The organism is Tateyamaria pelophila (genome assembly GCF_019966495.1).
Taxonomy (GTDB): Bacteria; Pseudomonadota; Alphaproteobacteria; order Rhodobacterales; family Rhodobacteraceae; genus Tateyamaria; species Tateyamaria pelophila.
Window position 1 is genome coordinate 1 of the sequence record NZ_JAIMIA010000006.1, and the last position, 56,993, is coordinate 56,993.

General features: G+C 61.0%; 53 protein-coding genes and 1 pseudogene (1 of these 54 running past the window's edge). 28 read left to right on the plus strand and 26 right to left on the minus strand.

The annotated features are described in order from the left end of the window. Positions 1-149 precede the first annotated feature (149 nt). On the minus strand, positions 150-833 hold the full coding sequence (locus LC354_RS03480) for a hypothetical protein (protein WP_223421452.1): 684 nt from the start codon (positions 831-833) through the stop codon (positions 150-152). Positions 834-1,328: 495 nt separating this feature from the next. Here LC354_RS03480 and LC354_RS03485 point away from each other — a divergent pair, with 495 nt between their 5' ends. Beyond that, on the plus strand, positions 1,329-2,633 hold the full coding sequence (locus LC354_RS03485) for an AAA family ATPase (protein WP_223421453.1): 1,305 nt from the start codon (positions 1,329-1,331) through the stop codon (positions 2,631-2,633). After that, the gene (locus LC354_RS03490; RefSeq protein WP_223421454.1) at positions 2,630-3,685 is read left to right on the plus strand and encodes a ParB/RepB/Spo0J family partition protein; all 1,056 of its coding nucleotides are present in this window, start codon (positions 2,630-2,632) and stop codon (positions 3,683-3,685) included. The genes LC354_RS03485 and LC354_RS03490 overlap by 4 nt, the downstream gene beginning before the upstream one ends. On the opposite strand, the gene bchO is transcribed toward LC354_RS03490, so the two are convergent. From bchO to crtA, 4 genes are all read right to left on the minus strand, one after another. Then, positions 3,682-4,554, minus strand: coding sequence for an alpha/beta fold hydrolase BchO (gene bchO, locus LC354_RS03495; RefSeq protein WP_223421455.1), 873 nt, complete (start codon positions 4,552-4,554; stop codon positions 3,682-3,684). The two genes, LC354_RS03490 and bchO, sit on opposite strands and share 4 nt — an antisense overlap. 3 nt (positions 4,555-4,557) lie before the next feature. After that, the gene (locus tag LC354_RS03500; protein ID WP_223421456.1) at positions 4,558-6,210 is read right to left on the minus strand and encodes a magnesium chelatase subunit D; all 1,653 of its coding nucleotides are present in this window, start codon (positions 6,208-6,210) and stop codon (positions 4,558-4,560) included. A gap of 93 nt (positions 6,211-6,303) precedes the next feature. Continuing rightward, the gene (bchI, locus tag LC354_RS03505; protein ID WP_223421457.1) at positions 6,304-7,311 is read right to left on the minus strand and encodes a magnesium chelatase ATPase subunit I; all 1,008 of its coding nucleotides are present in this window, start codon (positions 7,309-7,311) and stop codon (positions 6,304-6,306) included. Beyond that, positions 7,308-8,018, minus strand: coding sequence for a spheroidene monooxygenase (gene crtA, locus LC354_RS03510; RefSeq protein ID WP_223421458.1), 711 nt, complete (start codon positions 8,016-8,018; stop codon positions 7,308-7,310). Before crtA ends, bchI begins: the two co-directional genes overlap by 4 nt. A 98-nt stretch (positions 8,019-8,116) precedes the next feature. Here crtA and LC354_RS03515 point away from each other — a divergent pair, with 98 nt between their 5' ends. The 3 genes from LC354_RS03515 to tspO are packed head-to-tail and all read left to right on the plus strand — an operon-like array spanning position 8,117 to position 11,164. Continuing rightward, the gene (locus LC354_RS03515; protein ID WP_223421459.1) at positions 8,117-9,646 is read left to right on the plus strand and encodes a phytoene desaturase; all 1,530 of its coding nucleotides are present in this window, start codon (positions 8,117-8,119) and stop codon (positions 9,644-9,646) included. After that, on the plus strand, positions 9,643-10,662 hold the full coding sequence (gene crtB, locus LC354_RS03520; protein ID WP_223421460.1) for a 15-cis-phytoene synthase: 1,020 nt from the start codon (positions 9,643-9,645) through the stop codon (positions 10,660-10,662). The genes LC354_RS03515 and crtB overlap by 4 nt, the downstream gene beginning before the upstream one ends. Positions 10,663-10,681: 19 nt before the next feature. Beyond that, positions 10,682-11,164 (plus strand): tryptophan-rich sensory protein TspO, encoded by a 483-nt coding sequence (tspO, locus tag LC354_RS03525; RefSeq protein WP_223421461.1) that lies wholly within the window; start codon positions 10,682-10,684, stop codon positions 11,162-11,164. Between the two features lie 140 nt (positions 11,165-11,304). Here the strand turns inward: tspO and crtC are convergent, their stop codons facing one another. Together crtC and crtD are read right to left on the minus strand one after the other, a co-directional pair. Further along, positions 11,305-12,147, minus strand: coding sequence for a carotenoid 1,2-hydratase (gene crtC, locus LC354_RS03530; protein ID WP_223421462.1), 843 nt, complete (start codon positions 12,145-12,147; stop codon positions 11,305-11,307). A gap of 26 nt (positions 12,148-12,173) precedes the next feature. Further along, positions 12,174-13,715, minus strand: coding sequence for a 1-hydroxycarotenoid 3,4-desaturase CrtD (gene crtD, locus LC354_RS03535; protein ID WP_223421463.1), 1,542 nt, complete (start codon positions 13,713-13,715; stop codon positions 12,174-12,176). 120 nt (positions 13,716-13,835) lie between these two features. Here crtD and LC354_RS03540 point away from each other — a divergent pair, with 120 nt between their 5' ends. The 13 genes from LC354_RS03540 (at position 13,836) to dxs (ending at position 27,024) form a co-directional block, all read left to right on the plus strand. Beyond that, on the plus strand, positions 13,836-14,714 hold the full coding sequence (locus LC354_RS03540; protein WP_223421464.1) for a polyprenyl synthetase family protein: 879 nt from the start codon (positions 13,836-13,838) through the stop codon (positions 14,712-14,714). Beyond that, positions 14,714-15,829, plus strand: coding sequence for an acetylserotonin O-methyltransferase (locus LC354_RS03545; RefSeq protein WP_223421465.1), 1,116 nt, complete (start codon positions 14,714-14,716; stop codon positions 15,827-15,829). The genes LC354_RS03540 and LC354_RS03545 overlap by 1 nt, the downstream gene beginning before the upstream one ends. A 131-nt stretch (positions 15,830-15,960) precedes the next feature. Then, positions 15,961-16,896, plus strand: a complete 936-nt coding sequence (bchC, locus tag LC354_RS03550; protein WP_223421466.1) for a chlorophyll synthesis pathway protein BchC — start codon at positions 15,961-15,963, stop codon at positions 16,894-16,896. A 2-nt stretch (positions 16,897-16,898) separates the two neighbouring features. Then, positions 16,899-17,900, plus strand: coding sequence for a chlorophyllide a reductase iron protein subunit X (locus LC354_RS03555; protein WP_223421467.1), 1,002 nt, complete (start codon positions 16,899-16,901; stop codon positions 17,898-17,900). Continuing rightward, positions 17,897-19,465 (plus strand): chlorophyllide a reductase subunit Y, encoded by a 1,569-nt coding sequence (gene bchY, locus LC354_RS03560; protein WP_223421468.1) that lies wholly within the window; start codon positions 17,897-17,899, stop codon positions 19,463-19,465. Before LC354_RS03555 ends, bchY begins: the two co-directional genes overlap by 4 nt. A 94-nt stretch (positions 19,466-19,559) precedes the next feature. Next, positions 19,560-21,053 (plus strand): chlorophyllide a reductase subunit Z, encoded by a 1,494-nt coding sequence (gene bchZ, locus LC354_RS03565; protein WP_223421469.1) that lies wholly within the window; start codon positions 19,560-19,562, stop codon positions 21,051-21,053. After that, positions 21,046-21,279: a cytochrome PufQ gene (gene pufQ, locus LC354_RS03570; protein ID WP_223421470.1), complete on the plus strand. Its 234-nt coding sequence runs from the start codon at positions 21,046-21,048 to the stop codon at positions 21,277-21,279. The genes bchZ and pufQ overlap by 8 nt, the downstream gene beginning before the upstream one ends. A 159-nt stretch (positions 21,280-21,438) precedes the next feature. Next, positions 21,439-21,582, plus strand: coding sequence for a light-harvesting antenna LH1, beta subunit (pufB, locus tag LC354_RS03575; RefSeq protein ID WP_223421471.1), 144 nt, complete (start codon positions 21,439-21,441; stop codon positions 21,580-21,582). Between the two features lie 15 nt (positions 21,583-21,597). Then, positions 21,598-21,756 (plus strand): light-harvesting antenna LH1, alpha subunit, encoded by a 159-nt coding sequence (gene pufA, locus LC354_RS03580; protein ID WP_187429532.1) that lies wholly within the window; start codon positions 21,598-21,600, stop codon positions 21,754-21,756. Positions 21,757-21,896: 140 nt separating this feature from the next. After that, entirely contained in the window at positions 21,897-22,745 is an 849-nt protein-coding gene (gene pufL, locus LC354_RS03585) for a photosynthetic reaction center subunit L (RefSeq protein ID WP_223421472.1), read from the plus strand. 2 nt (positions 22,746-22,747) lie between these two features. After that, positions 22,748-23,734, plus strand: a complete 987-nt coding sequence (pufM, locus tag LC354_RS03590) for a photosynthetic reaction center subunit M (protein ID WP_223421473.1) — start codon at positions 22,748-22,750, stop codon at positions 23,732-23,734. A 1-nt stretch (position 23,735) separates the two neighbouring features. Further along, entirely contained in the window at positions 23,736-24,851 is a 1,116-nt protein-coding gene (gene pufC / locus LC354_RS03595) for a photosynthetic reaction center cytochrome PufC (RefSeq protein WP_223421474.1), read from the plus strand. Positions 24,852-25,104: 253 nt separating this feature from the next. Continuing rightward, positions 25,105-27,024: a 1-deoxy-D-xylulose-5-phosphate synthase gene (gene dxs, locus LC354_RS03600; protein WP_223421475.1), complete on the plus strand. Its 1,920-nt coding sequence runs from the start codon at positions 25,105-25,107 to the stop codon at positions 27,022-27,024. A gap of 150 nt (positions 27,025-27,174) precedes the next feature. Here dxs and LC354_RS03605 read toward each other — a convergent pair whose 3' ends face one another. The 11 genes from LC354_RS03605 to LC354_RS03655 form a co-directional block, all read right to left on the minus strand. After that, positions 27,175-28,536 (minus strand): tetratricopeptide repeat protein, encoded by a 1,362-nt coding sequence (locus LC354_RS03605; RefSeq protein ID WP_223421476.1) that lies wholly within the window; start codon positions 28,534-28,536, stop codon positions 27,175-27,177. A gap of 9 nt (positions 28,537-28,545) precedes the next feature. Then, positions 28,546-29,337, minus strand: coding sequence for an alpha/beta fold hydrolase (locus LC354_RS03610; protein WP_223421477.1), 792 nt, complete (start codon positions 29,335-29,337; stop codon positions 28,546-28,548). After that, on the minus strand, positions 29,324-30,328 hold the full coding sequence (locus LC354_RS03615) for a P1 family peptidase (RefSeq protein ID WP_223421478.1): 1,005 nt from the start codon (positions 30,326-30,328) through the stop codon (positions 29,324-29,326). The genes LC354_RS03610 and LC354_RS03615 overlap by 14 nt, the downstream gene beginning before the upstream one ends. 58 nt (positions 30,329-30,386) lie before the next feature. After that, entirely contained in the window at positions 30,387-30,737 is a 351-nt protein-coding gene (locus LC354_RS03620; protein WP_223421479.1) for a cupin domain-containing protein, read from the minus strand. Continuing rightward, entirely contained in the window at positions 30,734-31,474 is a 741-nt protein-coding gene (locus LC354_RS03625; RefSeq protein ID WP_223421480.1) for a glucose 1-dehydrogenase, read from the minus strand. The genes LC354_RS03620 and LC354_RS03625 overlap by 4 nt, the downstream gene beginning before the upstream one ends. 207 nt (positions 31,475-31,681) lie before the next feature. Continuing rightward, the gene (locus LC354_RS03630) at positions 31,682-32,407 is read right to left on the minus strand and encodes an SDR family NAD(P)-dependent oxidoreductase (RefSeq protein ID WP_223421481.1); all 726 of its coding nucleotides are present in this window, start codon (positions 32,405-32,407) and stop codon (positions 31,682-31,684) included. Positions 32,408-32,544: 137 nt separating this feature from the next. Continuing rightward, positions 32,545-33,987, minus strand: a complete 1,443-nt coding sequence (locus LC354_RS03635) for an aldehyde dehydrogenase family protein (protein WP_223421482.1) — start codon at positions 33,985-33,987, stop codon at positions 32,545-32,547. Further along, positions 33,980-35,569 (minus strand): ABC transporter ATP-binding protein, encoded by a 1,590-nt coding sequence (locus LC354_RS03640; protein WP_223421483.1) that lies wholly within the window; start codon positions 35,567-35,569, stop codon positions 33,980-33,982. Before LC354_RS03640 ends, LC354_RS03635 begins: the two co-directional genes overlap by 8 nt. Then, on the minus strand, positions 35,566-36,381 hold the full coding sequence (locus LC354_RS03645) for an ABC transporter permease (RefSeq protein WP_223421484.1): 816 nt from the start codon (positions 36,379-36,381) through the stop codon (positions 35,566-35,568). The genes LC354_RS03640 and LC354_RS03645 overlap by 4 nt, the downstream gene beginning before the upstream one ends. Beyond that, complete coding sequence (locus LC354_RS03650) at positions 36,378-37,325, minus strand: ABC transporter permease (protein ID WP_223421485.1); 948 nt, start codon at positions 37,323-37,325, stop codon at positions 36,378-36,380. Before LC354_RS03650 ends, LC354_RS03645 begins: the two co-directional genes overlap by 4 nt. Before the next feature lie 10 nt (positions 37,326-37,335). Beyond that, entirely contained in the window at positions 37,336-37,968 is a 633-nt protein-coding gene (locus LC354_RS03655) for a TetR/AcrR family transcriptional regulator (RefSeq protein WP_223421486.1), read from the minus strand. Between the two features lie 74 nt (positions 37,969-38,042). On the opposite strand from LC354_RS03655, the gene LC354_RS03660 reads away from it, so the two are divergent. The 3 genes from LC354_RS03660 to LC354_RS03670 are packed head-to-tail and all read left to right on the plus strand — an operon-like array spanning position 38,043 to position 40,236. Next, positions 38,043-38,639 carry an NAD(P)H-dependent oxidoreductase gene (locus LC354_RS03660; RefSeq protein WP_223421487.1) on the plus strand — a complete coding sequence of 199 codons (597 nt, stop codon included), beginning with the start codon at positions 38,043-38,045 and terminating at the stop codon, positions 38,637-38,639. Positions 38,640-38,643: 4 nt separating this feature from the next. Then, positions 38,644-39,120, plus strand: a complete 477-nt coding sequence (locus LC354_RS03665; protein ID WP_223421488.1) for an anthrone oxygenase family protein — start codon at positions 38,644-38,646, stop codon at positions 39,118-39,120. A 6-nt stretch (positions 39,121-39,126) separates the two neighbouring features. Then, positions 39,127-40,236, plus strand: a complete 1,110-nt coding sequence (locus tag LC354_RS03670; RefSeq protein ID WP_223421489.1) for an acetoin utilization protein AcuC — start codon at positions 39,127-39,129, stop codon at positions 40,234-40,236. A gap of 85 nt (positions 40,237-40,321) precedes the next feature. Here the strand turns inward: LC354_RS03670 and LC354_RS03675 are convergent, their stop codons facing one another. From LC354_RS03675 to LC354_RS03695, 5 genes are all read right to left on the minus strand, one after another. Beyond that, positions 40,322-40,717, minus strand: coding sequence for a (R)-mandelonitrile lyase (locus tag LC354_RS03675; protein WP_223421490.1), 396 nt, complete (start codon positions 40,715-40,717; stop codon positions 40,322-40,324). Between the two features lie 161 nt (positions 40,718-40,878). Further along, positions 40,879-42,351 (minus strand): ABC transporter substrate-binding protein, encoded by a 1,473-nt coding sequence (locus LC354_RS03680; RefSeq protein ID WP_223421491.1) that lies wholly within the window; start codon positions 42,349-42,351, stop codon positions 40,879-40,881. Positions 42,352-42,504: 153 nt separating this feature from the next. Then, complete coding sequence (locus LC354_RS03685; protein WP_223421492.1) at positions 42,505-43,776, minus strand: acetylornithine deacetylase/succinyl-diaminopimelate desuccinylase family protein; 1,272 nt, start codon at positions 43,774-43,776, stop codon at positions 42,505-42,507. Positions 43,777-43,879: 103 nt separating this feature from the next. Then, positions 43,880-44,743 carry an MBL fold metallo-hydrolase gene (locus LC354_RS03690; protein WP_399202893.1) on the minus strand — a complete coding sequence of 288 codons (864 nt, stop codon included), beginning with the start codon at positions 44,741-44,743 and terminating at the stop codon, positions 43,880-43,882. Positions 44,744-44,751: 8 nt separating this feature from the next. Continuing rightward, a complete protein-coding gene (locus LC354_RS03695; protein WP_223421494.1) occupies positions 44,752-45,162 on the minus strand; it encodes a rhodanese-like domain-containing protein in 411 nt (136 codons plus the stop codon). Between the two features lie 263 nt (positions 45,163-45,425). Between LC354_RS03695 and LC354_RS03700 the strand changes: the two genes are divergently transcribed. From LC354_RS03700 to LC354_RS03730, 7 genes are all read left to right on the plus strand, one after another. Then, the gene (locus LC354_RS03700; RefSeq protein ID WP_223421495.1) at positions 45,426-46,421 is read left to right on the plus strand and encodes an AAA family ATPase; all 996 of its coding nucleotides are present in this window, start codon (positions 45,426-45,428) and stop codon (positions 46,419-46,421) included. Between the two features lie 9 nt (positions 46,422-46,430). Next, a complete protein-coding gene (locus LC354_RS03705) occupies positions 46,431-47,366 on the plus strand; it encodes a DUF58 domain-containing protein (RefSeq protein WP_223421496.1) in 936 nt (311 codons plus the stop codon). Beyond that, complete coding sequence (locus tag LC354_RS03710; RefSeq protein ID WP_223421497.1) at positions 47,363-47,842, plus strand: DUF4381 domain-containing protein; 480 nt, start codon at positions 47,363-47,365, stop codon at positions 47,840-47,842. Before LC354_RS03705 ends, LC354_RS03710 begins: the two co-directional genes overlap by 4 nt. Beyond that, the gene (locus LC354_RS03715) at positions 47,806-48,834 is read left to right on the plus strand and encodes a VWA domain-containing protein (protein ID WP_223421498.1); all 1,029 of its coding nucleotides are present in this window, start codon (positions 47,806-47,808) and stop codon (positions 48,832-48,834) included. Before LC354_RS03710 ends, LC354_RS03715 begins: the two co-directional genes overlap by 37 nt. Further along, complete coding sequence (locus tag LC354_RS03720) at positions 48,827-50,347, plus strand: vWA domain-containing protein (protein WP_223421499.1); 1,521 nt, start codon at positions 48,827-48,829, stop codon at positions 50,345-50,347. The genes LC354_RS03715 and LC354_RS03720 overlap by 8 nt, the downstream gene beginning before the upstream one ends. Continuing rightward, positions 50,347-51,684, plus strand: a complete 1,338-nt coding sequence (locus tag LC354_RS03725) for a BatD family protein (protein WP_223421500.1) — start codon at positions 50,347-50,349, stop codon at positions 51,682-51,684. Before LC354_RS03720 ends, LC354_RS03725 begins: the two co-directional genes overlap by 1 nt. Before the next feature lie 100 nt (positions 51,685-51,784). Further along, complete coding sequence (locus LC354_RS03730) at positions 51,785-53,728, plus strand: multiheme c-type cytochrome (RefSeq protein ID WP_223421501.1); 1,944 nt, start codon at positions 51,785-51,787, stop codon at positions 53,726-53,728. A 709-nt stretch (positions 53,729-54,437) separates the two neighbouring features. Here the strand turns inward: LC354_RS03730 and LC354_RS28240 are convergent. The 3 genes and pseudogenes from LC354_RS28240 to LC354_RS03740 form a co-directional block, all read right to left on the minus strand. Further along, positions 54,438-54,574, minus strand: a pseudogene (locus LC354_RS28240) (ISNCY family transposase); the annotation flags it as partial. A gap of 262 nt (positions 54,575-54,836) precedes the next feature. Beyond that, positions 54,837-55,808: an aldo/keto reductase gene (locus tag LC354_RS03735; RefSeq protein ID WP_223421502.1), complete on the minus strand. Its 972-nt coding sequence runs from the start codon at positions 55,806-55,808 to the stop codon at positions 54,837-54,839. Then, positions 55,805-56,993, minus strand: the 3' portion of a protein-coding gene (locus tag LC354_RS03740) for an L-fuconate dehydratase (RefSeq protein ID WP_223421503.1). It continues 92 nt past the right edge of the window; only the last 1,189 of its 1,281 coding nucleotides appear in the window; its start codon lies off the right edge, out of view; it ends in the stop codon at positions 55,805-55,807. The genes LC354_RS03735 and LC354_RS03740 overlap by 4 nt, the downstream gene beginning before the upstream one ends.

The following is a 56,993-nucleotide window of genomic DNA, read 5'->3' on the forward strand; positions in this document are numbered from 1 at the left end:
ACGGCATATTGGTTGGGATGTTCATGGCATCAAATTAACCTAGCCATAACGGCCGAACAACTTGGCAATACCGTTGAACCACCAAGCGGAAAAGGTCCTGTCGGCAAGCGTCGAAAATCAAATCTCCGCGCGTGCGAGCAATTTTCGGGCTAAACCACCACCCGCACCTCGCTCACATCTCCGTCCACCTCACGGCAGGCGGCCAGGATGCGCCGTTCCAGATGGGTCTGCACATAAGCACCGTGAAACCGCGACGGCGCGCGAAGGGTCAGCCGCCCGCCTGCCCGCTCCACCCGTTCAAGCCCTGCAATCCAACTGGCATAGAGCCCCGGGTCATTGCCATGCAGCACGGCCTGCGCCAGCGCCCACTCCGTGCCGGGGCTGATATCGGGCGCGCGCACGTTTCCTTTGACCGGCATGGGCACGACGGTATCATCAGCCGCATCCCCCTGCCCCATCCGCAATTCGAAATCCGGTCCGACCGCTGGCCATTGCGGCGCCGTGTCGTCCAGCATGCGACCCAGATCGAGACCATATTGGGTCACCCGCCCCCGTGTTCCCTGACGGCGCACCACCAACCATCCGCGCGCGCGCAACAGGGCCATCTCGCGTTTGACGGTACGTTCATCGACCGACCACAGCCGCGCAATCTCGCGTTGCCCAACGGCAAGTTCATCGCGCGCCCAGTTATAGCGCGCCGTCACCAGCGTCATCAGCCGCAGGACCCGGCGTTGATCGTGTTTGCCCTGCGCCAGCGCATAGGCCCCCAAGGCTGTCAGAATATCATATTTGCGCGCAGAGGCTCCCTGGCCAACCGGCCTTAGCGTTTGCATAGCTGCCCTCGATGTTGAAAGAGCCGGGACATTGCCCGGGTCATACCTGCCTGCGGTGGGATCTGGTCCCGGCGGTTCTGGCCGCTTTTCCGCGTCTCCCTCCGATTTGCGTCTTGAGTGACGATTCTGTCAAGGGTTGATCGCACAAAGGGCGATATCCCAACCCAATTCAAAAACAAGATTTGAGGTATTAATGGTATAGGGGGACATGCAGGCTGTCCCCTGTTTGATCGCTTTTGTCACCCCATAGCTAGCGAAATGTTCCAAGCTGTCCCCCATATAAGCCGCCACATTCTAGAAAAACCTGGCATCCCGGCGAATCGCTCCCAGTCTTCAGACACCGTCAGATAAACAAGGCGTTCGGCACGGTTACGAAATGATATTCCCCTTTTGCTTTTTTTGCAAAAGCAGCGTAAATCAGAAATTGAGCACCAAAAGCGTCCCATGAGGGGCCGAAAACAGACGTCCCCGCGGGGACAAACCCACAGGCAGACCATGTTTACCCATTCAGACCTCGCCAAATTACAAGCCCAGTCGCTCAAGATGCAGGGCTTTATCCGGCAGCAGACCTACTCGCCGCAAAACGAGAAGACGCTGCGCCGGTTTTCCAGCTGGGAAGTGGCGGAGCTGATCTTCAAGGCCAACCAATCCACCCTGCGCGGACGTCTTGCCGCCGATCCCTCCCTGCCCCAGGGCATCGTCGAAGAGGACGGACGCCAGCGCTGGTATTCCCTCGAAGAGATCAACGAACTGCGCCGCCGCATCAAGGTGAACCGCAAGTCGCTCATGCCGTACCGCCCGCCCGGAAAACGCGCGATCCGCGCCGCCATCGCCAACTTCAAGGGCGGGGCCGGCAAGTCGACGGTGGCGCTGCACTTTGCCCATGCCGCCGCCCTCGATGGCTACCGGGTGCTTTGTATCGATTTCGACCCGCAGGCCACGCTCAGCCATTCCATGGGCCTCTCGGACGTGGCCGAAGAATACACGGTCTGGGGGATCATGGCGCGCGATCTGGCCAATGAAACCGACCGGATGAACTCTGCCATGCACGGCGCGGAATCGGGCGCCGCCCTGCCGCAACGCCGCCTGCCCGCCGCGATCACCGACATGGGGCTGTCGGACCTGCGCGCCTCGGATTTCATCAAGCCGACGAACTGGCCCACCATCGATATCGTGCCCTCCTGCGCCAACGCGGCCTTTGTCGAATTTGCCTCCGCCCAATACCGGCACCTCAACCCGGAATGGTCCTTCTTTGCGCCGGTGTCGCGCTTCCTCGATCAGCTCAGCCCCGACGCCTACGACCTGATTATTTTCGACTGCCCACCCGCCATCGGCTATCAATCCATGAATGCGGTTTTTGCCGCCGATGTGCTCTATGTCCCTTCTGGCCCCGGCTATTGGGAATACGATTCCACGACGTCCTTCATCGGCCAGCTTGCCGAAGCGCTGGAGGATCTCAGCCGTTTCAACGGGCTTGTCCCCGAGGGGACGATGACACTGCCCAAGACATTTCTCGACTTGCGGTTCCTGCTGACGCGCTACGAGTCCGGCAACGAATTGCACCGGGCCATGCAGGGCGCGTTCCAGAAAGTGTTCGGGGATCGGGTCTGTGAACATCCGATCGAGATGACACGGGCCGTCGAACAATCGGGGCGCTTTTTATCGAGCATCTATGAAATCGACTACCGCGACATGACGCGCGAAACCTGGCGCCGCGCCCGCGCCTCGTTCGACCGCGCCTATGATGAATTCAAGACCAATTTGGGTGACGCCTGGGACAAGCTGGAGGATGAGGCATGAGCAAGCGCCGCGTATTCGATATCGACTTTGAACCGGAAGCCGATATGGCTTCCGACACCCCTGCCCCGGCGGATGAACCCGCACGCCGCGGTCCGATGGCCGCTGCAATTTCCGAGAACGCCGACGCGCTGACGGAACGCAAGTCCGCCGAAGCCGCGATCCGTGCCGAAAACGATCGGCTGGCCCATGAATACGTCTCGCTGAAAAAAGACGGCGCAATCGTTGCGCGCCTCCCCATCGACGACGTGAAAATGACCAAGCTGACCCGCGACCGGGGCAAGGGTGAGGATACCGAGTTCAACGAATTGAAAACCTCGATCCGCGACATCGGCCTGTCCAATCCGATCCAGGTCGAAGACACGGGGCATGGCTATGAGCTGATCCAGGGCTACCGCCGTCTTGCGGCTTATAGGTCCCTTTACCAGCAAACCGGGGACAAGAAATTTTTGACCATTCCCGCCACATTGGTGGCCAGGGGAGAGGCGCTTGAAAACCTCTACCGCCGGATGGTCGACGAAAACCTCGTGCGGCGCGACATTTCCTTTGCGGAGATGGGCCAGCTTGCCTCGTCCTATGCCCGCGAAACCGGGGTTCCGCTCGGCGATGCCATCGCCACGCTCTACGCATCGGCGGGCCGACAGAAACGGAACTACATCGCCCATTTCAGCACGCTGATGGACCTGATCGGTGACAAGCTGACATTCCCCGAAGCGATCCCACGGTCGCTTGGCCTGAAGCTGATCAAGGGGATGGAGGAGTATCCGCGGATGCGGCGGCATCTTGGCACTGTTCTGGATAATCACAAACCGCATAACGCCGCGGCGGAACTGGCCCTGTTGAACAAGGTTCTGGCTCCCAAGACGGTCGATGGCCCGACGGGTCCGTCGACGTCCTCCAAGACCACGATCCGCTTGAACCGACGTTCCGGGAACGTGAAAGTGACCGGCGCACGCGGCAAGATCGAAGTCCAGATGAACAAGGATTTCGGTGCCGTGGATGCCCGAAAACTTGAGGCCGGCGTGCGGGCGCTATTGGATCAATTGGGTCTCTAAACACCATGTTTGGCAATGATTGAACGAACAAGGTCCGCAGTCTCTGCGGGCCTTTCTTCGTGCAGCAGATGGCCCAGCCCCTGCATGTGATGCACCTGCGCTCCGGGGATCAGCCGTGCGGCGTCCTCGGACACTTCGGGCGCCACGGTCTTGTCCTTGTCACCGACGATGAAATGCACCGGGCCCTGATGATCCGGCAGGCTGTCCAGCAATGGGTTGAGTTGCCATTGCGCCATCATCAAAAGCGTCCCGTCCACATGATTTCTGTCCGCAACAAGGCGGCGGTAGAGATCGAGGCCCTCGGCATCCAGATCAGAGCCGGTTGAGCCGATCAGGGATTTGATCCGGTCCGGGTTGGACGACGCGCCGGAGAACAATCTGGCGCTGAACGGGATGGCAGCCAGCGCCTTGGCCATGGCGGGAAACAACAGACCGGCGAGGCCTTTGAATTCGCTGAGGGCCGCGTTGATGCCGATCACCAAGGGCGACTGTCCCCGCGGGGACAGATCCGGCTGCGCGAGCCGCAGCGCGACCGCTCCGCCCGCCGAATGCCCGATGATCACATCCGGATCCCATCCTTCCTGCGCGCAAAGCGCGGCGATGTCCTGCGCCATGGCATCGAGCCCGGATCGGTGGCGTGCGCCAAGCTGGGTGAAGCCATGGCCGGGCAGGTCCAGCGCGACAACGTGATGGGTTTCCGCAAGGATGCGCAGAAGCTCCCTGTAGCTGTGTGTGGAGCCACCGGCCCCATGGAGCATGAGAATGGTTTTGCCTTCGCCTGCTTCCTGAACATGCCAGCGGTGAACCGGCCCCTGAACGCGCCGGGACAACGCCGCGTTGGGCCAGTCAGAGATCGTGCTCCAGTCCATGGCTCACGCGTCCAGCGCGGCAGTGACAGCGTCGGTGAGGCGCTCTGCGTTTGCGCGTGGCAACGGGATGTAAGGCGCATTCATAATGCGCCCCAAGGCTTGCAATGCAGGTTGTGGGCGGTTGGACATGTCGAGGACCAGAGCGGAAATGCCGGACCCGCGCAGCACGCTCGCCATTTGCTCGGCGTCCGCACCGGCTTGCGCCCGGTTTGCGCTCCCGTCCAGAGCGATGTTCGCACGGCCGTCGGTAATCAGGATCACAGTCGGCGTCAGACCCTTGGAGCGCGATTGTTGTCCCAGCAGCATCGCGTGCTGGAGCCCGGATGCCAGCGGCGTGCCGCCGCCACCGGGCAGGGCGGACAAGCGCCGTTTTGTCTGGACCAGCGACCGGGTGGGCGGCAACAGTGTCTCCGCTTCGGTGCCGCGGAAGGCGATCAGTGCAACATGATCGCGGCTTGCATAGGCTTCGGCCAGAAGCAATTCGATCGCGCCCTTGGCTTCGCCCAATCGGGACATTGCGGCAGAGCCGGAAGCGTCTACGCAAAAGATCAACAGGCGGTCGGATTGCTCGGCATAGCGCTTGAGGCGGATGTCGGACGGGCGGATCAGGAGGCCAGTGCGTCCGGGCTGCTGCTGCCGCCTGAGTGGCTGCCAAGGGGCGGCGGCGCGCAGGGTCGCCACAAGATCGATGCGCGCGCTGCTTTCCAGCCGACCGGGACGAGAGGGCAGGGGGCGTCCGCGCCGGTTGCCCGTGCGGGTTTGTCCTGCCCCGGCGCCGCCCGCGCTTCGGCTTGTCCCCGCGGGGACAAGCCCCTCCAGCAGACCGGGCGGCAACAACGCCTTGACCGCCGCGATCAGCATGTCGCCGTCCGGCAGTTCAAGCTCATCGCTTTGTTGCTGCCCGTCCGCGTCATCCGGTTCGGGCGCGGGGTCTTGCTCGGGCGGGGGGGGATCGTCGGCCTCATCTTCTTGCGGAACGGTTGTTGCGCGGTGAGGAAAGACCAGCGCGGCGGCCGCTTCCACATCGCCTTCCATCAATGCATCCCGGCCATTCAGGCGCGCATGGGCCCGCGCCGCATGCAAGGCCAGCGTTGGCGCGCGCAGAGAGTGGATGCCGAAAGCTGCCGCCAGTTCGGTAAGCTGGATCAGCGCATCGGCAATCTGGATCGGTGCGCCCGCCGCGATGGTCAGGGGGGCCGCCCAGTTGCGCGGGCGACGCCCCACGGGTTCGATGTGAAAGGCGAGCCGTTCGGAGAGGGCCGCCGCAACATGTTCGTCCGGCTCTGCGCCCTCGTCGATGGCCAAAATCCCCTGTGTCAGAGACTGATCCATCAAGCTCGCGAGCTTGGCTGCGAGTGTCGGGGTGCAGCGTTCGGCCATCGGGAGGATAACAATGCAAGGATTTGCAAAGAACCCTTTTGTTTCAATGATTTGAGAGGAGGCAAGTGTCGCGCTGAGATCAATGCCGCCAAAAAGCTGCTCATCGGAGATGGTGCCGGGCATCTTGCGCAGGGGCAGGGGGCTGTCGAAGCTGGCAAGCATCGCGTCCCGGTCAGGGCTTGCGCGCATGCGGATAACGGCACCGCCCAGTCCCGCAGGATCGACGGCCAGCAAGCGGAGCGCAAGGGCGGCCATATGCCAGCTGTGATCACTCATGGGGCAGGGCAGGGGGTGCGTGGGTTGGTCCCTCTGACGCCAACCCGTAAGGCGGAGGCATCCTCCGCCATGCCTCAGTCGCCACAGGCACCATCAGCCAAGCACCGTTTCGACGGTGCGGGCCACGCGGGTGCCGCTTCCGGCCTCGTCCAACGGGTCGCGGCGCAAACGGTGGCTGAGGGTGATGGGCGCGATGGCCTTGAGGTGGTCGCGAGTCAGCACCTTGTCCTTCTGATAGGCGGCCAGGGCGCGGGCGGCCCGCAGCAGGGTCAATTCGCCCCGCAGACCGTCGCTGCCTAAAGCGATGCAAAGCTCTGCGCAGTCGTGCAGGATGGCGTCAGGCGTTTCCACCGCTGGCAGGGCCTTGCGGGCAGCCAGGATCTTGCGTCGGATCGTGGCATCTTTCTTGGAGTAGATTTCCATGAAGCTGTCGAAATCCGTCTCGAAGGCATCGCGGCGCTTGATCACTTCGATCCGCTGGGCCACGTCGTTGGGGCTGCGCACCTCTACCGAAAGGCCAAAGCGGTCCAGCAATTGCGGGCGCAATTCGCCTTCTTCGGGGTTGCCGGAACCGACCAGAACAAAGCGCGCGGGATGGCGGATCGAGAGCCCTTCGCGCTCGACCACGTTTTCGCCCGATTGCGCCACGTCGAGCAGCAGATCGACGATGTGGTCTTCCAGCAGATTGACCTCGTCGATGTAGAGATAGCCGCGATTGGCCCGCGCCAGCAGGCCCGGCTCAAACGCCTTTTCGCCCCGCGTCAGAGCCCGTTCGATATCGAGTGCGCCGACGACCCGGTCTTCGGTCGCGCCGAGGGGCAGGTCGATCACCGGGGTCGGCTTGTTGACGGCCTTTGTGTTGGCGATCTCCGCCCAATCGGGGCATTCGTCATATGTGGCGGCGTTGATCGGGCACCCCGCCACGGCCTTGATCGGCGGCAAGAGGGCGGCCAGCGCCCGCACGGCGGTGGATTTGCCCGTGCCGCGATCCCCGAACACCAACACGCCGCCGATTCCGGGATCAATCGCAGTCAGGATCATCGCCTGTTTCATATCGGTCTGGCCGACGATTGCGGAAAAGGGGAAGGGGGTCTTGCTCATGAAAGGTCCAGTCCTTGCAAGGGGCTCTTGCCGCCCCAGGTGCCGGTATCGCCAAGGATTGCGAAGCGGGCATATAATTCTTCCTTGAACCACGCGCCTTCGCGCACGGCCTTGATGGCTTCGGCATGGGGCCCGCCTTGCTGTCGTGCGAAGGCGGCCATTTCGGTGGCGCCGGGCCAGATCGAGAAGGTGATTTGGTGCAGCATCGGCACTTCGCCGATCCCGATCTTGAACACCACGTTCGGGTCCTTGCCGATCACGGCCGAAATATCGGGCACGCGGCTCCAGAATCTGGGCAGGATGCCGGGCTTGATCGTCGCGCGGGTGAGCGCGGCCAGTGGCCCACTTTCAGGCTCTGACACGGGCAAAAACGGCTCTTGCCCGCTCCAGTTGCCCCGCGCCGAAGTCGGGGTCAGGAAAATCGTCCAGTCTTCGGTGGCGCGTGCGCGATATTTTTGGAAGATCGTGGTGTTGGCCACCCGGTCGCGGGCGGTCTCCACATCCGGCCATGTGCACAATATAGCATAGACTGCGGTGTTGGGCCGGGGCGTGAACCCTTCGCCCGTTCCGGAGCCGCAAAGTTTCCAGAATCCGATATCCGGCACGCGCGGCATCGCCAGACGGGCAGCGCCCATCATGGTCAAAGCCCAGGCGCGGTCCTGCCACCGATCGAAGCGGAAGAAAGAAAGTGTCGTCGTCTGATTCATGTCTTTGCACTGTATGCGTGCCTTTGGGCACAGAAGTTAAGCCTATCGGTCGAAAATAAATTGTCAACTAAACTAGACACATCTAGTGTGGTGAGAACATGACACGCATTGAACATATCGAATCGACCGAAAGTGGGACAGCAAACCGGGCAATCGTGATTGGTGCCGGTCTGGGCGGTCTTGCATCAGCCATGCGCCTGGGCGCAAAGGGCTATAAAGTCACCGTCATCGACAAGCTGGATGTGCCGGGAGGGCGGGGTTCCGCCATCTGGCAGGACGGCTATCGCTTTGACCTTGGCCCAACCATCGTGACGGTCCCGCAGTTGTACAAAGAGCTGTGGGCCGCCTGTGGCAGGGATTTTGCCAGCGATGTCGAGTTGAAGTCCCTCGACCCATTTTACGAGATCCGCTGGCCGGACGGGACCAAGTTCGTGGCCCAGCAGGACACCGACAAGATGCGCGCAGAAGTGGCCAAGATTGAGCCGCGTGACGTGGCCGGTTTCGACAAGTTCCTCAAGGACAGCGAGCGTCGGTACTGGTTCGGTTTCGAGGATCTGGGGCGCCGCTCCATGCACAAGCTGTGGGATCTGATCGAGGTCTTGCCCACTTTTGTGCGTTTACGGGCGGACCGGTCGGTTTACGCCCATGTGGCCAAGCGGTTTCGCAATGAAAAGCTGCGCATGGCGTTTTCGTTCCATCCTTTATTCATCGGTGGGGACCCGTGCCATGTGACGTCGATGTATATTCTGGTCAGCTATCTCGAAAAGGAATTTGGCGTCCATTATGCGATGGGCGGTGTGGCCGGTATGGCCCAGCGGATGGCCGAAGTGATCGAGGATCAGGGCGGCACATTGCTGATGCAGACCGAGGTGGACGAGATCGTCGTCCGCGATGGCAAAGTGCGCGGTGTGCGCCTGGGGTCGGGTCTTGAGCTTGGAGCCGATGTTGTCGTCAGCAACGCCGATGTGGCCCACACCTATGACAGCCTGATGCGTTCCGCCCCCAAAAAGCGCTGGACGCCCAAGCGCCTCAAGAAGACCCGGTATTCGATGAGCCTGTTCGTCTGGTATTTCGGAACGAAGGGCACTCGGGGCGACTGGGCCGATGTGGGGCATCACACGATTCTGAATGCGCCGCGCTATACCGGCCTGCTGGACGATATCTTCATGAAGGGCAAGCTGGCGGACGACATGAGCCTTTACGTCCATCGGCCTTCCGTAACTGATCCGACCGTTGCGCCCAAAGGCGACGACACCTTCTATGTCCTGAGCCCGGTGCCCCATCTGGGCCATGGTGGCGTAGACTGGAAAACAGAAGAAGCGGCTTACAAGGCCAAGATGCTCAAGGTTCTCGAAGACCAGCTTTTGCCCGGATTAGGGTCGAAAATTGTCAGTGAAAAGGTGTTCACCCCCGAGACGTTCCAGGATCGGTACCTGTCTAAACACGGGTCCGGTTTCTCGATCGAGCCGCGCATTTTCCAAAGCGCGTGGTTCCGACCCCATAACATCTCGGAAGAGGCAGAGGGCCTGTATCTGGCCGGGGCAGGGACCCACCCGGGCGCCGGTGTGCCGGGCGTCATCTCGACGGCCGAAGTGCTGAGCCAGCTTGTACCGGATGCCGTCAAATGATGGACCCGCGCGATCTTGAAGCCTGCAACGAAGCCATCCGCCACGGTTCCCTCTCTTTTCATGCGGCCTCGAAATTGCTGCCCAAACATGTGCGGGATCCAGCGCTTGCGCTTTACGCGTTTTGTCGGTTGGCCGATGACGAAGTGGACCTGAAGGCCGAAAAGGCCGACGCTGTGCTGCGGTTGCGCGATCGGCTGGACATGGTCTATGACGGTCGGCCGGAAAATGCGGCCCCTGACCGGGCGTTTGCGGCGGTGGTTGAACAGTTCGAGATGCCGCGCACGCTGCCGGATGCCCTGCTGGAAGGGCTGGCCTGGGACGCCGAAGGGCGGACCTATGCCACGCTGAGTGGTGTGCGGGATTATTCGGCGCGGGTCGCTTCGGCGGTGGGCGCGATGATGTGCGTCCTGATGGGCGTGCGCGATGCGGATGCGCTGGCGCGGGCCTGTGATCTGGGCGTGGCGATGCAGTTGACGAATATCGCCCGCGATGTGGGCGAGGATGCGCTGGAGGGGCGGCTCTATCTGCCGACCGACTGGCTGGACGAAGAAGGCATCGATCGCGAAGCTTTCTTTGCAAACCCCTGCGCAGACAATGCTGTGCGGCGCATGGTCAAACGTTTGGTGATGGAAGCGAACCGGCTCTATTACCGGTCCGAGGCGGGCATTGCGGCCCTTCCGAAAGCGTGTCGGCCCGGGATCTATGGCGCACGATTCATTTATGCCGGGATTGCGGGACGGTTGACGGCGATGGACTATGACAGCGTGTCGTCGCGGGCGCGGACCTCCAGGACGCAAAAGCTTGGCTGGATGGCGCAATCCCTGGCCCTGAGCGGGGTCAGCATGGTGATGCCGCAATCTGCGGTGCTCTACGCCAAACCTCTGCCGGAAGTGGCGTTTCTGGTGGACGCGGCGGCCCGGAACACCGCGCCGGATCGCAGCGACAGTCTGTTTGAAGCCCTGGCCGCGCTTGAGTTGCGGCGTCAATCTGATCGCGCCACCTTGCTAAGAGGCTAAATACCTCTATCTTGCAGGAATGTTCTGGCTTCTTTTCTGCATATTCTTTGCCGCTTGCCTGGGGGCTGGTGTGACGGGTGGACTATTCTCGCCCGGCCCGTGGTATCGTGCGTTGTCGAAGCCGGCATGGACACCGCCGGACTGGGTGTTTCCGGTTGTCTGGATGGTGGTTTACACCTGTATGGCGGCGGCGGGGGCACGTGCTGCGATGGCCCCCGACAATGGAATGGCGATGGCGTTCTGGGCTATGCAAATCGCCTTCAACGGCCTCTGGACGCCCGTGTTTTTTGGACTTCAAAACATCCGGCTGGCCATGGGAGTAATTGTGATTCTCTGGCTGGCCGTCTTCAGCGCAATGCTGGCGCTCTGGCAGGTGGACATGATTGCCGGCCTGTTGTTCGTGCCTTATCTGGTGTGGGTCACCATTGCAGGCGCTCTAAATGCGTCTGTGTGGCGGTTGAACCGTGAAGAGGCCGCCAAAGCTCCTGTGCAAATCAGCTGATCCGCTCTTCATCTTGCAAGAAAAACTCCCCCCGGAGGGTCCCGCACGTGCAGCACGTGCGTTGCATTGGGTTGCTTGTGCGGGATGAGGGGCCAGCCCCTCATACTCCCCGGAGTTTTTTCAGCAAGATGAAGAGCGGATCAGTCGAATGTCCATCTGGACCGTCGTGGCACACGCACGGCCAGCATGGGTTTGAGCAAGGCCGAGCGGAACCGCGTGAGATCGAGCGCTTCGTGCACGCCGGTGACCGTTTCGCCGTTCAATGTCGTCTCGACCGCGGACCGTGAATAAAATGGGGCATCCAGCATGCTTTGCACTTGCCGGGCCGGTTTGCCCGGGTCCCCGCGGGTTTCGCGTTTGACGGCCCAGAGCGAGCGTCGCATCGGGGCTTTGGGGGGCAATGGAATTGATTTCCCGGTGCCCTTTGCATCAAAGCTGAAGGCGGCGGCCAGTTCGGATCCGTCGCGCCGGGTGGCATCGTAAAAGCATGTGGCCCCGTTTGCGGTCGGGTATCGGCCCCAGGTCCAGTAGGAGAAGTCTTCTTCCAACGCGCGGGTGCCGAAATTGGCGTCAAAATATCCCTCGCCGGACCATTGCCAGCCGGGCCGGTCGATATCGACCTCGATGTGCGAGCGTGGCGCGAAGGGACGCCAGATATGCGCGCCATCGTCCGTGAGAGCCAGTTCGACGCGTGTCAGGGCGGAGGGCGTGACCCTGATCTGTCCCTTGATCCGGTTGATGAGTGGGGGCGATGACATCTCGTTGATGTCGATGATCAGTTGATCATTCTCCCACCGCATGGAGGACGGGCCCACCTCGAATTTCGTTTCGGACTGCCGCAGCGCCGATTGGCCCCGGTCCGTCATGGTGAACCTGCCGCCGGGCCCGTAGGTCGCGACGTTGATGCAGACGTGATTTTGCGGGTTCTTCCGCCCCGACCAACGGTACCAGGGGGAAAAGACCGACCCGATGAAGCCGATCACCGAGACCGCGCGCGTGCCGCAGTCGCTCAGGCCGTCGACATACCACCACGCATAGCCGTTCGGCCCGACGGCGACGTCGAAGTTAGGTCGCTCACGATCGCCTCGGCCGCGTGCCGGGCGGAGAGGGTGGCCATCGGCACCCCTGCCCCCGGATGCGTCCCGCCCCCCGCCAGATAGAGGTTCGCGATTTGCGTGCGCGCTGTCGGCCTTTGCAGGGCGGCGGTCAGCCCGTGCGGCGTTTGCCCATAGAGTGCGCCCATGCTGGCCGGGAACATCTGCCCGAATTTCTGTGCTGTCGTTATCGAAGCTGTCGTAGGTGTCGGGCTGAAATGCATCCCGTGCACCGCCATCTGCTGTGTGATCTGATGAAGCCATGGGTCGAGGTCCTCGGGGTCTGTTGTCTCTGGGGTTGCCGGCGCATTGGTGATGATCTCGAACCGTTCGAGATCTGGCGGGGCTTTGTGTTGCCCTCGATCCAGTGCGCAGATGTAAAAGCTGGGATTTTCTGGAACGCGGTCGGCCATGAGGTCGCGAAACTCATCTTCGGCGTCGCAGTTGAAAAACACGTTGTGATGCGCCAGGTCCGGTCCGTGCGGCGTGGCCGCAAAGCTCAGCACGCGGGCGGAAAAGCTGCGCTCCGCCTTGCCAGTCTGCGCGGCGACATGGGATGTACTTGCCCCGAAAGCGCCGGTGGCCAGCGCCCGGGGGTCGCCTGCATGGACAAGCACATCACAGCCCATCCGCGTGCCGTCGCTCAGATGAATGGCCGCGATCCGTCCGGAGTCTGCTTCGATCCGGTCCACATGTGCGTCTGTCTGGATATCGACCCCTTGGGCGACAAGGATCCCCTGCAGCGCCTCCGTCAGCTTGTGCATGCCGCCTTTGACCACCCAGACGCCGCCTGCTTCGGCCTGCCAGATCAGCGACAGAAGGGCGGGCGCGTGCGTCGGGCTGCCCCCGACATAGGTGGCGTAGCGCCCGAAGAGTTGCCGCAGCCTTGGATCATCGAAGGAGGATTTGAGCAGCGATTTGAGCGTCGAAAGCGGCGCCATCGCGGGAATCAGTTTCGGGTGTCTCAGGACATGTGCCGTCAGAGCGCCGAGTTTTGGGGCCGGAGCCTGCATCATGGGAGCATCGAATGCGTCAAAGAGGGCGCGCGTGCGGGCGCAGAACCTTGTGAATTGCCGCGCCGCAGTGCTGCCTGCGAAGGTGGCGATTGCCGTGGTGCTGAGCGCTTCGTCTGCATAAAGGTCGAGCGACGTGCCGTCGGGCCAGAAGTGTCGTGCCACCGTATCCTGCCGCACGAGGGTCACGTGATCGTCCAGCGCTTCGCCTGCACAGGCAAAGAGGTCGTCAAAGACATGGCGCATGGTCAGGACGGTCGGTCCAGCGTCGATGGGCCCGGCGGGGGAGGGGATGGTTCTGATCTTGCCGCCCACCTCTGCGTGCCGCTCGAGCAGCGTCACATGCAACCCGGCGGCCCGCAAACGCAGCGCGCAGGCCAGACCCGCGATACCGGCGCCTATTATTATAGCGCGGGTGGGCGTTGAGGTGTCGGATGTGCGCATTGGACCCTTTCGATCACAGGCTATGTTTGCGATTGTTGACTCGCGTAGCCAATGTGTCCAGTATGGTTTACACTTCAGTGTCGCGCAAGCATTACACTCCACCCCGCCGAGGAGGCATTTATGGGTCTGAACACACGGATCGAAGCAGCGATCGCACACGCGGTCGAAGTGGGACAGGGACGCACAGCGACACCCCCGAAATTGGCCAAGGCCCTTGAATATGCCACCGCGCCCGGTGGCGCGCGTATCCGGCCGACGATTCTAATGTCCGTGGCGATGGCCTGCGGCGATGACCGCCCGCAGGTTTCGGATGCGGCGGCGGCGGCTCTTGAGTTGATCCACTGTGCCAGCCTCGTACATGATGATCTGCCCTGCTTTGACGATGCAGATGTGCGCCGGGGCAAGCCTTCGGTGCATCGCGCCTTTTCCGAACCTTTGGCGGTGTTGACGGGGGACAGCCTGATTGTGCTGGCCTTCGAAATTCTGGCCCGCCAGTCGGCGCAGGCCCCGGACCGTGTGGCCCAATTGATCATGACGCTGGCCCAACGCACTGGCATGCCCGGTGGGATCTGTGCGGGTCAGGGCTGGGAGAGCGAAGACGAGATTGATCTGAGCGCCTATCATCAGGCCAAAACCGGGGCCTTGTTTATTGCCGCGACCCAGATGGGCGCGGTGGCCGCGGGCCAGGAGGCTGAGCCGTGGTTTGAGCTGGGCGCGCGCATCGGCGAGGCCTTTCAGGTCGCGGATGATCTGCGCGACGCGCTTTATGACAGTGAGACCCTCGGCAAGCCCGTGGGCCAGGACGATCTGCATGGTCGGCCCAACGCGGTGACCGAACTGGGCGTCCAGGGCGCAATCAGTCGTCTCAAGGATATTCTGGGCGGGGCTATCGCCTCGATCCCATCGTGCCCGGGCGAGGCGCAACTGGCCGAAATGGTGCGCATGTACGCGGAACGCCTGACACCTGTCGTGTCGAGCCAGCGCGTCCCCGGAGAGTGATGTCAGAGACGAGTGACATGCCGGTTTGGCGGGGCGGTTGGATCAATCGCCTTGTGGCCAAGCCCGGATTTCAAAGCTGGGCCAGCCGCTTTCCCCTGACCCGGGGCCGCGCGCGCGCGGATGGGTCTGCGCTTTTCGATATTGTTCAGGGATTTGTTCAAAGTCAGGTGCTGCTGGCGCTGGTCGAGTTGCAGGTGTTTCACCGCCTCACGGCGGGGCCGTTGTCGGCCAAGGATCTGGGCCATGCGCTGGATATTCCTGTCGACCGGATGCAGGTCGCGTTGCAGGCCGGGGCGGCGCTTGGGTTGCTCAAGCGCAAACGGGATGGGCGCTTTGCTCTGGCGCGCAAGGGGGCTGCCCTGATGGGTGTGCCCGGACTGGAGGCGATGATTCGCCATCACCGCGCCTTTTACGATGACCTGCGGGACCCGGTGAAATTGCTGCGCGGGCCGGACGAGACCGAGCTGTCCAAGTTCTGGCCCTATGTTTTTGGCGCGGACGTGCCCGCTCCCGAAGCGGCGGTCTATTCCGATCTGATGGCCCAATCCCAAAAGCTGGTGGCGGAAGACACGTTGCGTGTCGTGTCCTTCAAGGATGTGTCACATTTATTAGACATAGGCGGTGGCACGGGCGCGTTCCTGGAAGCGGCGGGCAACGCAGCGCCGAATATGCAAATGACCCTGTTTGATTTGCCGCCCGTGGTCCCGGATGCCGAGGCGCGTTTTGCAAAGGCGGCGATGGCCGATCGGGTGACGATTGTACCCGGTTCTTTCCGCGATGATTCTTTGCCCGGCGGGGTCGATGCGATTTCCTTGGTGCGCGTTCTGTATGATCATGCCGATGACACGGTGCGTGCGCTTTTGGCCAAGATTTACGAGGCTTTGCCTGTCGGTGGGCGTCTGATCGTGTCAGAGCCGATGGGCGGTGGCGCGCGCCCGGATCGGGCGGGCGACGTTTATTTCGCCCTTTATACAATGGCGATGCAAACCGGGCGGGCCCGGTCCGCCGGGGAGATTTCCGACCTGTTGGCAGAGGCGGGATTTGACCGGATCACGGCGCATAAATCGGCGCGTCCCTTTGTGACGCAGGTGGTCACGGCCGTGCGCTCAGAATGAAAGTGATCCAATGTGTCAATTCTAATTGACACATTGCCCTGTCTAACTAATATGACATGAAAGACATAAACCGCGCTTCTGAGTCTCTGCTCGGAGATCGCGGGCCACAGCCAGCAACCCGGGAGATCGCATTGGAAACCGCAGCCGTCCTTCTGAAAGGTCCGAAAGATCTCGATCTGGACACTCTGGTGCTGAACGCGCCGGGCGCTTCGGATCTGGTGGTCGATGTCACTCATTCCGGGATCTCGACCGGGACCGAAAAACTGTTCTGGACCGGTGAGATGCCGCCCTTTCCGGGCATGGGTTATCCGCTGGTGCCGGGATACGAAGCTGCTGGTGAAGTGGTGGAGGCGGGTCCGCTGACAGGCTTCAAGCCGGGCGACCGCGTTTTTGTTCCGGGGGCCAATTGTTACGAAGACGCCTTTGGCCTTTTCGGCGGCGCGGCGGCGCGCGTTGTGACCGATGCCGCACGTGTGACGCGAATCGATGCAGGTTTTGGCGCGGAAGGCGCATTGCTGGCTCTCGCGGCCACGGCGCGCCACTCGATGGCCGGAATGAACAAGGCCGTGCCGGACCTGATCGTGGGTCACGGCGTGTTGGGCCGGTTGCTGGCGCGCCTTACCATTGCCGCCGGTGCACCGGCTCCGATGGTCTGGGAGATTGACCCGGCCCGCCGCGAAGGGGCGATGGGCTATGAGGTTATGGATCCGGCCGAAGATGAGCGCCGCGATTACACATCCATCTATGACGCGTCGGGGCAGGGCAGCCTGCTGAACGATCTGGTGGGCCGCATCGCCAAGGGTGGCGAGATCGTCCTGGCCGGGTTTTATACGACGCCTTTGTCTTTCGCCTTTCCGCCGGCCTTCATGAAGGAAGCCCGGTTCCGCGTGGCCGCCGAATGGACCCGCGAAGATCTGTCCGCGACCCGTGCGTTGGTCGAGGCCGGGGCGCTGAGCCTTGGTGGATTGATCACACATACAAGACCCGCCGCCGATGCGCGGATGGCTTACGAGCAGGCGTTTACGGACGCGTCCTGCCTGAAAATGATTTTGAAGTGGGAGCATTGACCGTGAAAGACGAAGTACCGAATCTCAAGGATTTCGATCAACGCCTGCGTGATGAAGCTCATGAGGATCTGGCGGATATCGTTTCTGAAGAGCCCACATCGAAAACCCAGATCATTGCGATCTATGGCAAGGGCGGCATCGGTAAATCGTTCACGCTGGCCAACCTCAGCCACATGATGGCCGAGCAGGGCAAGCGCGTGCTGTTGATTGGCTGCGACCCGAAATCCGATACGACCAGCCTGTTGTTTGGCGGCAAGGCGTGCCCGACCATCATCGAGACATCGACCAAGAAGAAGCTGGCCGGTGAAGAGGTCAAGATCGGCGACGTCTGCTTCAAGCGCGGTGGCGTGTTCGCCATGGAGCTGGGTGGCCCCGAAGTCGGTCGTGGCTGTGGGGGTCGTGGGATCATTCACGGGTTTGAGCTGCTCGAAAAGCTGGGCTTTCACGATTGGGACTTTGATTACGTTCTGCTGGACTTCCTTGGCGACGTGGTCTGCGGCGGCTTTGGTCTGCCCATCGCGCGCGACATGGCGCAAAAGGTGATCCTGGTTGCGTCGAATGATTTGCAATCGCTTTATGTGGCCAACAACGTCTGTTCGGCGGTGGAGTATTTCCGCAAGCTGGGCGGCAATGTCGGCGTGGCCGGTCTGGTCATCAACAAGGATGACGGATCGGGCGAGGCGGCTGCCTTTGCTGAAGCGGTCAACATTCCGGTGCTGGCCTCCATCCCGCAGAACGATGACCTGCGCAAGAAATCTGCCAACTATCAGATTGTCGGCACCGCCGAATCTGAATGGGGTGCGATGTTTGCCAGCCTTGGCGACAATGTGGCCGTGGCCCCGCCGGTGCGTCCGGCTCCGCTGGACCCCGACGCCTTGCTGAACCTGTTTGATGCGTCCGAGACGGGCGGCGATTACGTCCTTGTCCCGGCAACGGATATCGACATGCGTGGCAAGAATGCCGAGCCGGTCGCGTCCCTCGAAGTTGTGTATGACGACGCATGAGTGATGAGGTGACATATGACGCCGCCGCTGAGGCAAAGGTGACCGTGGGACATCCGCGGGACTCCGAGATGCCAGCGGTCGAAGCGGGCGTGGACGGCCTCGGCTGCCACTCCGGTTCCGAGATGGAGAAGGCGGCCCGCATGGCTGGCAACTCCGAGATGCTGGACAAGTTCGCGGCAGACTATCCGCAAGGCCCGCACGACAAGCCGCAATCCATGTGCCCTGCCTTTGGCAGCTTGCGCGTCGGTCTGCGGATGCGTCGGACCGCCACCGTTCTGAGTGGCTCGGCCTGCTGTGTGTACGGTCTGACTTTTGTGTCGCATTTCTACGGTGCGCGCCGATCGGTGGGTTATGTGCCCTTCAACTCCGAGACGTTGGTGACCGGAAAACTGTTCGAGGACATCCGCGAAAGCGTGCATGACCTGGCCGATCCCGACAAATATGACGCCATTGTGGTGACGAACCTGTGTGTTCCCACCGCCTCTGGTGTGCCGTTGCGGCTACTGCCCAACGAAATCAATGGTGTCCGGATCGTCGGTATCGACGTGCCCGGATTTGGTATTCCCACTCACGCTGAAGCCAAAGATGTTCTGGCTGGAGCAATGCTGAACTATGCCCGTGCCGAGGTAGAGGCAGGGCCGGTGGCGGCTCCCGTGGGTGGGAAGTCTGATCGCCCGACCGTCGCGATGCTGGGAGAGATGTTCCCGGCCGATCCGATGATGATCGGGCAGATGCTGGCGCCTCTGGGTCTGGCGGCGGGGCCGGTTGTGCCGTGCCGGGAATGGCGTGAACTTTATGCAGCGCTGGACTGTTCCGTCGTGGCCGCAATCCATCCGTTTTACACCGCCTCTGTGCGTGAGTTCGAAGCGGCGGGCCGTCCGATTGTCGGATCTGCGCCCGTGGGCCGGGACGGCACCGCCACGTGGCTGGCCAATATCGGGGCCGCTTATGGCGTGAGCGCCGAGAAGATTGCCGAAGCGCAGAATGCTGTGCTGCCTGCTATCACAGGTGCTTTGGCCGCGACGCCGATTTTGGGAACCATCACGCTGTCGGGCTATGAAGGCTCTGAATTGCTGGTCGCCCGTCTGTTGATCGAAAGCGGTGCGGATGTGCCGTATGTGGGCACCGCCTGCCCGCGCACACCGTGGAATTCGGACGATCAGGCGTGGCTGGAAGCGCGCGGCGTCAAGGTCAAGTTCCGCGCATCGCTGGAAGACGACTGTGCCGCGATGGAAGCGGTTCAGCCCGATCTGGCCATCGGGACGACGCCTGTTGTGCAAAAGGCCAAAGAGCTGGGTATTCCCGGCCTCTATTTCACCAACCTGATTTCGGCGCGTCCCCTGATGGGTGTGGCCGGGGCCGGATCGTTGGCCACCGTCATCAACGCCGCCATCGGGAACAAGACCCGCATGGATCACATGAAGGCGTTTTTTGAAGGTGTGGGCACGGGCGATACGGCAGGTGTCTGGGAAGGTACGCCGAATGTGCGTCCCGATTTCCGGGCGCAGAATCAGAAGAAGCTTGAGCGTCAGGCCAAGGCTGCCAAAGCGGCGGAGATGATCTGATGGGTGCGCAGGCGACATATGTCGGACTGGGGGTTTCACACCCCCAAACCCCCGTGGAGTTTATCTTGCAAGATGAAGCAGGGGAGGTTTCCTCGTGCTGATTGTGGATCATGATCGTGCTGGTGGCTATTGGGGTGCAGTCTATGCGTTCTGTGCCGTCAAGGGGTTGCAGGTTGTCATCGACGGCCCTGTGGGCTGTGAGAACCTACCGGTCACGTCTGTGTTGCATTACACCGATGCCTTGCCGCCCCATGAGTTGCCCATCGTGACCACGGGTCTGGGCGAAGAAGAACTGGGCCGTGACGGGACCGAGGGCGCGATGAAGCGCGCCTGGGGTACCCTTGATCCGGCATTGCCTGCCGTTGTTGTCACAGGCTCCATCGCCGAGATGATCGGCGGGGGCGTGACCCCGATGGGCACCAACATTCAGAGATTCCTGCCACGCACCATTGATGAAGATCAGTGGGAAGCGGCGGATCGTGCCATGACCTGGATCTTTACCGAGTTTGGCATGACGAAAGGGCGCATGCCGCCCGAAAAGAAACGCGAGGAAGGTGCGCGTCCTCGCGTCAATATCCTTGGTCCGATGTATGGCACGTTCAATATGCCATCCGATCTGGCCGAGATCCGGCGCCTTGTTGAAGGCATCGGCTGTGAGGTCAACATGGTCCACCCCCTGGGTGCGCATGTGGCCGAAATGCGAAATCTGGTAAATGCGGATGTGAACATCTGCATGTACCGCGAGTTCGGGCGTGGATTGTGTGAGCTTCTTGCCAAGCCATACTTGCAAGCCCCGATAGGGGTCGAGAGTACCACCAAATTCCTGCGCGCACTGGGGACCTTGGTGGGCCTCGACCCCGAACCTTTTATCGAGCGCGAGAAACACTCGACGCTCAAACCTGTGTGGGACCTCTGGCGGTCTGTCACGCAGGATTTCTTTGCCACAGCGTCCTTTGCGATCGTTGCAAACGAGACCTACACCCGCGGCATCCGTCAGTTCCTCGAGGACGACATGGGGCTGCCCTGTGCCTTTGCGGTGGCCCGCGTGGCAGGCAAGAAGACCAACAACGAAGAAGTCCGCGCATGGATGAGTCAGAAACGCCCGTTGATCGTGATGGGCAGCATCAACGAAAAGATGTATCTGGCCGAGCTCAAGGCGGGCTTTGGCCCGGCCCCGGCCTTTATTCCGGCGTCGTTTCCCGGTGCCGCCATTCGGCGGGCCACAGGTACCCCATTTATGGGATATGCGGGCGCGACCTATCTTATTCAAGAAGTGTGTAACGGACTGTTTGACGCACTCTTTCACATTCTGCCTCTGGCTACCGATATGGATGCGGCCGAGGCGACCCCGACGACCCTGCGACGCGACTTCCCATGGGATGCCGATGCGCAGGCCATGCTCGATAAGATTGTCGAGCAGCACCCCATCCTGACCCGAATTTCCGCAGCAAAAACCTTGCGCGATGCGGCTGAGCAAGCAGCCCTCGCATCTGGGGCGGACCGGGTTGTGATTGAAACTGTGCGCGCCCTCGATCCGACGCTGGCTGGATCGATTGAGACTGTTTCCGAGGAGGAAAACCATGACTGACATGACTTCGAATGTGGCCGAGCATACCCACGCCCAGTCAAAGCGCAAAACGAACAAGACCGAGTTCATGGTCTATTTCGCGATCATCTTTCTGGCGACTTTGCCGCTGGCCTGCCTGACCTGGGCCTTGGCCGCGTTCAAATCGCGCAGTTTTACAGACAAAGGACCGATGGCCCGTGCCTGGTCGCAAGCGCAGATCATCACGCCGATGATCTTCAACGCGTGAATGCGCAGAAAAATCATATGAGTTTCTTCAGCATGTGTGCGCCTGCTGAAGCACGAGACTGGACGCCTGGAGACAGGCGGACAGAGCCCGGAGGGGCTTGCCCCAAAGGACCCGGCCGCGGGGTGCGCGGTGTCAGCATAAAATTCCGGAGGAATTACTATGGCTGAAAACCTGTCTTTCACAGGTCTCACAGACGAGCAGGCGCAAGAGTTGCACGCTGTCTACATGAGCGGGCTCTGGCTGTTCACAGCCGTGGCGGTTGTCGCTCACTTGGCAGTGTTCATCTGGCGTCCGTGGTTCTAGAGAGGGATTGAAATAATGGCAAAGTTCTACAAGATCTGGCTTATCTTTGATCCCCGCCGTGTGTTTGTCGCACAAGGCGTTTTCCTGTTCCTGCTGGCGGCGATGATTCACCTCGTCCTGCTGAGCACGGAACACTTCAACTGGTTCGAACTGGCTGCTCAAAGCGCCCAGTAAGATCTCGCTGAAGCGGATCATATCATAGCTGCGGGCGGGGCGAACAGTGCGTCATCGCCCGCCCGCAGCCGACCACACTTTTTAAACGACGACTGACGACCCTGCATTGGGCCGCCCCGTCAAACGTGGAGATTATGAAGATGGCGTTGCTCAGCTTCGAAAGAAAGTATCGCGTCCGCGGAGGGACGCTGATCGGCGGCGATCTGTTCGACTTCTGGGTGGGCCCTTTTTACGTGGGTTTTTTCGGTGTCACGACTGCCTTTTTTAGCCTTCTGGGCACCATTCTGATATTCTGGGGGGCGTCCCAGCAGGGCACGTTCAACCCCTGGCTGATCAATATCGCGCCCCCTGACCTGAGCTATGGTCTGGGCATGGCGCCGCTCTTGGAAGGCGGACTGTGGCAGATCATCACGTTCTGCGCGACGGGTGCGTTCATCAGCTGGGCACTGCGCGAAGTCGAGATCTGTCGCAAGCTGGGTATGGGATACCATGTGCCGGTCGGTTTCGCCTTTGCGATCCTGGCTTATGTGACGCTGGTCATTTTCCGCCCCTTGCTGATGGGGGCGTGGGGGCATGGGTTTCCCTACGGAATTTTCAGCCACCTCGATTGGGTGAGCAACACCGGCTATGCCTATCTGCACTTCCATTACAATCCGGCGCACATGCTGGCGGTAACGTTGTTCTTTACCACCACGATCGCGCTGGCGCTGCATGGCGGGCTGATCCTGTCGGCGGCCAACCCTGAAAAGGGCGAAGAGGCCAAGACCCCGGATCACGAAGATACGTTTTTCCGCGATTATATCGGCTATTCGGTCGGCACATTGGGCATCCACCGCGTGGGGTATCTGCTGGCGCTGAACGCGGTCTTTTTCTCGGCGGTCTGCATCATCATTTCAGGCCCGGTCTGGACGGCCGGTTGGCCGGAGTGGTGGAACTGGTGGCTTGAGCTGCCGATCTGGGGTGCGAACCCGATGCCAGTGGGGATGTAAGCATGATTGAGTATCAGAATATTTTCACGCAGGTGCAGGTCCAGGGCAAGCCCGAATGGGGTATGGACGACAGCGGAGAGATGAGCGCAGAGCGCGCCGGCAAACCGTTCTTTTCCAAGCTCTTCGGCCTTTTCGGCAATGCGCAAATCGGACCGATCAACGTCAGCAGCTACGGCGTCATCTCGGCGGTCTGCTTCATGATCTGGTTCAACATCGTTGGCTTTTCGATGTTGGCGCAGGTCGGATGGTCGGTACCTGAATTCCTCCGGCAGCTGTTCTGGCTGGCGCTTGAACCTCCGGGCCCTGAATACGGTCTGAGCATACCGCCGCTGAATGAAGGTGGTGCGTTCATAATCGCGGGCATGTTCTTTCTGGTGGGCTGTGTAACCTGGTGGTTGCGGACCTATCAACTGGCGCAAGAGCACAAGATGGGCAAGCACCTCGCCTGGGCCTTTGGTGCCCTGTTGTGGCTGATCCTTGTCCTCGGTCTGTTCCGTCCGATCCTGATGGGATCGTGGAGCGAGGCGGTGCCTTACGGGATCTTCCCGCACCTGGATTGGACGACGGCCTTCTCGATCCGCTACGGCAACCTGTACTACAACCCGTTCCACTGTCTTTCGATCGTGTTTCTGTATGGATCTGTCCTGCTCTTTGCGATGCATGGCGGTACCATTCTGGCGGTCACCCGTTACGGCGGCGACCGTGAGTTGGAGCAGATCTATGACCGCGGCACGGCAACCGAACGGGCGGCATTGTTCTGGCGCTGGACCATGGGCTTCAACGCCACCATGGAAGGAATCCACCGCTGGGCGTGGTGGTTCGCAGTCCTTACCCCGATCACGGGCGGTATCGGGATCCTGCTGACCGGCACAGTCGTCGACAACTGGTTCATCTGGGCGCAAGAGCACAATTTTGCACCGATGTATGATGGCGCTTATGGCTACGAAGACTACGGGTCCTACGAAGCCTTCATTGGGAAGGAGAACTGATATGTTTCCCAAGTGGTTCGATAAATGGAACGCGGATAACCCGACCAACATCTTTGGTCCGGCGATCCTGGTCGGTGCAATCGGAAGCGCAGTCTTCGTGGCGGCCTTGGTCGTTACATGGGGCAACCCGGCGCAAACGGCCTCTCTGCAAACCGGCCCACGCGGTACGGGGATGTCGGTTCCGGAGTTCAACGTGGCCCGTCTGGCGCCCGATCCTTCGATCGAGGAGTACTACACGGAGGCGCCCTATGTGCCGGAAGGTGGCGAGGAACTGGCGAAGGACATTTACGAAAATGTTCAGGTGCTGGGTGATCTGACCGATGACAACTTCAACCGCCTCATGCTGGCCATGACGCAGTGGGTGTCGCCGGACGAAGGCTGCGCCTATTGCCACGGCGATGTGGATGTGTCGGAATACGGGGCTGATGATCTTTATACCAAGGTTGTCGCGCGCCGCATGATCCAGATGACGCAGACGATCAATGACGACTGGTACGGCCATGTGAACGCCGTCGCCGAAGTGGGGGTCAACTGCTATACCTGCCACCGCGGCGAGAATGTCCCGAGCGACATCTGGTTCCGCATAAGTCCGGTCAACGAGAATGTCGCGGGGTGGTCCGCGAACCAGAACCGTGCCACCTCTCAGAGCCAATCGACCTCACTGCCATCGGATGCGTTGGAAAAGTACCTCGAAGATGCCGAGGTGATTGCTGTGCATTCGCTCGTAAGCCGCGAGGCCGGTGTGCCGGGATTTGACGGCGTTGCCGCCATACAGAACACGGAGCGGACCTATTCGCTGATGAACTATTTCTCCAATAGTCTTGGGGTGAACTGTGTCTTCTGTCACAACAGCCGTGCGTTCTATGACGGTGCGCAAAACACGCCGCAGTGGTCTACGGCGAGCCTCGGCATCGCGATGGTTCAATCCTTGAATGCCGATTATCTGGTACCGCTGCAGGATGTCTATCCGCCAGAGCGCCTCGGCCCGATCTATGCAGATGCGCCCAAAGCGGCATGCAAGACCTGCCATAAAGGATATCAACGTCCTTTGCAGGGTCTGAACATGATCGCTGACTGGCCTGAACTGGCAGCGCCCGGAGCGCCGGTCTACGAATGAGCCGCCAAGGCGGGGGGGTACCCTCCCCCGCCTGTGCGGTGAAGATGCTGCGGGGCGCATCAAGTCTGCCCCGTGACGCCAGGCGCGGACCATTGGCTTCCTTGGTCCGGGTGCGGGATTGCAAGATCCCGGTTCCCTTCCTGTTGGCTACAGGAACCTGGCGCCGTGCTTGAATAATTTCCGGCACGGCGCCTATTTGCCTCTTGGACCCGCGGGCAAGGCGGGGAGGCTGCAACGTGAAAGGATGTGCGCAATGTCTCAGACCCCTTTATTGGACCGCGTCGCGGGCCCGGCCGACCTCAGGAAGATGTCAGACAAGGAACTGACGCAAGTGGCGCACGAGTTGCGATCAGACGTGATCGAGGCGGTCAGCCGGACGGGTGGCCATCTGGGATCGTCATTGGGCGTCGTGGAACTGACCGTGGGCATTCATGCCGTTTTTGACACCCCGCGCGACAAGCTGATCTGGGACGTGGGTCACCAGTGTTACCCGCACAAGATCCTGACGGGCCGCCGCGACCGCATGGGCACGTTGCGCCAGAAAGACGGGCTGAGCGGCTTTACCAAACGCGCGGAGAGCGAGTACGACCCCTTTGGCGCGGCGCATTCGTCCACGTCCATTTCCGCCGCTTTGGGCTTTACGGTTGGCCGCGATATGGGGATGCCCACCGGCGATGCGATCGCCGTGATCGGGGATGGCTCCATCAGTGCCGGCATGGCCTATGAAGCGTTGAACAATGCGGGTCACGAGGGCCGCCGTTTGTTCGTCATCCTGAACGACAATGAAATGTCGATTGCACCGCCGACCGGCGCGATGAGCACGTATCTGTCGAGTCTGGGCCGCAACTCACCGCTTGCGCCGTTGCAGGCCCTTGCCGAAGGCGTCGAGGCAGCGCTGCCCAAACCTGTGCGCGATGGGGCCCGGCGGGCCCGTGAGATGGTCACGGGTGTCGAGGGCAAAGGCACGTTTTTTGAAGAGCTCGGGTTTGATTATATCGGTCCGATTGACGGGCACGACATGGGGCAGGTGATGTCGGTTTTGCGCGCGGCTCGTGCCCGTGCAACCGGTCCTGTTCTGATCCATGCCTGTACGATCAAAGGCAAGGGCTATGCCCCCGCCGAAGGGTCTGCAGACAAATATCACGGTGTGTCCAAATTCAACGTGGAGACGGGTGCGCAGTCCAAAGGCAAAAGCAATGCGCCGTCCTATACATCGGTCTTCGGTTCTACCTTATGCGACCTTGCCGCCCAGGATCCCAGGATCGTGGCGGTTACGGCGGCGATGCCGGGGGGCACCGGTCTCGACAAGATGATGGAGCGTTTCCCGGCCCGTGTCTTTGACGTGGGGATCGCAGAGCAACACGGCGTCACCTTTGCGGCGGCGATGGCGGCTTCGGGACTGAAACCGTTCTGCGCGATTTACTCGACGTTCCTGCAACGGGGCTATGATCAGGTGGTGCATGATGTGGCCTTGCAAGGGTTGCCGGTGCGCTTTGCCATCGACCGGGCGGGTCTGGTGGGCGCCGACGGGGCCACGCACGCGGGATCCTTTGATATCGGCTATCTGGCGGCATTGCCGGGGATGGTTGTCATGGCGGCGTCAGACGAGGCCGAATTGCTGCATATGGTCACGACTGCGGCGGATTATGACAGCGGTCCGATTGCGTTCCGCTATCCGCGTGGCAACGGACGCGGGGTGGAGATGCCCGAGCGCGGCGAGATCCTGGAGATCGGCAAGGGGCGGATGATCCAGGACGGGACGGATGTGGCCTTGCTGTCGCTGGGCACCCATCTGGACGAATGTGAGAAAGCGGCTGCTGTGCTGGAAGCCGAGGGCCTGTCCGTCAGCATCGCGGATGCCCGGTTTGCCAAGCCACTGGATATGGAGATGATCCGCGATCTTGCGGCCCGTCACGCTGTACTGGTGACTGTCGAACAGGGTGCCATGGGTGGCTTTGGCGCGATGGTCTTGCAAGCGATGGCCGCCGAAGGGCTATTGGACCAAGGATTGAAAGTGCGCAGTATGCATCTACCGGATGTGTTCATTGACCAGGCCGGACCGGATGAGATGTATGCGGCCGCGGGGTTGAACGCCGATGGAATTATCGAGACGGTGAAAGCGGCTCTTGGTCAAGTCTCAGGCAATGTGGTGGATATGAAACGCGGTGCCTGAGGGGACTCTCTTGGCTAAAAATATCCCCGCCGGAGGTTCCGGCGGTTGCAGCACATGATCCGTCGGAATGGACGCGCATGCGCGCGGCTTGATGTTTTGCAGCCACCTGCGGCGTCTGCGCATATGGGGCTCTGCCCCATACCCCGGAGTTTATTTGGCAAGATGAAGTCTGGATCGTTTCCGGGCGATGTTGGCCTGCTCTGGCAAACCTGACTTGTCGTAGGCGTCTGCCAGCATCCGATTGAGCGGTACGCCGTCGGGATCATAGCTGCGCCGCATTTCGAGGACCTGTTGTGCCCGGCTGGACCGGCCCGAGCGGATCAGCGCGTCAAGGTGGATTTGCTCGAAAAGGTCGCGCTGCGCATGGCTGCCACCTGTTTCGGCCAGTCTGGGCAGGGCTTTTGAGAGAAAGCGAATCGCATCGTCGTCGTCTCCTGCGGCGTGAGCGGCAATGCCGTGGGCGGCCCACAGCGCCACGTCGCGCCAAGCTGCGTGGTCGTGTTGCGTGGTATCTTCGGCCCGCGCTTCGATGGCGTGTAACAGCGTTTCCGCCTCGGGTCTTCCGGTGCGCCCCAGCGCGTAGAGGTATTGCAGCGTCAGGAAAGGGCTGACCGTATCGGCGCCCCGTTTGGCGATGTGATCGGCAACGTCGTTCCAGCGGTCACCTACATTGATGCCCGCGAACTCCATCCGCGCCAGCAGGGAGACCGCGCCCACCTGATCCTGCGAATAGTCCTTGGCCAGTCCCCACACATGGGTGTCATAGGTTTTCAGCAGATCATCAGTCCGCCCGGTGGAGATGTAGAAGAGCGCGAGATGCCACCAATTGTGGCTGTGCATGAAGCTGTTGAGCTCGCTCCAGTGATGGGCGACGGATTCCAGGAAGGCCGTGCCTTCGGCCACTTGTCCGCGGGTCAGGTAGATATGTGCCAATGCGTGATGAGCCCAGGGTTCTGACGGGTCAATCGTCAGGGCATGGCGCGCGGCGGCTTCGGCCTCGTCGAGCAGGTGGCATTCCTCGAAGCCGAAGGCCAGCATGCCATGGGCATAAGCAATGTCAGCCGCCTCTGGCTGGGCTTTGTGCGCGATCCGCAACATGGCGGGGAAATCGCCGATGTTGAATGTGTGGTACTGGCCGAGTTTGAGCATGACCATGTCGCGGGGATAGGCGCTGACCGTGGCTTCGCACAGTTCGATCAGTTTCGGGATCTTGCCGGCTACAAAAAGCCGTGCCGCCTCGACCGCGGCCTGTTCGCGGGCTGTCAGCCCGGTGGCCTTGCGCGCGTTGGCGAGGAAGGGGGCGGCGAGTTTGGGCGCAATCGGTGCTTCGAGCAACATGTAGAGGATGGCGGCGTAGGCGTTGGCCAGCCCATTGTCCGCGTCCGCCCTGGCCACGTCGATCACGTTGGCCGCCTTGGGTTGAAAACTGATGAACCCGTGCACGAAGTCGTCGATGCCCTGCCGCGTGGCATCGATCTCGCAGGTGATGGGCAGGCCGTAGAGATCGTGCATATGTTGTCCTTAGATGCTGTTCTGCTTGGCGAAGGCGACGATGTGCCCGGCCACTGCGTCCGGTGCGTCCCAGTGGATCGAATGCCCGGCCCCGTCGATGATGTGGTGCGGCAGATGCCCGAGCACTGCTTTGATATGGGGCGGCGGGATAAGCAGATCAACCGCGCCCATCAACGCCTGCGCGGGGCAGGCGGGGTGTGCAAGTAACTTGCCATCAAAGTCGCGCAGGGCGGTCAGTTGATGTTCCATGGCATCTGCGCTTTGCCCGTGCGGGTAGGCGAGGCTTTCGGCGACGGCCGTTTCCACGGCATCGGGATTTTTGTAGAGGTCCGGATTGAAAAGCCACGGAAACAGCGCGCGCAGCCATGTATCGGGAGCGGCGTTGCTGCGCCGGATGGCGATCAGGCTGGCAAAGAGCGCGGTGTTTCGTGGCAGTCTGACGGGGGCCGAGGCGGCGACAGAGGCTGAGGCAACGCGTGCGGGCGTCTGATGAGCGATGTCCAGCGCAATAATCCCGCCCATGGAGTGCCCCACCACGTGAAAGCGCTCATGGCCGAGGTGATCCATCAGCGCGGTGGCGTCATCCGCCATATGGGTGATCGAGACAGGCGCGTCCCAGGGTGTCGTTCGCCCGGTCGTCCGGTTGTCGGGACGGATGCAGGTGAAGTGCGCGCTCAGCAGAGGCACCAGCGGTGTCCAACTGGCGTGATCCGACATGAACCCGGCCAGCATCAGGAGCGGCGGGCCGTTGCCGGTCATTTCATAGTGCAGAGACAGATCGGGGCGGTCAAGATTGGGCATTGATCTGGCTCCAGGTTGGCAGCAGGTCGTTTGGGGCAGGGGTTGCGGCATAGACGCCACGTGCGATGGCGCGGCTCAGGCACAGCGCGGCGGCGTGACCGATCAGGGCCAGATCGCGCTCGCAGGTCAAAGGGATCTCGCCGGTTGCAGCGGCAAAAATCAGATCGCCGTCGCCGGGACTGTGGGCCGGGACGCAGGCACGCCCGATCCCGTCATGGGCCGCCCAGGCGACGCGCTGGCATTGCGCCTTGTCGAGCGCTGCGTTTGTGGCGACGATGGCGATTGTGGTGTTGGAGCGCTCGGCCATGGCCGTGAGTTTGCGGCTTTCGAGGCTGCGCCCAAGCCCTGTGGCGGGATCCGGACCGAGCCCACCGAATTCGCTGTCAATTTCGAACGGCGCGGCCCAGAAGTGCCGCTCGCCCGGTGTTGTCACGCTGCCCATGGGGTTGGCGGCGACCAGTGCGCCAACGGTGATCCTATTATCCAGGGTGAGGGAAGCCGTGCCGAGCCCGCCTTTCATCATGGCCGTCATTGCCCCGGTGCCGGCACCGATTGTGCCGATGGGTGTTGTTGTTGTGATGGCCTCGAAAGCTGTGCGCCCAAGCGCCGGGTAGGGTGTTTCGGACCAGGTGTGATCGCCGCCGGAGAGCAGATCAAATATGATCGCACCGGGCACCAGCGGGATAATCGCGTTGCCCACTTGAAATCCACGCCCTTGCGCCCGCAAACCGGCAACAACGCCGGAACAGGCATCCAGCCCATAGGCAGAGCCACCTGACAGCACCAGTGCATCAACTTTGGCGACGGATTTGTCCGGGGCCAGAAGATCGGTTTCGCGCGTGCCCGGCGCTCCGCCCATGACAGCTACGGAGGCGGTGAAAGGTGCATCTGCCGTCAGAACCGTCACGCCGGATTTCAGCGCGGCGTCCTGCGCGTTGCCGACCTTGAGCCCGGCGATATCCGTGATTGCGTTTTGCGGGCCTGGGATCATTTTGATTTCATGCCTCCGGCGGGGATTTTTTGGAACAGAGAAGGGGACGGTGGCGCATTCAGATCCGCGGTTTGGGGGCGGCTGTGGCCGGATCGCCGGTGTTCGGTTCGCCCTTGGGTTCGATTAGCAGCACCTTGCATTCGTGTGCGGCGCGCGGGCGGTGGGTGATGCCTTTTGGAACGACGAACAGCTCACCGGTTTTGACCAGATGGCTCTCCTCTTCGAGGTCCATTATCATTTCGCCGTCCAGGACGAGAAAGAAATCATCGGTGTCTTCGTGCAGGTGGAAAGGGAATTCGCCCTGGAATTTGACCACCATCACATCGTTGTCGTTATAATCGGCAACCACGTGCGGGTCCCAGTGGCTGCCGAATTGGGCGAGCTTTTCGTTGAGGTTGATCGGTTTCATATGCAGCGCCCTCCGTCCACTTCCAAAGCTACGCCGGTGATCATCGAAGCCGCGTCCGAGCACAGGAATGTTGCGGCCGCCCCCATGTCTTCGGGCGTCGAAAAGCGCCCCAGAGGGATGGTGGCGAGGAATTTGGCGCGAATCTCTGGCGTGTCTTCGCCCATGAAGCTTTTGAGCAGGGGGGTTTCGCCCGCCACCGGGTTCAACGCGTTGACGCGGATGCCCTCGGGGGCCAGTTCCACGGCCATCGCCTTGGTTGCGGTGATCATCCAGCCCTTGGACGCATTGTACCAGTTCAGGCGAGGTCGCGGGGAGACGCCTGCGGTGGAGGCGATGTTGAGGATGGCACCCGACTTACGGGATTTGAAATGTGGCACGAGACTGCGGGCCGTCAAATACACCGACTTGGCGTTGACGGCGAGGACGCGGTCAAAATCGTCCTCGCTCACCTCTTCGAGGGCTTGGGGCAGGTGGGTGATGCCCGCGTTGTTCACGAGGATATCGACGTGTCCGAAGCTGGCGAGCGCCTGATCCGCCATTGCCTGAACGGAACTTCCGTTTGAGACGTCGACCTGCACCGCTATGCCGTCGATTTCCTGTGCAACGGTCTTGGCGCCGTCGTGGTTCAGGTCGGCCACTATAACGCGGGCTCCTGCCGCGGCGAAGGCGCGTGCGATGCCGTGGCCAAAGCCGCTGGCCGCTCCGGTGACAATGGCGGTTTTGCCGTCAAGTTGCATGTGGGGTCTCCGGTATCAAGTGGTGCGTGTGGGTGAAAAAGGCGTCATACGCATCATGCTCCAGCAGGTGGGCTGCGTTTTCAAGCCCATTACCGCGCATGGGCTGTTAGGTGATGGATACTAGCGGAAAAGCATACGTGGCAGGAGCAGATCGCTCCGCCATCCCGCCTTTGCGTTCTCAACAAAAGCCGTTCCCCGCAATCCGCATCAGTAGGTAGCCCGCCCGCCCGACTGATCAAAGCAGAATCCGGTGGTAAAGCTCGCTTCTTCTGACGCCAGCCAACAGGCCATGGCGGCAATTTCATTGACCGTGCCAAAGCGGCCCATGGGGATTTTGGATTGCATGAAGTCGATGTGCTCCTGCGTCATCTGGTCAAAGATCGCGGTATGCACGGCGGCGGGCGCAATAGCGTTTGCGGTGACGCCGGATGTGGCCAGTTCCTTGCCCAGCGATTTGGTCAGCCCGATGACACCGGCTTTGGACGTGGAATAGGCCGAGGCGTTGGGGTTGCCCTCTTTGCCCGCAATGGACGCGATGTTGACGATCCGGCCCCAGCCCTTGGCCTGCATGATCGGTGCTGCGGCGCGGCAGCAATAAAAGATCGCATTCAGGTTCAGGTCATGCACCTTCAGCCAGTCGTCGATCGGATAGTCCCATGTGGTGGTGTTGGGCCCGGTGATCCCGGCGGAACAGACAAGGATATCGGGATTGGTCTCTGCCATAGCAGCGGCGACGGCCGCCGCATCGGTTACATCGATCTGGCGGGTGCTTGTCCGATCGCGGTCGACCGCCGCAAGTGCGCCGGGGTCGATATCCCAGACTTCGACGCTGCCTCCTTCGGCGGCGATACGTGTCGCGATGCCTTCACCAAGCCCGGCTGCCCCGCCGGTGATGACCGCATGGCGGCCCTTGAATCGGTTTTCAAAAATCATGCAGTCGGTTCCTTTTCTGTAAGATCAGGGTGGAGAACGTAGCATCGGCTGCCATCTCCGCCGGTAGAAGATTTTTCGTAGAAAAATCTGAGCCGTTCCGGCAAGGCGTGTCTTGCGGAAAGCCAAGCGCGTCCACCTCAGCCATGATGGGCTGCCACAGTTTTCAGGGTGGAAAAGCCATAGAGCGCCTCGAACCCTTTTTCCCGTCCATGGCCGGATCTGCCAACGCCGCCAAAAGGCAGTTCGACCCCGCCCCCGGCACCGTAATTGTTGATAAAGATCTGGCCTGCCTGCAACGCTTTGGCCAGTCGCATCTGGCGCGCGCCATTGGCCGTCCAGATGCTGGCGACAAGGCCGTAATCGGTGCCGTTGGCGATGCGCACGGCCTCCTGTTCGGTGTCGAACGGGATCAAGACCTGGACGGGGCCAAAGATCTCGTCGCGGGCGAGGCTGTGATCGGGTGGGACGTCCTGGAACAGGGTGGGCAGAACGTAGGCCCCGGTGTCGGGCGCGTCTTGCAGGTACCCTTGCGCCGCGATCTTCAGATCCGCCCCTCCGTTGAGAAAGCCGGTCACGATGTCTTTTTGGCGGGCCGATATCAGTGGACCAATGCGCAGGTCGTTCATTGCGGGGCCAACACTGAGGGAAGCATAGGCCTCGGCCATACGATCTCGCACGGCATCGTAAACGCCCCTTTGGACCAAAATCCGCGACGATGCGGAACAGGTCTGGCCCGCGTTCTGAATCCCCGCATTGACAAGAAAGGGCAATGCAGCGTCAATATCGGCGTCCTCGAACACCAGTTGCGGGGATTTGCCGCCCAGTTCCAGCGTTACAGGCACCACATGCGCGCCTGCCGCCTGCTGTACAAGCGCGCCGGTGCGCACCGATCCGGTAAAGCTGATGTGCTGCACATGCGGGTGCCCGGCCAATGCAGCCCCGGCTTCGGCCCCCAGTCCCGGTACGACATTCAGCGCGCCATCCGGCAAGCCCGCCTCGTTGCAAATGCGGGCAAAGGCGAGCGCCGTAAGACAGGCTTCTTCCGCCGGTTTCAGCACGCAGGCATTGCCCATGGCCAATGCGGCCCCGACGGACCGGCCAATGATCTGCATCGGGTAGTTCCACGGCACGATATGCCCCGTGACCCCATGCGGTTCGCGCAGGGTATAGACGGTGTAGCCGTCCAGATAGGGGATGGTTTCGCCCATCACCTTGTCCGCCGCCCCGCCGTAGAATTCCATGTAGCGGGCCAGCGCCACGGCGTCGGCGCGGGCCTGGGTGAGCGGCTTGCCCACATCATGCGCTTCGATCTCGGCCAAGGTGTCGACCCGGTTCAGCACTTTGCGGCCTATTTCGGTCAGGATGCGTCCGCGTTCCAGAGCGGTCATCCGTCCCCAATCCCCGGCGCGTGCGGCCTGCGCGGCCGTGACGGCGGCGTCGATATCCCGCGACGTTCCGCGTGCGATGTCGGCCAGATGACTGCCGTCGGACGGATTTGTCAGCGCCAGCGTGTCAGCGGCGGCCTGCCACGTCCCACCGATCAGCATTTCGGTGGGGTCGAACCAGAGGGCGTCAAGCATGATGCATCCTTTCGGGAAGGGTGGGTGCAGCGGCGATCAAGGTTTGAGTATAGGGATGCCGGGCGGTCGTGAACACGTCTTCGGTCGGGCCTTGTTCGACAATTTCACCGGACTTCATGACCAGAACGTGGTCCGTGATGGTGCGGACAACGCTCAGGTCATGCGAGATGAAGAGGTAGGTCAGATTGTACTGCCCACAAAGCGCGGCGATCAGATCGAGGATCTGCGCCCGGACCGAGACATCGAGCGCGCTGACCGCCTCGTCAAACACGATCAGTTCGGGGCGAATGATCAGAGCGCGGGCGATGGCGATCCGCTGGCGCTGCCCGCCCGAGAATTGGTGCGGATATTTTTGCGCGTCTGCGGGAGACAGGCCGACGGCGATGAGTGCTTCGGCCACCCGGTCGGCCCTTTCAGTCGCCGATGGCTTGCTTTCAAGCAGGTGAAACGGTTCGGTAATCAGCCGCGCGACCCGGTGACGCGGATTGAAGCTGCCGTAAGGGTCCTGAAACACCACCTGCATCCGGCGGCGCACGGCGAGGTTGGGCCGCCCTGCGCTGAATACCGGTTCACCGCCCAGCGTGATGGTGCCACTTTGGACAGGCTCCAACCCCAGAATGGCCCGCGTGAGGGTGGATTTGCCGCACCCGCTTTCGCCGACAAGGCCGATGCGCGCGCCCTTGGGAATGTCAAAGCTGACGTCATTGACCGCGCGCATCGTCCCCGGTGCCTTGAAGAGGGTGGTGCGGGGCAGGGCATAGTCCCGCACCACGTTTTGCACCCGTAACAGAGGGGCGTCCTGATGCGTTTCGGGCAGGATGACGCGATGGTTTGAGGCAGCAAAGAGCGCCTTGGTGTAGGGGTGCTGCGGGTCGGCCAGTAAGACGGGCGTGTCGCCCGCCTCCACCACATGGCCATGTTGCATGACGGCGATACGGTCCGCCATCTGCGCCACAACCGCCAGATCATGGGTGATCATCATCAGGCCCATGCCGTCCTCGGACGCGAGCTGCTTGAGCAGGTCTAGGATTTGCGCCTGTGTCGTGACGTCCAGCGCTGTTGTCGGCTCGTCCGCGATCAACAGTTTCGGGCCGCAGGCGATGGCGATGGCGATCACGACCCGCTGGCGCTGGCCCCCCGACAACTCATGCGGATAGCGCGACAGCGGGATTTTGCCCGGTGGCAGGCCCACGCGGGTCAGGACCTCGGCGGCGCGCGCCATCGGATCAAGGTCGGGTCGGTGCAAGCGCACGGTTTCCGCCACCTGCGCGCCGATGGTCTGAACGGGGTTGAGCGCAGTCATCGGTTCCTGAAAAACCATGCCCACTGCATTGCCCCGCAGACCGCACATGGCGGCCTCGCCAAGCTGCGTCACATCCTGACCGCTCAAGACGATCTGGCCCGTTGTTTCCGCGCCATCGGGCAACAATTGCATGGTGGCGAGCGCGGTCATGGATTTGCCGGATCCGCTTTCACCGGTGATCGCGACCACCTCGCCCGGGGCGATATCGACGGACACATCGTGCAGGATGGCCGTTCCATTGATGGACAGTGTGAGGTTGCGGATCTGCAAAAGGCTCATGTCCGCGCCTCGCGTAGGCGCGGATCTAGCGCGTCGCGCAATCCATCGCCCAGCAGGTTCAGGCCCAGCACTGTCAGAATGATTGCGAACCCCGGCACCAGCGCCATATGCGGCGCGATGCTGACCAACGTTTGGGCGTCCGCCAGCATCCGCCCCCAACTGGGGGTGGGCGGCTGTGCGCCAAGGCCCACGTACGACAGTGCGGCTTCGGCCAGAATGCCCAACGAGAATTGTATGGTCGCCTGCACGATCAACAGATTGGCGAGGTTGGGCAGGATATGTTCGACACTGATCCGCGCTGCGCCCTTGCCCGCAACCCGAGCGGCCAGAATGAACTCGCGCGCCCAAAGGGGCAGGGCACCGCCGCGTGTAACACGGGCAAAGACGGGGATGTTGAAGATGCCAATGGCGATGATCGCGTTGACCGCTCCGGCCCCGAAAATCGCTGTGATCAGGATGGCGATGACCAGCGACGGAAAGGCAAAGATCAGGTCATTGCCGCGCATGATGATCTCGTCCACCCAGCCGCCTTGCCGCGCTGCGGCCCACAGGCCCAGCGGCACACCGAGACCCACGCCAATCCCGACGGCCACAAAGGCCACGGCGATCGAGGTACGCGCGCCCACCATGATCATCGACAGGATATCGCGCCCGAAATGATCCGTACCCAGCCAATGGGTGCCGTTTGGCGGTTGCAGCTTGGCGGGAATGTCCATCGCCGTGTGCGCGAACGGCGTCCAGACGAAGGACACCAACGCCGCCAGCACCATCAGCGCAGAGAGCGCGCCGCCGATCATCAGGTTCCGCCTCATGTCCGCGCCCTCAGCCGGGGATCAACGGCAGCATAGGCAAGATCGACGGCAAAGTTCACCATGATCACCGCAAAGACCAGCAGCATCGTCACGGATTCCACGACAATCAGATCACGGGCCGAGATCGACTGGAAGATCAGCCGCCCCAGGCCGGGTAGGTAAAACACCTGTTCAATGATGATCCCGCCGGCCAGCAGGAACGAAAACTGCAGCCCCAGAATCGTCAGCACCGGGATCATCGCGTTGCGCAGCCCGTGGCGTCGCAGAGCTTGGCCGCGGCTGAGGCCCTTGGCGCGGGCGGTGCGCATGAAATCCTCGCCCAGAACATCGAGCAGGGCGGAACGCATGACCCGTGCGAGGATGGCGGCCTGCGGCAGGGCGAGGGCGATGGCCGGCAAAGTGAGCGATTTGAGCGCGGCAAATACGCCCTTGTCCCAGCCCGTAAAGCCGCCTGCGGAGAACCAGCGCAGATTGATTGCAAAGATCAGGACCAGCATCATGGCAAACCAGAAATTGGGGATCGCGACGCCCAGTTGCGTGGCCCCCATCACGCCCATGTCGCCGGGCTTGCCGCGCCGGGCCGCTGCGTAGATGCCCGCCGGAAAGGCAATCGCGGTCGAGAGGAGGAGCGCATAGAGCGCCAGAGGCAACGACACCCACAGCCGGTCTGCGATCATCCCGGCCACAGGGGTGCGGTATTGATACGAGGTGCCGAAATCGCCCTGCATCATCCCGGTGACCCAGGTCAGATACCGCTGAAATTTCGACTGATCGAGACCCAGTTCCGCCCGCAGGGCGGCGAGCGTATCTTCTTGCGCATTCATCCCGAGCATAAAGGATGCGGGATCACCGGGGGCCACCTCGATCACGGCAAAAATCACCAGCGATGCGATGGCAAGGCTGATCAGCAGGGACAGAAGCCGTTTCAATGTATAGCGCAACATTGCGCTGACGTTAGGCGGGTGGTTCGGGACAGGCAAGCGCGTCTGTCAGGGGGCCCGTATCTTGGGTCAGTGTCGCAACGGCCATCGCCCGGATTGTCATGGCATAGCGGGACTGTTCCCAGCCGCAGGTTTGCGTCAGGTTTTCCCAGTTTCGGATCGAGAGCAGGGCCCAGAGCAGGTCGGTGGCTTTGGCCTGATCCATGCTGTCGGGCAGGGTGCCATCGCGGGCCAGCGCGGCAACGGCGGCGGCGCAGCCTTCGCGCAGATCGGTCATGCGGATATCCCACGCGGCTTTTGCTTCGGCATCGGTGCTGGTGAGAGCCATGATCGCGCGAGCCACCCCATGGATCTTGGGCACATGATTGCACCAGGCGGTCACGAAAGCATCCAGCCTTTCACGTCCATTTGCAGCGGTCCGGCTGGGCGCGAGGGCGGTGTCCATGTCCAGCATCTGATCCTGATATCGCGTGGCCGCGATCAGCACATCGGTGCGGCTGGGATAATGCAGATAGACGGCCTGCCTGCTGACGCCGGCGGCTTTTGCGATGTCAGACATGGTTGGCAGTTTGCCGCCCGGCGCTTCAAGCAGGGCCAGAGTGGATTCGAGAATGCGGGTCGGAGTATCGGAGTTTGCACTTGACATAGTGTAAAGTTACACATACTTGACAGGCTGTCAATTGACACTGTGTCAAGCTGGAAGCTTTGAAAGGACAACCTATGGCCAAACGTATTTTCATCTGGGTCGCGCACCCCAAACCCGGCTCTTTGAATGCCGCCCTTGCGGCCCGCTATGCGGACGGGGCAAGAGCGCGCGGCGCCGAGGTTCGGATCATGGAGCTTTCGGATATGCAGTTCGCTGCCGATTTTGACGGTTACGGTGCGGATCATGACGCGACCCGGCTCGCCCCGGATTTGCAACGCTGGCAAGACGACGTCACATGGGCGGATCATGTTCTGATTGTGCATCCCTACTGGTGGGGCGCGATGCCGGCACGGGCCAAAGCGGTTCTGGATACGGCGCTGTTGCCCGGATTTGGGTTTAAATACCACAAGCGTGGCATGGGCTGGGACAAGCTGCTGGCTGGTCGGACTGGGGATGCGATCATCACGTCGGACACGCCGCCATGGCTGGACACGCTTGTCTATCATCGGCCCGCCCGGCGGGTCATGCGCAATCAGGTGCTGAAGTTTTGTGGCATTCAGCCGCGAGCTGTCGTGCAGTTCGGATCGGTTAAACTGGCCAAGGACGGACAAGTGGACAAATGGCTTGCACGTGCCAAGAACATGGGTGCCGCCGCGGCACTGGCGGGGTAGGGTCATGGTGATTTTCCTGTCATTGATGGCCTTTGCCACATGTCTTGTCGCGGGCGTCTTCTATGCTTTTTCGGATTTTGTAATGCGCGCCCTCGGAGGGCTTCCCATGCCACAGGGGGCGGCAGCCATGGTCTCCATCAATCGCGTGATTTTGCGTGCGAGTTTTGTGCCCTTGTTGCTGGTGCTCGGCCCGTTGGCATTGGGGGTCGCATTTTGGATTTTTTGGGCTGGGTCGCCGCAGGGCGCGGGTTGGGTATTTTTGGCAAGCGGCGTTTATTGTGTTGGCGTGCTCGGCGTAACCATGTTGGGCAATGTCCCGATGAACAACAGGCTGGATCGTGCGGACGATCCCGCAAAGTATTGGCCAACTTATTTGACCCACTGGACCCGGCTGAACACGGTGCGCACGCTGGCGGCCGGGATTGCGAGCCTTTGCTATTTGCAAGCAGCGCTCGCTATTGGGACGCATCCCCTTACATAACACTGCATGAAATCGCCCATCTTTATCGGATCCGAGATTTATCGCCGCTCAACCTATGGCAGGTGGCATCCCTTGCGGGTGCCACGCGTCTCGACCGTGATGGACCTCAGCCGTGCGATGGGGTGGTTGCCGTCTGAACGCTTTATGCCCAGCCCGCGTGTCAAACCGATTGCCCTGACCGCGTGGCATACGCCGGACTATGTGGCGGCCCTGCATGCGGCCGAGGCGGCGCAAGAGGTGAGTGATAGTGTCAAAGCCCGACATGCTTTGGGGACGCCGTCAAACCCGATTTTTCCGGAAATGTACCGCCGCCCGGCCACTGCAGCAGGAGGCTCGTTTCTGGCGGGTGAGCTGCTGGCGGAGGGCGGTATCGTGTATCACCCCGCAGGCGGCACGCATCACGGTATGCCGGATCGGGCGGGGGGATTTTGCTATCTAAACGATCCGGTCCTGGCGATCTTGTCGTTGCAGCGACACGGCGCGCGTCGCGTCGCCTACATCGATATCGACGCGCATCACCCGGATGGGGTTGAGGTCGCTTTTGGCGACGACACCGATGTGCTGATGATTTCGGTGCATGAAGACGGGCTCTGGCCGCGCACAGGGGCCTTGGGGGTGACGGGGCAGGGCAGCACGGTCAATCTGCCGGTGCCGCGCGGGTTGAATGATGACGAGATGGCCTTGATCCGCGACGATATGATTTTGCCCCGCGTGATAGCGCATCGCCCTGATGCGATCGTTCTGCAATGTGGCGCGGACGGGGTCGAAGAAGACCCGCAAGCGCATCTGTCACTGTCCAATCAGGCGCATTGGTCGATTGTGAAAGGCTTGATGAGAGTGGCGCCGCGTTTTCTGGTGCTGGGTGGCGGCGGGTATAATCCATGGTCTGTCGGGCGGCTTTGGACCGGCGTGTGGGCCACGCTGAACGGGTTCGAAGTGCCCGATCGTCTGGACCTAAAGGCCGAGGCCGTCCTGCGTGCGCTGCGCTTTGAGGGCAACAGCCGTGGGCGTAACCCGCCGGATCACTGGTTTACGACGCTGGCCGACGCGCCGCGTCATGGCCCGATCCGTCAAGACGTGCGAAGGCGGATCTCTGCGCTTGGCGGGGAGCCGTGACGATCAGCGGAACGGCGACTTGCTCTTGGATGAAGCGATGCGGTGGTGATGTCCACATTCTCCACCGCGTGTTTTGGACGTGTAATCAGCTTCCGTAATCCTGATCCGAGACCTGTTCGAGCCAGGTTGCTGCGCCGTTTTCGTCGCATTCCTGCATCGCGATATGTGTCATGCAAGTGGTGGGCCCGGCCCCATGCCAGTGTTCCACGCACGCAGGAATCCACACCGTGTCGCCTGCGCGAATGCTCTGTGGTGTTTCGCCCCGTTTGCAGATCAGCCCGGACCCTTGCGTGACATGCAGCGTTTGCCCCAGCGGATGGGTGTGCCACGCCGTTCGTGCGCCCGGTTCGAAATATACGGTCAGCGCATGCAGGCGCGCCGGTTCGGGGGCCATGATGATCGGATCTTGCCAGACGGTGCCGGTGAAGTAATCGGGGTTCGCCCGTTGGCTGGGGCGACTGCCTGCCGGATGTATCTGCATGTGCATATCCTATGCTGTGAACTGGAACGGTGGCGCTCCGACAGGTGCGCCTTACGGGACAGATATCTGCCGTTTTGCCCCTGTGTCCGGTCGACCCTTCGGGGAGGATTTTTTGGAACAGAGAAGTGTCAGGCGGCTTGTTGCCCGCCTGACGTTTCGGGCTATTCGCCCCAGCTGACCCCGGTCAGGTCGGTGGCCTGTGTCGGCGCGTTGGTCCAAAGGCCCTGAATTTCGGCCTTGGCCACAGACAATTGTGCCAGCTGGAAGAGGTAGGCGTTCACGGCATCCTCTGCGATAATCTTTTGCGCATCACCCATGAGGGTCGCGCGCGCTTCGGGGTCGGTTGTGCTGTTGAGCGTTGTGATCAACTCCTGGAAGGCGGGGTTATCGTATTGGAAATAGTAGTCGGGATTGGCGTAGATGCCGATATCCATCGGTTCTGTGTGACTGACGATGGTCAGACCAAAGTTCTTGCCGCGAAACACGGTTTCCAGCCACTGGGCCCATTCGACGTTGATGATTTCGGCCTTGATCCCGACATCGGCCAGTTGGGCCGCGATGATCTCTCCGCCACGCCGCGCATAAGAGGGCGGCGGCAGGTGCAGCGTGGTCTCAAACCCGTCGGGCAGGCCTGCTTCAGCCAGAAGGGCGCGCGCCTTGTCGGGGTCAAAGGCAGAGCCGTCCGTGAGATCCACATAGGCCGGATTGTGAGGGGCAAAATGGGTGCCGATAGGTGTGCCATAGCCGAACATGGCTCCGTCGATGATCGCCTGACGGTCGATGGCGTGGGCCAGGGCCTGACGCACGCGCACATCGTCGAAGGGCTCCTGCTTGTTGTTCGTCGACAGGATTGTTTCGCCCTCGGTGGAGCCGACGAGGACCTGAAAACGCGGATCCGCTTCAAATTGCGGCAGGTTTTCGGGGGCGGGGAAGCCGCTGAATACATCCACATCTTCGGCCATCACGGCGGCGAAAGCGGCGGTGGGGTCGGAGATGAATTTGAACGTCGCTTTGTCCAGAGCCGGGGCATCGCCCCAATACTTGTCATATCGGCTCATTTCGATCCGGTCGCCCTGGTTCCAGAGGTCGAACTTGAAGGGGCCGGTGCCGATGGGCGTTTGCTTGATGCTCTCGATGCTTTCGGGGGCTACGATTACGGCATCGCCCCAGGCCAGGTTGAAGAGCATGTTGCCATTGGGCTCGGAGAGGGTCAGCCGAACGGTCTGCGGGTCAACGACCTCGACGTTGCTGATCGCGCTATAGAGCGCTTTCTGCGCGTTTGCGCTGTCTTCGGCGAGGATACGATCGAGAGAAAACTTGACGTCTTCCGCGTCCATCGTCGTGCCGTCATGAAAGGTCACACCGCTGCGCAGGGTGAACGTGTAGGTCAGCCCATCGTCGGAGATTTCCCAGGAGGAGGCAAGGCCAGGCACGATGGCACCGTCGCCCGTGAACCGGGTCAACCCTTCGAAGACATTGGAATAGAGCACGGAATCGATGGCCCCGGCGGCAGCCGAGGTCGGATCCAGATGCGGTGGCTCAAGTTGCAGCGCGACCGTGATATCGGTCTTTGCCCACAAGGTGCCCGCGCTGAGCGCCAGTACAGCGGCGGTCATGGTCAGTGTCTTAAGCATCGTGATCTCCCAATCGGTGGACTTTACCCGTTAGCTTTCCCTTAAACGGCGCATTCTGCAAGCACGCTTTGCCGCGATGATGTGACGGATTGTTCTGTGGCGCAACGGACTTCGACACGAAGTCCGGCCGCTTTCCGTGCCGGAAAGCGCGTTCTAGGCCGGCAAGAGAAGCGTTTCCAAAGCGTGTCCCATGACCTTGGCGCTGTCCAGCATATCGGTAATCCCGATCCATTCGTCCGGTTTGTGCGCCAGCTCCAGTTCGCCCGGTCCATAGGCGATGCAATTGCGCAATTTTCCGATCCGGTCGATATGCTTTTGATCGTAGGACCCGGGAGAGGCGACATAAGTAGGTGCGACCCCGAGGATGGCTTCTATGGCGGCATGGACGGTTTCGACCACAGGGGCCGTTCGGTCCGTCATGGACGGCAGCACGACATTGAGCTCGCGCATTTCATAATCGAACCGGTCGCGCGAGGCTTTCAAACCCTCCAGCAAGGCGACGATTTCGCCGCGCACATCGTCGACGTTTTCCTCGACCAGGAACCGCCGGTCGATCACAATGCGGCAACTGTCCGGGACGCAATGCGCGGGCAGGCCATCATAATCGGCGGTTTGTTCCGCCTGACCTCCATGGATCGAATTGATGTTCATCGTCGAATTCCGCGCGCCTTCGGGCACAACGGGCATTTCGGTAAAGCGGTTCGCCATGGCGGGGTACAGATCGGTTTCGAACCGGTCCAGCACGGCCCCCATATGGCGCACGGCGCAATCGCCGAGAAAGGGCATGCAGCCATGTGCAATTTCGCCTTTCGTCTCGATCTCGGCCCACCAGCCGCCACGGTGGCCAAGGCAAATCCGGTCCTTGTTCAGCGGCTCGGGGATAATGACATGCTGGACCCGCTGCGGAGAAAAATACCCTTTCTCCGCCAGATAGGCGACGCCGCCGTAGCCACCGGATTCTTCGTCCGCGGTCGCACTGATTTCGATTGCGCCTTGAAACTCCGGAAATTCTTCGATGAACGCCTCGGCGGCGATGATCGAGGATGCCAGCCCGCCTTTCATGTCGCAGGCGCCGCGCCCATAGATCTTGTCGCCTTCCACCGCTGCACCGAAGGGATCACGGGTCCAGCCGTGTCCGACCTCGACAACGTCGTGATGGCTGTTGAAATGCACGCAATCGCCGGGGCGCTTGCCGCTGCGTCTGGCGACAAGGTTCCAGCGCGGGTATGTTGCGCTGTCGCCGGGTGTGCCAAAGGCCCGGATCATCTCCGTTTCGAATCCGTGCGCCTTTAGCCGCGCGTCCAGAAGCGCGCAGATATCATGATAATGCCTGCCGGGGGGGTTCAGCGTCGGGATCCGGATGAGCGCCTGTGTCAGTGCGATCAGGTCGTCCCGTTTTGCGTCTATGCGGTCTGTGAGCGTCATGATGCGAGTGTTGGCCCGTGCGCACAGATTGGCAAGACCAGAACATGCATCTGGCCGACCCTTCGGGGAGGATTTTTTGGAACAGAGACGCCGGACCGATAGGTTAGAGTTTGCCCAAGGGGACTTTGAGGGCCATGTCGCCCGCAGCATCGCGGGGGATTTCACCTGCGCGCATGTTCACTTGCAAGGCTGGAATGATCAGGCTGGGCATGGCCAGTTGGGCGTCGCGTTCGGTCCTGAATTTGATGAAGTCGTCACGGGTCTTGCCGCCGCCCACATGGATGTTCTTTTCACGTTCCTCGGCAACGGTTGTTTCCCAGGAAATGGCCCGTCCGCCCGGTCCGTAGTCGTGGCAGATAAAGAGCCGCATTTCGTCTGGCAGGGACAGGACGCGCATGATGCTGTCGTAAAGTGCGCCTGCATCTCCGCCCGGAAAATCCGCACGGGCCGAGCCGCCATCGGGCATGAACAGCGTGTCCCCTACAAAGGCGGCATCGCCCATCACATGCACCATGCAGGCGGGTGTGTGGCCCGGCGTGTGCATCGCGAAACAGGTCATGGCTCCGATCTGGTAGGTATCGTTATCTTCGAACAGCGCATCGAACTGCGAGCCGTCGCGCTGAAATTCGGTGCCTTCGTTGAACACCTTGCCGAAGGTATCCTGTATTTCCGTGATCCTGGCGCCGATGCCGATTTTGCCCCCAAGCGTCTGCTGAATATAGGGCGCGCCGGAAAGGTGATCAGCATGCACATGCGTTTCTATGATCCATTCAAGGATCAGATCGTGGTCTCTGATATGGGCAATAATCGCGTCGGCCCCGTCGAAATTGAGCGCCCCGGCGGCATAGTTGATATCCATCACCGCATCGATCACGGCACAGTTGCGTCCGTTCGGTTCCTGCACGACATAAGAAATGGTGTTGGACCGCGCGTCAAAAAACGGTGTGACAATGGGGTGCTGGGACATGTCCGGCGTCATTTGGCCCCCTCGTTTTTGGTATCGTGCGAGACAGGTCCGCCTTGTTTTTCCCAGGTCGAGAACCCTTCGCGCAAGTGCGCTGCGTCAAAGCCCATGTCTTGCAGGGTGGCCACCGTCAACGCCGACCGCCAGCCAGAAGCGCAATGAAAGAGGTAGCTCTTGTCGGATTGTCCGAACACTTCCTTGAAATAGGGACTGTCGGGGTCGACCCAGAACTCGATCATGCCGCGCGGCGCGTGGACAGAGCCGGGGATGTATCCGCTGCGCTGTCGTTCGCGCACATCTCGGATGTCGACAATGATCACATCGGGGTCGTCTACCATTGCGATTGCATCTGATGTGTCGACCTCTTTGATCCGTGCGCGGGCATTGGCCACAAGGGTGGCTGCTGAGGTTTTGAGGGCCATGATAAATCCTAATCCAGTCGCTTCGGACTGTGCCAGTCATGTCTGGTTTGAGCAAGGTCGTTCGAGATTACGAGCGGTCCGGCCGCGAGCCGCCTTCGGTTTTTGACCCTGGCCATTTGTTGTGCATGATCCGCGTCCTTCGCCGGGGCCGGGCGACTTTGACCTTGCCAATGGGGATGTGGCAGAAGCTATACTGTCCCTTCAGGCCGGACCCGATGTGGCCTTTGACCCAATGAGCGCTCTCTTAGTAAACGGATGATATCGTGACTGCACTTGCCCAGATCGAAGACCTAAAAACCCGAATGGGCGCTTCCATAATCGGTCAGCGTGACGTCGTTGAACGACTGGTGATCGGCTTGCTGGCCAACGGCAATCTGTTGATCGAGGGCTTGCCGGGCCTTGCCAAGACCCGTGCCGTAAAGGCGATGGCCGAGAACATGGACGCCGCGTTCAGCCGTATTCAGTTCACGCCTGATCTTTTGCCTTCGGATGTGACAGGCACGGAAGTGTATCACCAGACACCCGAGGGGGCGTCGTTCAAGTTTGACCCGGGTCCGATCTTTGCCAATATCGTGTTGGCAGACGAGATTAACCGCGCCCCTGCCAAGGTGCAGGCGGCCTTGCTTGAAGCCATGGAAGAACGCCAGGTCACGGTGGCCGGGACCACGCACAAGATGCCGCCCTTGTTCATCGTGATGGCGACCCAAAACCCCATCGAACAAGAGGGTACCTATCCCTTGCCCGAAGCGCAGATGGACCGGTTTTTAATGCATGTCCGCGTGGATTATCCACCGATTGAAGACGAAGTGAAGGTCATTCGGCTGGTTCGGGCCGAGGAAGCCGCCAAGCAAGAGGCCGACGCGGGCCAGACGCCTGACACAGAGGGAAAGGTGCCAGACATCCCGCAGGATGCCGTTTTTCAGGCCCGCAGGGAGATTGCGGATATCCACGTCTCGGAGGCGATGGAACGCTACATGGCCGATCTGGTTTACGGAACGCGCATGCCTGCCGCGCTGTCCGAGGATCTTGGGCGATGGATCGAAGTTGGCGGCAGCCCGCGCGCGTCGCTGGCCTTTGACAAATGCGGACGGGCCCATGCGTGGCTGGCGGGGCGCGACTATGTTGACCCCGAAGATGTGCGCGCGGTGGCCCATGATGTTTTGCGGCATCGTCTGACCCTGTCTTACGAGGCGCAGGGGGAGGGCGTTTCGCCAGACGATGTGATCGATGTTTTGTTGTCCAAGGTGGCCTTGCCGTAAGGAGGCACCATGTCCGAGCCACTCGATCCGCGCATTCATGTCGACCTCGCTCATTTGCGTGCCTTGAAAGGACGTGCCCGGTCGATCACGTTTCGACCCCGGCAACCCTCCAACAGTATTCTGAATGGCCAACATGCCTCCAAGATCAAAGGACGGGGGCTCAATTTCGAGGAATTGCGCCATTACGCGATAGGCGATGACGTGCGCACCATCGACTGGAAGGTGACGGCACGCACTGGCACGCCCTATGTTCGGGTTTATACCGAAGAGCGGGACCGGCCGGTGTTGCTGGTGGTGGATCAGCGGATGTCGATGTTTTTCGGCAGCAAACTGAACATGAAATCCGTGACGGCGGCAGAGGCGGCGGCCTTGTCTGCCTTCCGCGTGCGCGCCAAGGGCGACCGGGTAGGTGGCATTATCTTTGATGATACCGGCATGACGGAAATTCGCCCGCAATCCTCCGCCCGCGCGCTCAACCGGTTTCTGGATGATCTGGCGCAGGCCAATTGCAGGCTGAACGCCCAAGCACCCTCGGTCAGGCCTATTCCGCTAAGCCAACCGATCAAGGCGGCGGCGCGGATCGCGAAATCGGGGGGGCTCGTCATCGTGTTCAGCGATTTCGATGGCTGGGACGATGCGACCGAAAAGAGCCTCCGCCGGATCGCTCAGCACAATGAGTTGATCCTGTTCAGTGTCTCTGATCCGACGTCCCAACAGTTGCCGCCGGATTTGAACATGATCGTTTCGGATGGCGAATTGCAGGCGCAGGTCAATGTAGGTGACGAAACCGTGCGCCGCCGTTTGGCGGAGTATAGCAGCGGCCGCCTGAAGTCTTTGTTCGACTTTTCGGGTAAGTACGGCGTGCCGGTGGTGCCCCTGACCACCGCCGAGGAAACCTTGCCGCAACTTGTGCGTCTTTTGGGCGGGGGAGGGGCGCGCAGATGAGTGAGGAAGATCTTGCCAATCTGGATCTGGTCGAACTTTACGATCTGCTAATACGTCCGGACGCGCCCGACGCGATCTCGATGTGGCCTCAGACGGCGGGATGGATCTGGGTTGCTGCGCTGGTTCTTGTTGCACTGGGTGTGTTGGTCTGGGCCTTGGTTGCACGGCATCGCGCAAACGCGTATCGGCGCGCGGCATTGGTCGCGCTCAATCAGGCGGGCGACGATCCCGCCCGGATTGCGGACGTTCTACGCCGAACGGCGCTGTCTGCCTTTCCGCGTGAGACGGTGTCTCAGTTACATGGTGTGCAGTGGCTTGCGTTTCTGGATCAGGCGGCGCCTGGGGTAAAGTTCGCCAGTTCCGATGCGGGACGTGTTCTGGCGGCATCTCCGTACCGCCCGCAAGACCCGAACAAGGACCTGCCCGCCATGGCCGCGCAATGGATCAAGAGCCATCGCAAAGCGGGGCCAACCTGATGTTGTCCTTTGCGTTTCCATGGGCGTTCCTTGTGCTGCCGTTGCCGTTGCCGTTTCTGGTCTGGAAATTTGCGCCCGCACACCGTGAGCAGGCGCAGGCCTTGCGGGTTCCGTTTTTCCGCAGCCTTGCTGAGGCCGCAGGCGAAGAACCCGCGCAAGGGGCCGTGATCCGCAAGCGGGGCCGGTGGCAGATGGCCGTCGCCATTTGTTGCTGGTGTCTGACGGTGATCGGTCTGGCGCGCCCCGAAATTCTGGGCGACCCCATCGTGATCGAAAAGGCAGCGCGTGATCTGGTGCTGGCCGTTGATATATCAGGCTCCATGGATGAACGGGATTTGCGGGACGAAAACGACAAGCCCCTGCAACGGCTCGATGCGGTCAAAAGTGTGATCAACGACTTCATCGCGGAGCGTGACGGCGACCGGATCGCGTTGATCGTGTTTGGATCAAGCGCCTATCTGCAGACCCCCTTTACCGAAGACCTCGACAGTGCGGCCGAACTGATGGAACAGACTCAGGTCGGGATGGCAGGGCCACATACCGCTATCGGGGATGCCATCGGGCTTGCCTTGCGCACATTTGAAGCCTCAGACGTTGAGCAACGCCTGTTGGTTCTGCTCAGTGATGGGGCCGATACAAACAGTCAGATGAGCCCGGAGAACGCGACCGAGATTGCAGCAAGCAAAGGCGTTAAAATCTATACGATCGGGGTCGGTGATCCGAACGGGAGCGGAGAGCAGCGGGTGGATCTGGCGACGCTTGAAGCAATCGCGACGCGCGCAGGCGGCGGTTTCTACCAGACCAATGACACCGAAGGCCTGCGCGAGATCTATGCGGAGATTGACCGATTGAACCCCCGGCTGGTTGAGACGACGACCTTCCAGCCCAAGACCTCGGTGGGTTATTATGCCTTTGCGGCGACCGTTCTTTTGGGGATCGTTCTGTTTTTGGGCCTCATGCTGTCTGCGCGGCGGAGGGTAGCGCATGGCTGACCTGATCGGCGTCTTTCATTTCCTGCGTCCGTTTTGGTTGCTGGCGCTTGTGCCCATTGCCTTGATCTGGTGGCAGGTTCGTCCGCGCCGTGTCGCCCGAGAGGATATGGCCGAAGGGCTTGCACCCCATCTGGCGCGCGCGCTGACCGTTGGATCGCAGAGCGGACGCCGCGTCTATCCCATCGACGGGATGGCGCTGACACTTGCCATGCTGGTCGTTGCAACGGCCGGGCCGACATGGAGCCGTATGACCAATCCGCTCTTGGCCCAGACTGCGCCTTTGGCAGTCGTGCTCAAGGTCACGCCGTCGATGGAGAATGTCGATGTCCAACCGACGCGGCACAAACGGGCATCGTTCAAGATCCTCGACCTGATCGAACGGCGTGGGGGGGCGCAGACAGCGCTTTTTGCCTATGCAGGATCGGCCCACCGGGTCACACCTCTGACCGAAGATCCCAACATCGTGCGCTCTTATCTGTCCGGCCTTTCACCGGATATCATGCCACAGGAAGGCGATCGTGCCGACCAGGCACTGGCCCTCGCGCAGGGGGAAATTGCAAAGTCTGACACGCCCGGCGCAATCCTGTTTGTTCTTGACGATCTGAACCCGGCCAACGTGGCGGCCTTCAACGAAGGTGCCGCAGAACGCGCTCCTGTGATCTTTTTTGTGGTTGCGGGGCAGGGTGTGCAAATCCCGCAACTGGATCAGATCGACAATGCATCCGTTGTGCGGATCACGCCGGATGATACCGATCTGGATCAGATTGAGCGGCGGGTCTTGTCGGCGTACCGTGAGGCGCTTTTGGAAGATACGCGGCAGGATTGGGAAGACAAAGGCTGGCTGCTGGCATGGCCCGCGCTCTTGCTGTTCTTGCCATGGTTCCGGCGTGGCTGGACCATGCGCTGGGGATTGGCATTCCTGCTGGTTGGATCGTTTGGCAAACCCGCGCAGGCTGAGGGGTGGAGAGACTGGTTTCTGACGCCGGATCAGCAAGGCCAGATCAGTTTCAACACCAAGGATTTCAGCGGGGCTGCCGACCAGTTTCAGGATGCGGACTGGCGCGCCTATGCGCTGCTTGTTGCGGGCCGGTATGAAGAGGCAGCCGAGGCCTATGGGTTTATCGAAACATCGGCAGGTGCGAACGGCGAAGGGATCGCCCTTTTGCGCCACCGCAAATATCACGACGGCATACGCGCCTTTGAAAAGGCGTTGGAACGCGATCCGAGCAACGTGACTGCACAGAAAAACCTCGCGACGGCCAAGGCCATTGTCGCTTATGTTGAAAGCACCCAAGCGGCGTCGGACACAGGCGAGCAGTCGGGGATCGGAGCCGATGAGACGGTCTTTGACAACGAAAGCGGGCAGGGCGAAGAGATGCAGATCGAACGCGAACCGTCAGAAGATGCGCCCGCAGGCCTTTCGACCGAAGACTGGATGCGGGCCGTGGATACACAGGTCGGAGAATTCCTGCAGTCCCGGTTCCGGTTGGAAAATGCGCAGGGGGACAACTGATGCGCAGGTTGCTTACTTTGGTGTTCTTGTTTGCGTCTCTGCTTGGCAGCTTCGGCTGGGCACAAGACCCGAGGATCACGGTGACGGCGGACCAGGAAGAGGTGGTCGTCGGCCAGCCCTATCTGCTGCGGATCGAAGTGTTGGTGCCGACGTTCATGCCAAGCGCGCCCGTGTTCCCCACATTCGAAATGCCCGGTCTGATTGTCCGCCTGCCAGAAAAATCAACGTTGCCCGTCAGTGAGAAAATCGATGGCGACACATGGTCTGGCGTGACCCGCACTTATCGGATATATCCTACCCGTGCCGGAGAGATTGAGATATCGGCGCAAACGCTGTCCCTCGTCTACAAGAACACGGACACGAACGAGGATGTTTCGCTGACCGTGGACGTCCCGGCGACCACGATCCGCGCAACCGTACCGCAGGGCGCGCGTGCCCTTGATCCGCTGATCATCGCGCAGGAGGTTACGATTGACCAAAGCTGGCAGGTGGCGGAGGGCGCGCTGGCGGTCGGTGATGCGGTGGTCAGAGCGCTTGACATCTCGGTTGACGGAGCCTCCGCCCTGTTTGTCCCGCCTTTGCTGGACACTGCGCCGCCGCGCTCGGACAGCGTGCAGCCGGAAGATGCGGACGCCGAAGCGTTGCCGTTTCTGGCCTACCCGGAAGACGCAAAAGTGACTGAAAAAATTGAGCGAGGTGTCATGTCTGGCACACGCCACGAACAGGTCAGCTATATCGCGCAGGCCGGTGGCGGTGTCGTCTTCCCCGATATCACCCTCAGATGGTACAATATCGAAACCAATGGGATCGAAGAGATCGTATTGAAAGGCCGCAGTGTCGAGGTCGCAATGCCGCCCGTCGAACGCACGCCGCCGGACCCCGCCACAATCCTTCGATGGGTCATTATTGCGGGCTTGTTGGCGGTATTGGCCTGGGGGGCTCGCAGGATCCTGTGGCCACCTCTGGCAAAAAAATATCAAAACCTTCAGATGCGCTACGCTGCCACTGCCAATGCGGTACATCGCAACGCTGCGAAACAGGCAAAGGCACGGAATTTGAATGGCGTGCTAACTGCGCTGGATGAACGGACACGCCGGGGATATCCCGTCGCGCCCGATCTGGCGCAGGCCATCCGGGCGTTGACGCAAAAGACATACAGCGATGACCCTGCGAGCGATGAGGATACGACATACTGGCCCGCGATCCAAAGCGCCTTGCGCGCCGATCAACCACGCGTTTTTGTGCGTCACGCCAAGGGCGGACAGGATGCCTTGCCCGCACTCAACCCCTTTACCCAAGCGGGTCGTCAGACGATCTCCTTCAAAGAGCAGCAATAGGCGCATTGCAACGACCCGCCGGACGGTGTTTGAGGGTTGCCTCTGCGTTGGTGTTCCTTAGGGTAAGCCGCTTGAAGGGTACGAAAGGTCGCCTGTCGCTATGATCAATAACATCAAAACAGTCCTCTGGGCGGTTGGGCTTGTGTTGACCACGACACTTGCGGTTTTTGCACAAGAAAACGCTATGCCAAACTATGTCGGTACGGCGGCTTGCGCCGATTGCCATATTGACGCGATCGAGGCGTGGGAAGGGTCACACCATGCCAAGGCCTGGACCCCGACATTGCCGGAGAATGTTCTGGGTGATTTTGACGACACCACCTTTACCCTCAACGGTGTGACGTCGCGGTTTTACCGCGAAGACGGCACTTATATGATCGAAACCGATGGCCCCACGGGCGACATCACCAGCTATCCGGTTCACAGCGTGGTCGGCATCGAACCCTTGCAGCAATATCTGCTGGAAACCGAACCGGGCAAGCTTCAGTCCTTTGATGTGGTCTGGGACACCGAAGAAAAGCGCTGGTATCACCTTTATCCGGATCAGGCGCTTTATGCGGGGAACGGACTGCACTGGACCGGTCCCTACAAGAACTGGAACGCGCGCTGCGCGGAGTGCCACGCTACGGATTTCGACAAGAACTACTCTCCGGTCACCCGCAGTTATTCCAGTATGCAAGCCGAAATCGGTGTCGGCTGCGAAGCCTGCCACGGGCCCGGTGAGGCGCATCTGGCCTGGGCCAACCAGCTTGAAACCACGCAATCTCTCTGGACCGGCCTGACGGAAATGGGCTTTACCATCGATATGTCCGCAGGGGGCGAAGCATATGTGCAGCAATGTGCAACCTGCCATTCGCGCCGCGAACCTTTTGACGACGGCAACCCGCTGCCCGGAACGCCCTATCACGATGCCTATCGCCTGAGCCCGTTGCGCGACGGAAGCTATCATGCGGACGGACAGATCCTCGACGAGGTCTATGTTTACGGCTCGTTCCTGCAGTCCAAAATGTATGCCAAGGGGGTGACCTGCAAAAACTGCCATGAGCCACATTCGGCGGAGCTGCGTGTGGAGGGCAACGGGCTTTGTACGCAATGCCATTCCGAGGCGGGCAACCCGGATTTCCCGACACTGACCCGTCAGATCTACGACGATCCGTCCCACCACTTTCATGAGGTCGGGACTGAAGGTGCACAGTGCAAAAATTGTCACATGATCGAACGTGATTACATGGTCGTGGACGGGCGACGGGATCACTCGTTCCGTATTCCGAGGCCCGATCTGAGTATCGAGACCCGGTCGCCGAACGCCTGTAACGACTGTCACAGCGAAGAAACCGCATCATGGGCCGCTGCGGCCATCGAAAGCCGGTTTCCGGACAGTTTGCACCGTGGGCCGCATTATGGGCAGATCATATCGGCGGCCCGCTCGAACCTTGCCGCCAATACCGACGCTTTGGCGGGGCTTGCCGAATACCCCGAGATGCCCGGTATCGTGCGCGCAACCGCGCTTGAAATGCTGACCAATGTCGCGTCGCCCGATCTTGCCGAACGGTTGGAACCCTTGTTGCGCGACCCGGATCCGTTGGTGCGTGCGGCGGCGGTCGGCGTTCAACGCGGCGCACCTGAAACCGTTCGGCCTGCCCGGCTTACAAATCTGTTGGCGGACCCGGTCAAGACGGTGCGGATCGCGGCGGCGCGCGAATTCCTGAGCTTGCGGATCGCGCGTATGCCAGACCGTATTTCGCAGAACCTGAGCGCCGCGATGGGCGACTGGCAGGGGTCGTTGACGGCCAAGATGGATTTCCCCGAAACGCATATCGTCATGGGCGGGATCGGGCTGACGACGCGTCGGATGGACTCTGCTTTGCGTGCGTTTGGCGAGGCGACCGTGCTTGATCCACAGTTGATCCAAGCCTGGGTGATGATGATCCGAATCCATGCCGCCATGGGCAATGCCGAAGCCGCATTGGAAACGGCCGATCGCGCCATTGCAGCCAACCCTGATAGTGTCGAGCTGTATCTGTTGCGGGCGGATTTGCTGTAAGGAAAAGCGACTGTGTCCCGGAGTGGGTGCGGGTGACGTGATTTGCGACACACCCTTACGTGGCATATTGAAGTCTGCGTGCTTCGGGTATCTACGGTGCGTCCCATCTGCCGAAGAGCTACAACCAAGTTTTGCTGGCTGGCATAGGGCGCAAATCTCGCCAGAAGCTGTCCTGGCAGCGTGGTGACTGCGCTCGATACAATCTGTTGACTTGGCATATGGCTTCGTCATGGAACCGCATCAACCTGTTCGAAATGAATTTTGCACCGACAAAAAGCGCGACTTCTACACGAAGTTGCTTTCACGGCTGAAGGTCGGGTGGCCTTCGTCGCACCTATTCTATTCTCATATTGCGCTATATGACTGAAACGGCAGCGCATTCAGAAAGGTCATGGCGGCGCGTTCGAGATCGCGCATTTCCGGAAAACCTCGGAGCTTCACAATAAAGGCCATGTTGGGACAGCGCGCGCACAGACGGTTACGAATGGCGATTTCTTGGGGCGAATTGGTGAAGGCAGGTTTTCGAACCATTCCGTCGTGACCGATGCGCCGTTCGGCAGATCCCGTGTCAGCACCGCGTAGGTGGCGAATGTCGTACCGTGCAGGATGAGCCCGTGTCGAAACCAAAACGCACTCCCGCAAGGATGATAGCGTCTGTCGGGTGGGGCGCTTTGTGTCAGATCGCAGCTGGGACATCCATGCACTAGGTCTTCCGCAGCCGAAACATCTGCCGCTTGGTCAAATCCAACGTGTCCGCGCCGTTCTGAACACTCAGCCATCCATCATCGACCTGGGCCAACACTTCTACACGGCCAACTCGCGCTCGCTCATCATCACCGATCCCATGCCTGATCACTCTCAATCGTTTTAGGGCAGAGTGACACCTCTGCTTCGCTTATGGGTGACACTTCGGCTTTGAGATCAAATTCCGATTTATTTTATAATCTGTATTATGGTGTTTAATCTACGGCCTGCCCTTTGAAATCTATCGCATATATGTCCGGGATACACTATGACTGTTGCCTTTTTTGTTGATGTGTTCAAAGCCGTGGTACCGTGCAAAGGTCTCCCTCGGGCGACGCTGAGCCAGACGATACCGCACCGCCGATCAGACCAGCGCGGCCTCGGCCCCCTCGGGCAGTTCCTGCCGTAAAGCCTTGAGGTTACGTTCCAGGGTTGAGGCCTTGGCGGTGCCCAATAGCACAGATGTCGTCGCCGGATGGCGAGACGCAAAATGCAGCGCGGCGGTGGGCAAGGGCAGACCCGCGGCCTCGGCCCGGGATTGCAGCGACGCGACGCGATCCAGTATCTCTCGTGAGGCGGGACCGTAACCGTAGGTTGCCCCCTCGACCGGGCCTGTGGCAAGGATGCCGGAGTTGAAGACACCACCCAACACCAGACTGCTTCCGTCCTCGCGGCAACGTGGCACCAGGTCTGTTTCGGCCGATCGGTCGAGCAAGGTCAGTCGCCCGGCCAGCAGGATCGCGTCAAGCGGCCCATGGTCAATCACCTCAAGGCAGACCTCGCATTCGTTAACGCCCAGCCCAAAGGCACCGATGCGCCCTGCCTCCTTCAGTCGGACCAGACGCTCATAGCCGGAACCGAAAAAATCCTCCATATGCCCGGCATTTTCATCGCCATGGGTGAAGCGCCCGATGTCATGCACATAGAGGATCTCAATGTGATTCCGATCCAACCGTTCGCAGCTTTGCTCGAAACTCTCTTCGATGCCGTCACCGGAATAGTCATAGCGCACGTCGTTCTGGGCGGGGTTTACGAAACCGTCAGCCTCCGCGATCGGTGCAGCGGCAGGCGACAGAACGCGCCCGACCTTGGTCGAGACCACTGCCGCGTCGCGCCCCTTGAGGAACCGCCCGAGGCGTTGTTCCGCCAGACCCCGGCCATAGTGCGGCGCGGTGTCGAAATATCGCAGGCCTCCCGCCCATGCCGCCTCCAGCACGTCTGCCGCGTCGGCATCGTCAACCTCGCGATACAGATTGCCGATGCTGGCGGTGCCAAAGGAAACTTCCGTCACTTTCACGCCGGTTCGGCCAAGTTGTTTCCATGCCATCGCTGTCATGTCCCGGCCCCCTTGAACCGGTAGGTTTCGAGGCTGTCCGGTTTCATCTGGATCGAAAAACCCGGTTGCTCGGGCGGCATGTAGGCCGCGTCGCGGATCACGCAGGGGTCTTCGAAATGCTCGTGCAGGTGATCGACAAATTCGATCACCCGGCCTTCGCGGGTGCCTGCAATGCAAAGATAGTCGATCATCGACATATGCTGGACGTATTCGCAAAGGCCGACACCGCCGGCATGGGGACAGACCTTCAACCCGTATTTCGCCGCCATCAACATGACCGCCAGCACCTCGTTCAGCCCGCCCAGGCGGCAGCTATCGATTTGCACGACGTCGATGGCGCCTTCCATGATGAACTGTTTGAACATGATGCGGTTCTGGCACATCTCGCCGGTCGCCACCTGCACCGGGGCCACGGCCTCGCGTATGCGGCGGTGTCCGGCGATGTCGTCAGGGCTGGTCGGTTCCTCGATGAACCACGGCTTGGCGAAGGCGAGCTTTTTTGTCCATTCGATTGCCTCGTCCACCTCCCAGACCTGGTTGGCGTCAATCATCAGATTGACGTCCGGGCCAACCGCCTCACGGGCGATGGTCAGGCGGCGGATGTCGTCCTCCAGGTCGCGGCCGACCTTCAGCTTGATGTGGTTGAAGCCTGCATTCACCGCTTCCCGGCACAGGCGGCGCAGCTTGTCGTCACCGTAGCCCAGCCAGCCGGCAGAGGTCGTGTAGCAAGGATAGCCCTCGGCCTTGAGCGTTGCAATACGGTCAACTTTCCCGGCCTCCAAGCTGCGCAGATGTTCCAGCGCCCATTCCGGTGTGATGCAGTCCGTCAGGTAACGAAAGTCTATGCAGCGCACGAGGTCCTCAGGGGCCATGTCTGCGACCAACTGCCAGACCGGCTTGCCCTCGGTCTTGGCCCAGAGATCCCAAGCAGCATTGACCACGGCACCCGTAGCGAGGTGGATCGCGCCCTTGTCCGGCCCGATCCAGCGCAACTGGCTGTCGCCTGTTATATGACGCCAGAAGCGGCCCATGTCCTCGGCGATCCAGTCGAGCTCCAAACCTGTCACCAAAGGGCGCAAGGCCTCGATACCGGCGATGCAAATCTCGTTGCCGCGCCCGATGGTAAAGGTCAGGCCGTGCCCTTCGTGCGCGCCGTCCGTCTCCAACACCACATAGGCGGCCGAA

Excerpts from the sequence above, each read along its gene's own strand:
- LC354_RS03675 (WP_223421490.1), bottom strand. The coding sequence starts at position 40,717 with ATGCAGATACATCCGGCAGGCAGTCGCCCCAGCCAACGGGCGAACCCC.
- bchO (WP_223421455.1), bottom strand. The coding sequence starts at position 4,554 with ATGGACTGGAGCACGATCTCTGACTGGCCCAACGCGGCGTTGTCCCGG.
- LC354_RS03710 (WP_223421497.1), top strand. The coding sequence starts at position 47,363 with ATGAGTGAGGAAGATCTTGCCAATCTGGATCTGGTCGAACTTTACGAT.
- LC354_RS03640 (WP_223421483.1), bottom strand. The coding sequence starts at position 35,569 with ATGAGCCTTTTGCAGATCCGCAACCTCACACTGTCCATCAATGGAACG.
- crtB (WP_223421460.1), top strand. The coding sequence starts at position 9,643 with ATGATGGACCCGCGCGATCTTGAAGCCTGCAACGAAGCCATCCGCCAC.
- crtD (WP_223421463.1), bottom strand. The coding sequence starts at position 13,715 with ATGCGCACATCCGACACCTCAACGCCCACCCGCGCTATAATAATAGGC.
- LC354_RS03690 (WP_399202893.1), bottom strand. The coding sequence starts at position 44,743 with ATGTCCCAGCACCCCATTGTCACACCGTTTTTTGACGCGCGGTCCAAC.
- LC354_RS03610 (WP_223421477.1), bottom strand. The coding sequence starts at position 29,337 with ATGCCCAATCTTGACCGCCCCGATCTGTCTCTGCACTATGAAATGACC.
- dxs (WP_223421475.1), top strand. The coding sequence starts at position 25,105 with ATGTCTCAGACCCCTTTATTGGACCGCGTCGCGGGCCCGGCCGACCTC.
- LC354_RS03485 (WP_223421453.1), top strand. The coding sequence starts at position 1,329 with ATGTTTACCCATTCAGACCTCGCCAAATTACAAGCCCAGTCGCTCAAG.
- bchY (WP_223421468.1), top strand. The coding sequence starts at position 17,897 with ATGAGTGATGAGGTGACATATGACGCCGCCGCTGAGGCAAAGGTGACC.
- LC354_RS03650 (WP_223421485.1), bottom strand. The coding sequence starts at position 37,325 with ATGTTGCGCTATACATTGAAACGGCTTCTGTCCCTGCTGATCAGCCTT.
- LC354_RS03615 (WP_223421478.1), bottom strand. The coding sequence starts at position 30,328 with ATGATCCCAGGCCCGCAAAACGCAATCACGGATATCGCCGGGCTCAAG.
- crtA (WP_223421458.1), bottom strand. The coding sequence starts at position 8,018 with ATGAATCAGACGACGACACTTTCTTTCTTCCGCTTCGATCGGTGGCAG.
- LC354_RS03545 (WP_223421465.1), top strand. The coding sequence starts at position 14,714 with ATGTCAGAGACGAGTGACATGCCGGTTTGGCGGGGCGGTTGGATCAAT.
- LC354_RS03515 (WP_223421459.1), top strand. The coding sequence starts at position 8,117 with ATGACACGCATTGAACATATCGAATCGACCGAAAGTGGGACAGCAAAC.
- LC354_RS03735 (WP_223421502.1), bottom strand. The coding sequence starts at position 55,808 with ATGACAGCGATGGCATGGAAACAACTTGGCCGAACCGGCGTGAAAGTG.
- LC354_RS03725 (WP_223421500.1), top strand. The coding sequence starts at position 50,347 with ATGCGCAGGTTGCTTACTTTGGTGTTCTTGTTTGCGTCTCTGCTTGGC.
- LC354_RS03490 (WP_223421454.1), top strand. The coding sequence starts at position 2,630 with ATGAGCAAGCGCCGCGTATTCGATATCGACTTTGAACCGGAAGCCGAT.
- LC354_RS03625 (WP_223421480.1), bottom strand. The coding sequence starts at position 31,474 with ATGCAACTTGACGGCAAAACCGCCATTGTCACCGGAGCGGCCAGCGGC.
- LC354_RS03480 (WP_223421452.1), bottom strand. The coding sequence starts at position 833 with ATGCAAACGCTAAGGCCGGTTGGCCAGGGAGCCTCTGCGCGCAAATAT.
- LC354_RS03695 (WP_223421494.1), bottom strand. The coding sequence starts at position 45,162 with ATGGCCCTCAAAACCTCAGCAGCCACCCTTGTGGCCAATGCCCGCGCA.
- LC354_RS03635 (WP_223421482.1), bottom strand. The coding sequence starts at position 33,987 with ATGCTTGACGCCCTCTGGTTCGACCCCACCGAAATGCTGATCGGTGGG.
- LC354_RS03500 (WP_223421456.1), bottom strand. The coding sequence starts at position 6,210 with ATGAGTGATCACAGCTGGCATATGGCCGCCCTTGCGCTCCGCTTGCTG.
- pufB (WP_223421471.1), top strand. The coding sequence starts at position 21,439 with ATGGCTGAAAACCTGTCTTTCACAGGTCTCACAGACGAGCAGGCGCAA.
- LC354_RS03720 (WP_223421499.1), top strand. The coding sequence starts at position 48,827 with ATGGCTGACCTGATCGGCGTCTTTCATTTCCTGCGTCCGTTTTGGTTG.
- LC354_RS03680 (WP_223421491.1), bottom strand. The coding sequence starts at position 42,351 with ATGCTTAAGACACTGACCATGACCGCCGCTGTACTGGCGCTCAGCGCG.
- LC354_RS03645 (WP_223421484.1), bottom strand. The coding sequence starts at position 36,381 with ATGAGGCGGAACCTGATGATCGGCGGCGCGCTCTCTGCGCTGATGGTG.
- LC354_RS03605 (WP_223421476.1), bottom strand. The coding sequence starts at position 28,536 with ATGCACGATCTCTACGGCCTGCCCATCACCTGCGAGATCGATGCCACG.
- pufA (WP_187429532.1), top strand. The coding sequence starts at position 21,598 with ATGGCAAAGTTCTACAAGATCTGGCTTATCTTTGATCCCCGCCGTGTG.
- LC354_RS03665 (WP_223421488.1), top strand. The coding sequence starts at position 38,644 with ATGGTGATTTTCCTGTCATTGATGGCCTTTGCCACATGTCTTGTCGCG.
- LC354_RS03630 (WP_223421481.1), bottom strand. The coding sequence starts at position 32,407 with ATGATTTTTGAAAACCGATTCAAGGGCCGCCATGCGGTCATCACCGGC.
- LC354_RS03655 (WP_223421486.1), bottom strand. The coding sequence starts at position 37,968 with ATGTCAAGTGCAAACTCCGATACTCCGACCCGCATTCTCGAATCCACT.
- pufQ (WP_223421470.1), top strand. The coding sequence starts at position 21,046 with ATGACTGACATGACTTCGAATGTGGCCGAGCATACCCACGCCCAGTCA.
- LC354_RS03715 (WP_223421498.1), top strand. The coding sequence starts at position 47,806 with ATGGATCAAGAGCCATCGCAAAGCGGGGCCAACCTGATGTTGTCCTTT.
- pufC (WP_223421474.1), top strand. The coding sequence starts at position 23,736 with ATGTTTCCCAAGTGGTTCGATAAATGGAACGCGGATAACCCGACCAAC.
- pufM (WP_223421473.1), top strand. The coding sequence starts at position 22,748 with ATGATTGAGTATCAGAATATTTTCACGCAGGTGCAGGTCCAGGGCAAG.
- bchI (WP_223421457.1), bottom strand. The coding sequence starts at position 7,311 with ATGAGCAAGACCCCCTTCCCCTTTTCCGCAATCGTCGGCCAGACCGAT.
- LC354_RS03670 (WP_223421489.1), top strand. The coding sequence starts at position 39,127 with ATGAAATCGCCCATCTTTATCGGATCCGAGATTTATCGCCGCTCAACC.
- LC354_RS03730 (WP_223421501.1), top strand. The coding sequence starts at position 51,785 with ATGATCAATAACATCAAAACAGTCCTCTGGGCGGTTGGGCTTGTGTTG.
- LC354_RS03685 (WP_223421492.1), bottom strand. The coding sequence starts at position 43,776 with ATGACGCTCACAGACCGCATAGACGCAAAACGGGACGACCTGATCGCA.
- LC354_RS03705 (WP_223421496.1), top strand. The coding sequence starts at position 46,431 with ATGTCCGAGCCACTCGATCCGCGCATTCATGTCGACCTCGCTCATTTG.
- LC354_RS03620 (WP_223421479.1), bottom strand. The coding sequence starts at position 30,737 with ATGAAACCGATCAACCTCAACGAAAAGCTCGCCCAATTCGGCAGCCAC.
- pufL (WP_223421472.1), top strand. The coding sequence starts at position 21,897 with ATGGCGTTGCTCAGCTTCGAAAGAAAGTATCGCGTCCGCGGAGGGACG.
- tspO (WP_223421461.1), top strand. The coding sequence starts at position 10,682 with ATGTTCTGGCTTCTTTTCTGCATATTCTTTGCCGCTTGCCTGGGGGCT.
- LC354_RS03660 (WP_223421487.1), top strand. The coding sequence starts at position 38,043 with ATGGCCAAACGTATTTTCATCTGGGTCGCGCACCCCAAACCCGGCTCT.
- LC354_RS03540 (WP_223421464.1), top strand. The coding sequence starts at position 13,836 with ATGGGTCTGAACACACGGATCGAAGCAGCGATCGCACACGCGGTCGAA.